Origin of the sequence: Mucilaginibacter sp. PAMB04274 (genome assembly GCF_039634385.2) — a bacterium.
In the GTDB taxonomy this organism is placed as follows: domain Bacteria; phylum Bacteroidota; class Bacteroidia; order Sphingobacteriales; family Sphingobacteriaceae; genus Mucilaginibacter.
Genome location: NZ_CP155081.2, coordinates 922,460 through 980,130, shown reverse-complemented (window position 1 = coordinate 980,130; position 57,671 = coordinate 922,460). Strand labels below are relative to the sequence as shown.

General features: G+C 42.7%; 45 protein-coding genes (2 of these 45 running past the window's edge). 6 read left to right on the top strand and 39 right to left on the bottom strand.

What is annotated here, in order from left to right; genetic code table 11:
• The 14 genes from ABDD95_RS04090 to ABDD95_RS04025 all read right to left on the bottom strand — a co-directional run.
• Positions 1–1,927, bottom strand: the 5' portion of a protein-coding gene (locus ABDD95_RS04090) for an alpha-glucuronidase family glycosyl hydrolase (RefSeq protein WP_345950630.1). Its footprint begins 854 nt before the window's first position; only the first 1,927 of its 2,781 coding nucleotides appear in the window; the start codon lies at positions 1,925–1,927; the stop codon falls past the left edge of the window.
• Positions 1,928–2,099: 172 nt separating this feature from the next.
• Entirely contained in the window at positions 2,100–3,677 is a 1,578-nt protein-coding gene (locus ABDD95_RS04085) for a glycosyl hydrolase family 65 protein (protein ID WP_345950629.1), read from the bottom strand.
• Positions 3,678–4,030: 353 nt separating this feature from the next.
• Positions 4,031–5,047: a zinc-binding alcohol dehydrogenase family protein gene (locus tag ABDD95_RS04080; protein ID WP_345950628.1), complete on the bottom strand. Its 1,017-nt coding sequence runs from the start codon at positions 5,045–5,047 to the stop codon at positions 4,031–4,033.
• A gap of 9 nt (positions 5,048–5,056) precedes the next feature.
• Complete coding sequence (locus ABDD95_RS04075; protein ID WP_345950627.1) at positions 5,057–5,893, bottom strand: amidohydrolase family protein; 837 nt, start codon at positions 5,891–5,893, stop codon at positions 5,057–5,059.
• Positions 5,894–6,340: 447 nt separating this feature from the next.
• Complete coding sequence (locus tag ABDD95_RS04070; RefSeq protein WP_345950626.1) at positions 6,341–7,993, bottom strand: altronate dehydratase family protein; 1,653 nt, start codon at positions 7,991–7,993, stop codon at positions 6,341–6,343.
• Positions 7,994–8,009: 16 nt separating this feature from the next.
• Entirely contained in the window at positions 8,010–9,494 is a 1,485-nt protein-coding gene (locus tag ABDD95_RS04065; protein WP_345950625.1) for a tagaturonate reductase, read from the bottom strand.
• A 28-nt stretch (positions 9,495–9,522) separates the two neighbouring features.
• The gene (gene pelA, locus ABDD95_RS04060; RefSeq protein WP_345950624.1) at positions 9,523–10,566 is read right to left on the bottom strand and encodes a pectate lyase; all 1,044 of its coding nucleotides are present in this window, start codon (positions 10,564–10,566) and stop codon (positions 9,523–9,525) included.
• A gap of 8 nt (positions 10,567–10,574) precedes the next feature.
• Entirely contained in the window at positions 10,575–11,609 is a 1,035-nt protein-coding gene (locus ABDD95_RS04055; protein WP_345950623.1) for a pectinesterase family protein, read from the bottom strand.
• A gap of 4 nt (positions 11,610–11,613) precedes the next feature.
• Entirely contained in the window at positions 11,614–13,527 is a 1,914-nt protein-coding gene (locus tag ABDD95_RS04050) for a glycoside hydrolase family 88 protein (RefSeq protein ID WP_345950622.1), read from the bottom strand.
• A gap of 240 nt (positions 13,528–13,767) precedes the next feature.
• Positions 13,768–14,769 (bottom strand): pectinesterase family protein, encoded by a 1,002-nt coding sequence (locus tag ABDD95_RS04045; protein WP_345950621.1) that lies wholly within the window; start codon positions 14,767–14,769, stop codon positions 13,768–13,770.
• Between the two features lie 17 nt (positions 14,770–14,786).
• Positions 14,787–16,448 (bottom strand): glycoside hydrolase family 28 protein, encoded by a 1,662-nt coding sequence (locus ABDD95_RS04040; protein ID WP_345950620.1) that lies wholly within the window; start codon positions 16,446–16,448, stop codon positions 14,787–14,789.
• 91 nt (positions 16,449–16,539) lie between these two features.
• Positions 16,540–17,286 carry a rhamnogalacturonan acetylesterase gene (locus tag ABDD95_RS04035; protein WP_345950619.1) on the bottom strand — a complete coding sequence of 249 codons (747 nt, stop codon included), beginning with the start codon at positions 17,284–17,286 and terminating at the stop codon, positions 16,540–16,542.
• Between the two features lie 109 nt (positions 17,287–17,395).
• Positions 17,396–19,222: a RagB/SusD family nutrient uptake outer membrane protein gene (locus ABDD95_RS04030; protein WP_345950618.1), complete on the bottom strand. Its 1,827-nt coding sequence runs from the start codon at positions 19,220–19,222 to the stop codon at positions 17,396–17,398.
• Between the two features lie 23 nt (positions 19,223–19,245).
• On the bottom strand, positions 19,246–22,440 hold the full coding sequence (locus tag ABDD95_RS04025) for a TonB-dependent receptor (protein WP_345950617.1): 3,195 nt from the start codon (positions 22,438–22,440) through the stop codon (positions 19,246–19,248).
• 355 nt (positions 22,441–22,795) lie between these two features.
• On the opposite strand from ABDD95_RS04025, the gene ABDD95_RS04020 reads away from it, so the two are divergent.
• On the top strand, positions 22,796–23,827 hold the full coding sequence (locus ABDD95_RS04020) for a LacI family DNA-binding transcriptional regulator (RefSeq protein ID WP_345950616.1): 1,032 nt from the start codon (positions 22,796–22,798) through the stop codon (positions 23,825–23,827).
• Between the two features lie 79 nt (positions 23,828–23,906).
• Here ABDD95_RS04020 and ABDD95_RS04015 read toward each other — a convergent pair whose 3' ends face one another.
• From ABDD95_RS04015 to ABDD95_RS04005, 3 genes are all read right to left on the bottom strand, one after another.
• Entirely contained in the window at positions 23,907–25,442 is a 1,536-nt protein-coding gene (locus ABDD95_RS04015) for a DUF4394 domain-containing protein (protein WP_345950615.1), read from the bottom strand.
• A 67-nt stretch (positions 25,443–25,509) separates the two neighbouring features.
• The gene (locus tag ABDD95_RS04010; RefSeq protein WP_345950614.1) at positions 25,510–25,869 is read right to left on the bottom strand and encodes a hypothetical protein; all 360 of its coding nucleotides are present in this window, start codon (positions 25,867–25,869) and stop codon (positions 25,510–25,512) included.
• Positions 25,870–25,999: 130 nt separating this feature from the next.
• On the bottom strand, positions 26,000–26,866 hold the full coding sequence (locus ABDD95_RS04005) for a helix-hairpin-helix domain-containing protein (protein ID WP_345950613.1): 867 nt from the start codon (positions 26,864–26,866) through the stop codon (positions 26,000–26,002).
• A 66-nt stretch (positions 26,867–26,932) separates the two neighbouring features.
• Here ABDD95_RS04005 and ABDD95_RS04000 point away from each other — a divergent pair, with 66 nt between their 5' ends.
• On the top strand, positions 26,933–28,687 hold the full coding sequence (locus ABDD95_RS04000) for a GNAT family N-acyltransferase (RefSeq protein ID WP_345950612.1): 1,755 nt from the start codon (positions 26,933–26,935) through the stop codon (positions 28,685–28,687).
• A gap of 72 nt (positions 28,688–28,759) precedes the next feature.
• On the opposite strand, the gene ABDD95_RS03995 is transcribed toward ABDD95_RS04000, so the two are convergent.
• From ABDD95_RS03995 to pheT, 17 genes are all read right to left on the bottom strand, one after another.
• On the bottom strand, positions 28,760–30,202 hold the full coding sequence (locus ABDD95_RS03995; RefSeq protein ID WP_345950611.1) for a hypothetical protein: 1,443 nt from the start codon (positions 30,200–30,202) through the stop codon (positions 28,760–28,762).
• An 81-nt stretch (positions 30,203–30,283) separates the two neighbouring features.
• Positions 30,284–33,064, bottom strand: coding sequence for a TonB-dependent receptor (locus ABDD95_RS03990; protein WP_345950610.1), 2,781 nt, complete (start codon positions 33,062–33,064; stop codon positions 30,284–30,286).
• A 294-nt stretch (positions 33,065–33,358) separates the two neighbouring features.
• The gene (locus ABDD95_RS03985) at positions 33,359–34,504 is read right to left on the bottom strand and encodes a glycosyltransferase family 4 protein (protein WP_345950609.1); all 1,146 of its coding nucleotides are present in this window, start codon (positions 34,502–34,504) and stop codon (positions 33,359–33,361) included.
• 12 nt (positions 34,505–34,516) lie between these two features.
• The gene (locus ABDD95_RS03980) at positions 34,517–35,377 is read right to left on the bottom strand and encodes a glycosyltransferase family 8 protein (RefSeq protein ID WP_345950608.1); all 861 of its coding nucleotides are present in this window, start codon (positions 35,375–35,377) and stop codon (positions 34,517–34,519) included.
• Positions 35,378–35,400: 23 nt separating this feature from the next.
• Positions 35,401–36,354, bottom strand: coding sequence for a glycosyltransferase family 2 protein (locus ABDD95_RS03975; RefSeq protein WP_345950607.1), 954 nt, complete (start codon positions 36,352–36,354; stop codon positions 35,401–35,403).
• Positions 36,347–37,420 carry a glycoside hydrolase family 99-like domain-containing protein gene (locus ABDD95_RS03970; protein ID WP_345950606.1) on the bottom strand — a complete coding sequence of 358 codons (1,074 nt, stop codon included), beginning with the start codon at positions 37,418–37,420 and terminating at the stop codon, positions 36,347–36,349. Before ABDD95_RS03970 ends, ABDD95_RS03975 begins: the two co-directional genes overlap by 8 nt.
• Positions 37,417–38,172 carry a glycosyltransferase family 2 protein gene (locus tag ABDD95_RS03965; protein WP_345950605.1) on the bottom strand — a complete coding sequence of 252 codons (756 nt, stop codon included), beginning with the start codon at positions 38,170–38,172 and terminating at the stop codon, positions 37,417–37,419. Before ABDD95_RS03965 ends, ABDD95_RS03970 begins: the two co-directional genes overlap by 4 nt.
• Positions 38,173–38,243: 71 nt before the next feature.
• Positions 38,244–39,173, bottom strand: a complete 930-nt coding sequence (locus ABDD95_RS03960) for a hypothetical protein (RefSeq protein ID WP_345950604.1) — start codon at positions 39,171–39,173, stop codon at positions 38,244–38,246.
• 6 nt (positions 39,174–39,179) lie between these two features.
• Positions 39,180–39,764 carry an acyltransferase gene (locus ABDD95_RS03955; protein ID WP_345950603.1) on the bottom strand — a complete coding sequence of 195 codons (585 nt, stop codon included), beginning with the start codon at positions 39,762–39,764 and terminating at the stop codon, positions 39,180–39,182.
• Complete coding sequence (locus ABDD95_RS03950; RefSeq protein WP_345950602.1) at positions 39,746–40,996, bottom strand: ABC transporter ATP-binding protein; 1,251 nt, start codon at positions 40,994–40,996, stop codon at positions 39,746–39,748. Before ABDD95_RS03950 ends, ABDD95_RS03955 begins: the two co-directional genes overlap by 19 nt.
• 21 nt (positions 40,997–41,017) lie before the next feature.
• Positions 41,018–41,881, bottom strand: a complete 864-nt coding sequence (locus ABDD95_RS03945; RefSeq protein WP_345950601.1) for an ABC transporter permease — start codon at positions 41,879–41,881, stop codon at positions 41,018–41,020.
• A 32-nt stretch (positions 41,882–41,913) separates the two neighbouring features.
• Positions 41,914–42,459: an ArsR family transcriptional regulator gene (locus ABDD95_RS03940; RefSeq protein ID WP_345950600.1), complete on the bottom strand. Its 546-nt coding sequence runs from the start codon at positions 42,457–42,459 to the stop codon at positions 41,914–41,916.
• A gap of 166 nt (positions 42,460–42,625) precedes the next feature.
• Positions 42,626–43,117 carry a hypothetical protein gene (locus tag ABDD95_RS03935; RefSeq protein ID WP_345950599.1) on the bottom strand — a complete coding sequence of 164 codons (492 nt, stop codon included), beginning with the start codon at positions 43,115–43,117 and terminating at the stop codon, positions 42,626–42,628.
• Positions 43,118–43,182: 65 nt separating this feature from the next.
• Positions 43,183–44,745 (bottom strand): ribonuclease Y, encoded by a 1,563-nt coding sequence (rny, locus tag ABDD95_RS03930; protein WP_345950598.1) that lies wholly within the window; start codon positions 44,743–44,745, stop codon positions 43,183–43,185.
• Positions 44,746–44,924: 179 nt separating this feature from the next.
• A complete protein-coding gene (locus ABDD95_RS03925) occupies positions 44,925–45,218 on the bottom strand; it encodes a cell division protein ZapA (protein ID WP_345950597.1) in 294 nt (97 codons plus the stop codon).
• A 23-nt stretch (positions 45,219–45,241) separates the two neighbouring features.
• A complete protein-coding gene (locus tag ABDD95_RS03920) occupies positions 45,242–45,532 on the bottom strand; it encodes a hypothetical protein (protein ID WP_345950596.1) in 291 nt (96 codons plus the stop codon).
• A 94-nt stretch (positions 45,533–45,626) separates the two neighbouring features.
• Positions 45,627–48,029: a phenylalanine--tRNA ligase subunit beta gene (pheT, locus tag ABDD95_RS03915; RefSeq protein WP_345950595.1), complete on the bottom strand. Its 2,403-nt coding sequence runs from the start codon at positions 48,027–48,029 to the stop codon at positions 45,627–45,629.
• Between the two features lie 283 nt (positions 48,030–48,312).
• On the opposite strand from pheT, the gene ABDD95_RS03910 reads away from it, so the two are divergent.
• The 3 genes from ABDD95_RS03910 (at position 48,313) to ABDD95_RS03900 (ending at position 51,945) form a co-directional block, all read left to right on the top strand.
• Complete coding sequence (locus ABDD95_RS03910; protein WP_345950594.1) at positions 48,313–48,915, top strand: TetR/AcrR family transcriptional regulator; 603 nt, start codon at positions 48,313–48,315, stop codon at positions 48,913–48,915.
• Positions 48,916–48,919: 4 nt separating this feature from the next.
• A complete protein-coding gene (locus ABDD95_RS03905) occupies positions 48,920–50,062 on the top strand; it encodes an NAD(P)/FAD-dependent oxidoreductase (RefSeq protein WP_345950593.1) in 1,143 nt (380 codons plus the stop codon).
• Positions 50,063–50,166: 104 nt separating this feature from the next.
• A complete protein-coding gene (locus ABDD95_RS03900; protein WP_345950592.1) occupies positions 50,167–51,945 on the top strand; it encodes an amidohydrolase family protein in 1,779 nt (592 codons plus the stop codon).
• A 5-nt stretch (positions 51,946–51,950) separates the two neighbouring features.
• Here ABDD95_RS03900 and ABDD95_RS03895 read toward each other — a convergent pair whose 3' ends face one another.
• Positions 51,951–52,475: a 2'-5' RNA ligase family protein gene (locus ABDD95_RS03895; protein WP_345950591.1), complete on the bottom strand. Its 525-nt coding sequence runs from the start codon at positions 52,473–52,475 to the stop codon at positions 51,951–51,953.
• A 17-nt stretch (positions 52,476–52,492) separates the two neighbouring features.
• Positions 52,493–53,059: a hypothetical protein gene (locus ABDD95_RS03890; RefSeq protein WP_345950590.1), complete on the bottom strand. Its 567-nt coding sequence runs from the start codon at positions 53,057–53,059 to the stop codon at positions 52,493–52,495.
• 205 nt (positions 53,060–53,264) lie between these two features.
• On the opposite strand from ABDD95_RS03890, the gene ABDD95_RS03885 reads away from it, so the two are divergent.
• A complete protein-coding gene (locus ABDD95_RS03885; protein WP_345950589.1) occupies positions 53,265–54,467 on the top strand; it encodes a DUF763 domain-containing protein in 1,203 nt (400 codons plus the stop codon).
• 29 nt (positions 54,468–54,496) lie between these two features.
• Here ABDD95_RS03885 and ABDD95_RS03880 read toward each other — a convergent pair whose 3' ends face one another.
• From ABDD95_RS03880 to ABDD95_RS03870, 3 genes are all read right to left on the bottom strand, one after another.
• A complete protein-coding gene (locus ABDD95_RS03880; RefSeq protein ID WP_345950588.1) occupies positions 54,497–55,588 on the bottom strand; it encodes a GAF domain-containing protein in 1,092 nt (363 codons plus the stop codon).
• A gap of 236 nt (positions 55,589–55,824) precedes the next feature.
• Positions 55,825–57,015, bottom strand: a complete 1,191-nt coding sequence (locus ABDD95_RS03875; protein ID WP_345950587.1) for a HAMP domain-containing sensor histidine kinase — start codon at positions 57,013–57,015, stop codon at positions 55,825–55,827.
• Positions 57,016–57,018: 3 nt separating this feature from the next.
• Positions 57,019–57,671, bottom strand: partial view of a SpoIIE family protein phosphatase gene (locus ABDD95_RS03870; protein WP_345950586.1) — the 3' portion only. It continues 367 nt past the right edge of the window; the window shows 653 of its 1,020 coding nt (coding positions 368–1,020); its start codon lies off the right edge, out of view; the stop codon is at positions 57,019–57,021.

The window sequence follows — 57,671 nt, the reverse complement described above, 5'->3', positions numbered from 1 at the left end:
TGTTAGCCATGGCATTGTAGCAGTACATATCATTTTTAAGTCTGCTAAACTCTTCTTTATCTTTAGTAACGCCCGGCGAAGCCTGCTCTATAGCATCTACTGACTTTTTGCCATAGGTTACAATGTTGTTCAATACATCCATGGGCGTTTCGCCACGGTGAGGCTCGTGTTTCCACTCTTTTTCGGCATACTGACTCAGTATCTCTCCTTCTGGCGCTTCAGACTCGTACAACAAGCTAAACAAACCAAATTTTTCGGGATTGGTAAATTGTGCCATTAGCATACCCAAAGTCATAGTTTGGCGGTTACCATCGGTAATACCTACTCTGCGTAGTATCTGCGGCGATATTTCGCCCGATTCTTCATAAGCCTTCAAGATTTGCCCACCTTGTGCTTGCGTACATCCAAATTTAGCAGCCAGTTGAGCCGACCAGTATTTAACCTCTTCAGAACGACTGCGGTGACAATTCCAGGCATAACGGGCCCATTCTTTGTACCATATCCAGTCGCGGTCTATTTGGATCAAACGCTCGTCGCGTTTATCGGCCGAGTACGGCCAATCCCAATAGGAAGCCTGCGGGTACAGGTGCAGGCCGTTAGCTTCATAAACGTTATGCATGGCCAGCACACTTTTTTGTATAAAATCGGCCGAACCATAGCGAAAAGGCTCGAGGTTGGCTAAAATGTGTACGTTCTCAATTTGTACGGTGCCAATGCGGCTCAGGGTGCGGTGCAGATCGGCCCAGGCACCATGAGGTGTGTAGGTGGTTAAAGCCTCGCCATTAAATTTAGCCTCGGTATACAAATTTTTATAAAGTGGGAGCGCCGCTTTCATCACCGCCGGTGCATCGGTATCATGCGCCCGCAAAACGATGGGTGGTTCTTCGGTTTTGCCTAAGGCTTTTAACCCGTCTTTTACACCAGGAATGATGGTTTTAGTAAACCAATCAATATCATCCTGCCCTACGCCTTCCATAGCTTCGCCCAAGGCCACCATTAAGCCTACGTTTGGATATTTTTGAACAAAGGCTGCGATAGACTTGCGGGTATAATCGGCAATGATGGGAACAATAGGGCGGTTACGATCCTGCGTTTTGAGGTTGTTTTTAACAGCGAATGGTTTGGAGACGATGATGTTGTAGAACATTTGTATCACCCAAATACCCCGCTTATCGGCCTCATCGGTCAGGAACTTATACATTTCCTCGTTCTTCTTAAACGTAGCCTCATCAACCTCAACTGCATACGGATACTCTTTTACCCTTACCAGTGAGGCAAACGGATGACCGTTCCACAAGTACAGGGCATTCATGCGGTTTTGTGCCAGTGTATCCAGGTAACGCAACCACAAAGCTTTATCATAAAACCAAGGAAAGTTTTCGGGCGTGTAAGGATATTCGTAAGTACCGCGCCCTTCTAACAGAACGGGCTTTTGCACGCCTACGCAAGCACCACGCATGACCATCTCGGGTTGGTCGGTTAGGCTTAAAGCAGCAGGCATTCCGCCTTGCTTTGCAATACGCTCGGCCAGTTCCATACAACCATATAACACACCCGAATTATCGGTGCCTGCTACCACGACGGTATTTTTGCCGGTGTTGATAGCAAACCCTTCTTTACCCGGCTTACGCGAAATTTTAAGCTTGTATTTTGTTAAGCTGTTTTTTATCAATACATCCTGCAAACGGCCAATTACAACGGTAGCCGAAGCAGTAGTTGGCATCTGGTGAACAGTTTTAACCTGGTAACCATTGGCCGATAATGCTTTAGCCAGTTTTGCAGCGCCGAACGTGATACGTACATGTGAACCGGCCGGCGTTACGATGGTTACTGCTTTAGGTGCTGCAACGTTAATTTTTGCCATACCTGCATTACCTATCAGCAAGCACAAAACGCCTGCAAAAAAGCCCTGGAGTATTTTAGTCATATCAGTTATATCAAAAACGACTTTAGCTGCTATGCTATAGGCTAAATAATTAACGCTATATAACTGACTTTAATTACAGTTTAACAAACAGACTGAAAGTTTACTATTGGTTATTTTATCAGGTTCAAATCTATGGGTACAGCTCAAAGTTTTTGTATAGCATTTTTTCATGCTATTGTACCATTTTATCTTTACTAAGCGCCGGCAAGGGCAGTTTCACCACAATATGTTTTAACTCACTGCTCTTTGAAATCTCTTTACCATCGGCGTAAACAAAGAAGCCTTTTCCCTGATGGTACTTCTCACCCGTCTTATCCCAGCGGATGGTAATCAGTCTGCCGCGGTAGTTCACTTTATCTAGGGCAAACCAATCCCACTGGTTAGGCGGCAACAGCGGATAAACTTCCAGCTTTTCATCATCACGTGGTTTTAAGCCAATTAAATTACTGATAATCAGATCGGCAAAGCCGGAGTGATTATAGTAGCTGCTGCGCGGGTTATCGCCTTTTAGCCATTCGCCATTTTTTTCATCCTGGTACTCGCCCAGGTATGGCAAGCCACGCTTAGTGTGCGATGCGGCATACTTGTGCAGTTCGTTATAGAACACTTTGGTAGACATGCCATCCTTATTCTTATAACTCGTTAACAAACTTGCCAGCCCTTTAAGCGTTTGCGTGGTTGCAAAAGGCCATACCGCGCCGTCCCATTCACAGCCATGTCCTGAACCATGCGTACGGAACCCAGGGTGCCTGCGCTCGGCCGTGGTAATGCCCCAGGGTGCGTTAAAGCCTTTCTCGTCGGTTAACTGCTCCCACTGTTCAGCGTATTTTGCTTTATCATCGGGCAGGTTAAAATACCATGGAATGTAACCCAATTCTTCCCGGGCATCGGCCAGTTGGTTCTTGGCTACTTGTTTTACTTTGAAGAAATTTGCCTTATTATCCCACAAAGTATCCTGAACAAGCTTTTTTAATAGCTTGGCTTTAGCTGCATATTTTTTCTTCAGGGTATCATTGCCGGCTAAATCGGCCATTTTGGAGAGTGCTACTGCGTTGCCATACATATAGCTGTTTATTGTGGGACGGATATTTTTATCCTTACGGCCACCGCTTATGGATTCCTCCATGGCGTCGCGTACATCAAATTGCCAGAACATTTGGTTAGGCAGTTGTTTTTCGGCTTCCCATTGGCGGTAGTCGGCATCCAGCGTGGGCAGTAATTTTTGCACCCAGTTTTTGTTGCCTTTTACCAGGTAATAGTTGTACACGGCATCCTGCAACCAACTGCTAAAGGCATGCAGGTGGGGCTTTGGTGTTTTGGGATCTACATACAACCAAAAATTAATATACTCATTGATGAATTGCGGATTACGCAGCCAGCGCCCTTCGTAAATGTGATGACCTAATGCACTACTGATGGTATTGTATTTACCAGCATGGTTCATCGGGGTTATAAACTCGGTGAAGATAAAGCCCTCGGGTGTTTGCTTTAAATGTTTACGAAAGGTCCACCAGCGGTAGTAGTAAATCTTCTCGATGGTACTATCCGGGCACTCAAACAGCGGCACATTTTGCGATAACCAGCCAAAAGCGTTATCGTTGGTTACATAGTTCTTTACCGTCTCGGTATCAATTTTATTAAACTCGGTAACGTAAAACTTCAACTTATCGGTGCTTAATCCAAGCTTGGTTTGCGCCTGGGTTGAGATTGCCGTAAAGGTTAGTAAGAGGTAAATAAATAACTTCTTCATTTATATTGTTTATAATGGTCTTCGCTCACGAACTGACCTTACGTCATTGCGAGGCGCGAAGCAAATTTCTGCGAAGGATAGTCTTACTTGTGCTGTTAACTTCAGTTGGTGCTTCGTTTACTTTGTTCAGTGCTATAAACTCACTTCGTCTGCTCATTCGCCGCAGCGGCTGTTACTTTGCCATAGCCACAAAGTAACCAAAAGGCCTAGCCAACACAATCCCTGCCAGCGCTACAGGCCATACTCCTGGCCGGGTGCGTTGGCAGCCCCACGCTTCTTTAATTTACTAATTCTTTTGTTTCTTGGCTCTCCCTATAAGTCCTTCGGCTTTCCTCACTAAATCCTCCCTCACCTCATTCATTCACAATCATAGCTTTTATCACCTGCGTTTCGGGTAACAGCCAGCTTTCAAATTCTTGTTTCACTTCGTCGAAATTAACGCGGTGAGTGATATAAGTTTTAGGGTCTACCAGTCCTTGTTTCATGCTAGCTACTACGTGCTCAAAGTCCTGACGGGTAGCGTTACGGCTGCTCATCAGGGTAGATTCGCGCTTGTGAAACTCTGGGTGATTAAAGCTGAATGCTTCTTTTTGCAACCCAATCAATACATAACGGCCGCCATGTGCCAGGTAATCAATACCGCCGTTTATGGCTTTCAGGTTGCCGGTTGCATCTACCACTACCGAAGCCATATCGCCGTTTGTAATGGCCCGTAATTGCTCAATCGCGTTACCTTCAAGCGGGTTAATGGTGTGCTGTATGCCCAGCTTGTTTTCACAAAAGTTAAGACGATCATTACTTACATCCATAGCAATTACATTGCCCCCTGCTATACGGGCAAATTCTATAGTGCCCAAACCAATCGGCCCGGCTCCTATTACCAGCACAAATTCGCCCGGCTCAACCATGGCCCTACGGATACCATGCGCACCTATGGCCAAAGGCTCAACCAGTGCCAGCTCGTCATAAGTTAATCCTTCGCCGTGTACCAGCGCGTAAGATGGTACTTGCAGATACTCTACCATGCCGCCATCAGCATGCACACCGCAAACTTGTATATTTACGCAGCAGTTAGGTTTGCCCGAACGACAGGCCACGCAAACGCCGCAATTAAAATAAGGAATAAAGGTTAGTGCCTCACCTACCTCAAAGCCCGGTGCATTATCAAACTCCACCAACTCGCCCGATAGCTCATGACCCAAAATACGGGGGTAACTAAAGAAGGGCTGGGTGCCGCGGTAGGCATGCAAATCGGTACCGCAAATACCTATGCGCTTTATTTTGATAATGGCATGATCGGGTTTAAGCTGGGGTTTCTCCACCTCGCCATAATCGAACGTGCCAGGGGTAGTACAGGTTAATATTTTCATCTTTTCTTTCTACTCTTCCAAATTATAAAACTTTATGGCGTTGCCTCCCCAAAACAAGGCCTTTTCGTGGTCACTTAATGATTCGGTATGATGCTTTACCATTTTAACCACGCGGTTGTAGCCACCGGCCACCATGCACACGGGCCAGTCTGACCCAAACATTACTCTTTCAACGCCAAAGGCATCAAATACAATATCCAGGTAGGGCTTAAAATCTTCTTCCTCCCAACCGTACCAATTAGCTTCAGTTACCATACCCGATACCTTGCAGTAAACGTTGGTATATTGTGCCACCTTTCGTATGGCTTTTTCCCACTCTGCAACCTCCTGGTTTTTAATATCGGGCTTGGCAATATGGTCTATCACAAAGCGCTGGTTTGGAAACTTAGCCACAAACTCGGCCGTATAGTCCAACTGGTCTGGAAAGATTAGTATGTCATAAGTAAAATCATACTTACCGAGCAAACCAATTCCTTTTAAAAACTCGGGCCGCAGCATAAAATCGCGCTGTGGTTCGCCTTGTAACACATGCCTGAACCCTACCATCTTGTCGCGCAAACTGTAGTACTTCAGCCGCTCTTCTACATCTTCGGCCTGCAAATCAACCCAACCCACCACACCTTTTATGAAAGGGTTTACGGCAGCCAGATTAAGCAAGAAATCGTTTTCCTTTTCGGTTTGGCTGGCCTGTACGGCTATGCATCCCTCAATTTGATTGTGCATGAGGATGTGCATCAAATCCTGCGGCAGAAAGTCGCGGCGAATGGTATCCATTTCTTCCGTAATCCAGCTGTCTCTTACCGGGTCAAATTTCCAGAAGTGCTGATGAGCATCAAGTCTATACATGGTAGTTATGGTTTATAACCCTGTTTGGGGCAGGACTTATAAATGGCATTTTTCAAATAGATTAAAAATAACCAGAATAAAATTTGCTGTAATTGTCTGTTTTTTATAGGATGTTGCCATTAACAGAAAACTTACATGTGCCAACAGGATAATTGTTGGCATAAATAACCACAATTAAATCTTAATTGTCAAGATAGCGGACCAAAAAACTATGCTCCTAGTGCGCTTAATTAGCACTACTGCTTGGCAATACCTTGGCTTTAATATTTATAATACGGCGGTTAATTTTGCCCCTATGGATAAGGGATTTGATTTTGATATGCATTTTTTTGCCAATACACCGATCAAACCAAATAATACACTTCGAAATCGGTGGAAAAAAGCTAAAATAAAATAGCCCCTGGCGCTTGACCAGGGGCTATTTTATTTTACAGTAAATCTTTTATTTTACAAAGACACGCCTCTTTTCCATGGAATGAAATCATCCTGACCATGGCGTACAGCACATACTTCAACCTCGCCACTGGCTACTTTTACTACGTAATCCAGTATGCGTTCTCCGGCTTGTTCAATCGTCTCTTCGCCTTCAATAATGGTACCTGTGTTAAGGTCAATGATGTCGCTCATTTTATTATACAGGTTGGTATTGGTAGCAATTTTAACTACCGGCGTAATGGGGTTACCGGTTGGTGTACCTAAGCCCGTAGTAAATAATACAACGTTGGCACCAGAGCCTACTTCGGCAGTGGTACTTTCCACATCGTTACCCGGTGTACACAACAGGTTTAAACCTGGTTTAACCACTTTTTCAGGATAATCCAATACATCTACCACTGGCGAAGTACCACCTTTTTTGGCTGCACCTGCAGATTTGATTGCATCGGTAATTAAACCATCTTTAATATTACCTGGTGATGGGTTCATATCAAAGCCTGAACCTACCTCTTCGGCGCGTTGGGCGTAGGTACGCACCAGGCTTACAAAGCGGTTTGCATCTTCTTCCTCTACACAACGGTCAATCAGGTTTTGCTCCACGCCACACAGTTCCGGAAACTCGGCCAAAATAACCGAACCACCTAAAGCCACCAGCAAATCTGATGTATAGCCTATAGCCGGGTTAGCAGATATGCCCGAAAAACCATCAGAACCACCGCACTCTAAGCCAATAGTTAGCTTGCTTAATGGCGCAGGCTGACGAGTGTACTGATTGGCATGAATTAAGCCCGCCATCGTCTTGCGCAGGGCCTGGTCAATAATGTCAGACTCTTTACCAATTGTTTGCTGATCTAAGATGTACAACGGCTTATCAAACATAGGAGAGCGTTTTTCGATCTCACGTTGTAAGATACTTACTTGTGCATTTTGGCAGCCTAGGCTAAGCACGGTTGCTCCGGCTACGTTAGGGTGCGTAATGTAACCTGCCAGCAGGCCGCATAAAGTTTCAGCATCCTGACGGATACCGCCGCAGCCACCTGTATGGGTTAAAAACTTAATACCATCAACATTAGGGAAAACTTTCGCTTCGCGATCTAAACCGTCGCCGCTTTCAATCTCGGTGAATAATACTTCTTCGATACCGCCACCTGCTTTTACTTTGTTAATGAGTTGCAGCGCCTTGGTTTCGTATGTTTTTTTGCGGCCATATCCCAGTGGTTTTACCAAAGCCTCCTGTAAAACTTCGAGATTACGATTTTCGCAGAATACCATAGGTATAACCAGCCAGTAATTTGCGGTACCAACGCTGCCATCAGAACGATGATAACCTTTAAAAGTACGCCCCTGCCATTCGCTTACATTAGGTTGTTGCCAGCTGGTGTGCTTACTCTCGGTAGACATACCGTTAGCCGCATGTTTAATATTGCTGGTGGTAAGTAAGCCTCCCGACGCTATATCAAACTGAGCCTTACCTACCAGTACGCCATACATGATAATGCTGTCGCCAGCCTTAATCTCATGAATAGCCACCTTATGTTTGGCAGGTATCATTTGTATAGTGGTAAAAGTATCCTGGCCGTAAGTTATTACGTCGCCAGCTGGTATGTCAGTCAAGGCAACCAACACATTATCATCGGGGTGTATTTTTAATATCGTCTGTTTCATCAGAATCGCTTCCTGTTTAAACTGTTGCTTCTTTTAATAAAATATCTTGTGTTCCGTTTGCTACTATCTGCTGTAACTGATTTAATACGGCTTCTTTAAACCCTTTCAACTGCGTTAAATCGGCATCCCAAAGGTTTTTATCAGCCAGTAAGGTGTAGGCTACATCATGCAATTCGGTCTTTTGCCATGCATTGTAAAATACCTCAGCCTGGCTATCGGTAATTGTATAATCCTTACCATTAACATTGCCGACAAACTTTCCTTCGGCATTCTTTTCCGATTTCATAAACCTTAGGAAGGCGGCAAAGCCAAAAGTAAACAAAGCTGGCGCATTATCATGAGATTGGTAGTGATTTAACAATAACGGCATCACACGCATTTTTATTTTAGACGAATATTGTGCCGAAATGCTGATCCACTGATGCTCAATATAAGGATTACGGAACCTGTCAAGCACTTTGCCTGCAAAATCGGCCGCAGTATCATGATCAACGTCATATGGGATAGCCGGGGCAATTTCCCTAAGCATTAACTGGGTAATAAAGTTAGAAAAGGCAGCATCGTCCATTGCCTCCTTGACAGTTCTGAAGCCTGACAAAAAGGCAACAGCACAACTCAAGGTATGCGTACCGTTCAACAAGCGCAATTTCAGCTCGCGGAAAATCTCAATATTTGGAACAATTACCACGCCTTTATCAACCTGGGCAAATGAAAGTACATTTTTGATATGCTCATCACCCTCAATAGCCCAAAGCGAGTATACTTCAGATACCGTGCGCAGATCATCCTGATAACCGCTTTTGCTCTCCAGCTCGGCAGCTAATTTAGCATCAGGCTTACCGGGTACAATACGATCAACCAATGAGTTGCAGAAATGGTTATGCTCCTCCAACCAATCCATGAAGGCGGGCTCCAGCTTGTTCAGGTGGGCCAGCTCCAGCACAATGGCTTCCAGCTTTTTGCCGTTATCAACAATTAGTTCGGTTGGCACTATCACTAAACCGCTATCGGCGCTACCTTTAAAGGTCTGGTAACGCTCGTATAAAATGGCCAGCAACTTGCCTGGAAAAGATACCGGCGGATGTTTACGGATATCATCCTGCACCAACTGTATACCTACCTCGGTAGTATTGGAAATTACGATTTGCAGGTCAGGACTTTGAGCCACTTTGAGGATGCTATCCCAGTCGGTACCGGCTGATAGTACCCGGCTGATCGCAGAGCATACTATCTGTTCGTCAACACCCTCGCCATTCTCAATGCCTTTGATGTACAAGGTATATAAGCTGTCCTGGCGGTCAAAATCGGTAGCTGAACCTGTATCAGTTGATTTAACTACCACCGCACGGCCGTTAAATACGCCGGCGCGATTGGCTTTATCTATGTAATAATCGGGCAAACCGCGCAACAGCACGCCTGTACCAAATTGCAATACTCTTTCGGGCAGTTCAAATACTTCTTCTGCAGGCAATACCAACTCTGGTACGCTTATCTTGTTCAAATTATATCGGGATAATATCATATGCTTTTTACTTAACGCCGTTCTTTTTTGCCCATGCCGGGTATTGTTTGTCTAATATTTTTTTAGGCCACACGCCATACCATGCATAGCCGCCTCTGCGCTCCTGCTCTATTTCAGTAAGGTTATATCTCTTTTCGCTGTTACGGCCTGAAAAGAAAGGCTTGTTGGTACCAATTTCATAATAACGTGCCCAAATAACTGATGAAGAATCGGGTACAACTACACCATCCTTTTTACCAGGGTTTGCTGCATCTGGCACGTGATCAAAACGGATACCTTTTAATTTCACGTCATCAAACCACTCAACGGCGCCTTTAATGGCAGCCTTTATTTCGGTTGATGGCGAAGGCAACTGCATGAGAAATTGCACAATAGCGGCAGATTCGGACGAGGCCAACCCAACCAGTTCGAACTTGCGGGCCATTACAGGCTGCAGTGTGCGGTGGTCATATTGCTGGTTCCAGGCGGTTAGTTTGCCGTTTACTTTAATCTGGGTTTTTAAAATGCAATCAATGCCTCTTTTTACCGCGTTAGCAGCCGGCGCTACCAATGATGCATCAATTACATCAAAACCATTTTTGCGGTTGGCCACGTTGTACATAATTTCCATTACGTTCATCATGGCGTTATCGTTGTAAGTGATCTGCGCACGGTATAAAGCGCTATCGGGGTAATATTGCGGCCATCCGCCATTAGCGTACTGAGCCTTCAGCAGATAACGGATTCCCTTTTCGGCCGATTGGAGGTAGGCTTTGTTGTTGGTTTGTTTATAGGCACCAACCAGGTAAGTAATTTCTTTGTAAGTGGCGCTGTTATCAATAGTGGCATCAATACGGCCGGCATCTTTCAGGGTGGCAGCTTTCTGTGCATCGGTTAGCACTTTGTTATAATCTACCTTTACTTCGGCTACTGCTTTTGGCCAGCCGCCAACACTACGCTGGTATACCAGCATATTTTCGGCTATAGGGTCGGTTTGTGCTGTTTGAGCTTGCGTTGTATAGGTAAAACCCAACAGCATAACCAAGGTTAATATTTTTATATAAATCTTCATTTTGTTACTTAATTAAGCATCGGGTTCCATTGCTGGTCAAGCGCCCATTGCGCATTGATCTGACTAGCAACCGGTGCTGTTTTAGCCTTGTTTAAATTATTGGCAAACCAGGCAAAATCGCCGCCTGTACGGTGACAATTGTAGTAATATACCCGCTCGCCCCATTTTACACCAGTTGAACTGGCCGCCTGAAAAACAGGCGCGTTGGCCATGGTAGCCGCAAATGAGCAGTTAATTAAATAAAACTGCGATTCGCGGTGGTAGCGGCCCAGTTTAAAGCCTTCATCACCTTTAAATGTGCAGTTTACCAACACAGTCTTTTGATCGGGATTTCCGGAACCATCGTGCCATATAGCGGCCTCTTTACTATGACATATAAAGGTACAGCCCTCGGCATAGGCCCAGCCGCGCGGGCAGTAAAAATCAACGCCGCCTTCCATAGTGCAGTCTTTAAAATAGAACAAGCCGCTGGCAGCATTCCATGGACTTACGGTGTCGCCACCCAAAGCGCGAAACGTACAGTTAAGCACTTTTAGCCGGGTAGTTTGGAAAGAACGCAGGGCCATCTGATGACCAGTATTTTTTACCGCTTTTTGCGTAGCCGGTTCGCTACCCACCTGGCAGCTCACTATGGTATCTGCCTTGTGATGGAAGCCGTAACCATTAATAACCGACAGATTTTGCAGGGTAATATCGCTACCGCGCAAATTCATAGTGGCCACCCCCCAATCATCAGCGTTACCCTGACAGCGCCATATATCGCGTGCAATGTCCTGGGTTATTACCACGCCTTTTTCGCTTTCGCCTTTTAGTACAATGTGATTTTTGGTAATGAACAGCTTTTCGTTATATGTGCCGTTCTTTATCAAGATCACCCTATCGGCCGTTGCCGAATCCGGTAAACTGTTAATGGCGGCCTGAATAGTTTTAAATTGGCCTTTGCCTGCAGCATCTACCACCACAGGCAGCTTAGCCTTTGGCTGGCCAAAGCTGTGAGCTATGCCCATAGCCAGTAAACCTATTATAAATGCCAGCTGCTTCATGATTTTACTTTGCGGGTATTTGCTGCACTAACCACGCCACTACATCATTAGCGGCTTTAAAATTTTCCAGATCAGGAGTTAGCTTGCGGCCATCCAGGTATTCGTTGTAAAACCACGGATCGCCCACAGCAAGCACGGTGCCTTTGCCGTATTTGGCCATGGCAACCGCCACTTCGCCTTTTTGGTTCAGTACTGATTTGCCTGGAGGCGTTAAAGCAAATGTGCTAATCTCTTTAATATAGATCTTTTTAGCCGTTTTAAATACCGGGTTGCCTGCAGGTATCTGCACTGCACCTTGTTCAAACTGGCTGCCTTGCACGTGGTTGATGCTGTTTTCTTTAAAAGTTAAGCCAAACTTGCTCATTAAGGTGTTAAAGTTTTTGAACTCGGCATTACCGGTATCATTATGCAGCACCAGTAATACACCACCTTGCTTTACCCAATCGGCAATGGCCGAGGCATGAGCAGGCTGCATGTATTTGGCATTCGGGTTTTCTTTAGGAATATCAGGATCAACAATTACATAGATAGAAGCTGGTTTTAAGTTAGCGGCCGTAGGCGCCTGATAAAGTGTGCCCAGGTTTAAACCATAGTTGTTGAATATATTGCCAAATAGTGAAAACCCATTATTATCCCATCCCTCCCATTTGTAATGGTAAGGGTAGGCTTCACCAGTAATGTCTTTTTTTCGCTCATCGTTAAAGTAACTATCGAGCATTACATTCTTGTTGCGGCCGGCTGCCAGGTTTGGAAGGCGTTCCATTTCAACACTGGCCTGTATAAAGGCGCCCACACCTTTGGCATCGTCGGTAACAACCTTTTCGCTCAGGTAGTACTCGTAGCTGCCATCGCGGTAGGGGTTGCCACCTAAACCGGCTACGCTTACAGTACCATTTAAATGGATCAGACCATTTGCGTCGGTACTAATGAACTTATTGAGAATGCCTTTGTAACCGCTTTCGGCTACGGTTTGAAAGTACTTAGGCAGGTTGTGCTGACGAACGCCTTTAGCCAGCGCATACACAAACATACATGACGCAGAAGCTTCGAGGTAATTACCTTTTGAGGTGCCTTTATCCAGCACCTGGTACCATAAGCCCGATTGCTTGTCCTGGTACTTAGCTACAGCGGTAGCAAAACGGTTCAGGATAACCAGCAGCTCGGCACGTTTAGGATGATTAGTTGGCATTTGATCTAACACATCAACCAGTGCCATACCGTACCAGCCCATTGCACGTCCCCAAAAATGAGGCGATACACCAGTTTCTTTATTTGCCCAACGCTCCTGCTTGCTTTGATCCCAGGCATGATATAACAAGCCGGTTTTAGCATCGCGAGATTGGCGCTCCATCAAGATAAACTGACGAGCGATGTCGTTAAAGGCAGTATCTTCATGAAAAGTGCTCGCATACTCGGCATAAAAAGGTTCACCCATGTACAGGCCATCCAGCCACATTTGGTTCGGGTAACGCTTTTTGTGCCAAAAGCCGCCTTGTGGTACCCGGGGCTGTTTGCTTAGCTGCTCGCGCAGGGTTTTAGCCGCTTTATAATATTTTTCGTTATTTAATACTTTGTACAGCATCAACACCGTGCGGCCGGGCAGCACGTTATCAATGTTGTAATCTTCCATCTTATAGTTACTTATTGTACCATCGGGCTGTATCAGCTTATCAACGGTATTCTGTAAAAACTGGAAGTATTTCTTCTCGCCGGTTTGCAGCCAAACACGTTCAATACCTTTCCAAACTACACCTTGCTCGTAAGTCCAGCGCACTTTGCTTGAGGTATCACTCCACACCGACATAGCTGTTTTAGCCATACGCTGCGAGTAGGGCTGCGTTTGTGCATGCACCACATGAGCGCCAAACAGCAGCAAGCTTGCTACAAAACCTTTCCTTATCAATTCTTTATATTTCATAAGTTAATTTAAAGTGCAGATAAGACTATGATGTCTTACCATGGTTTATATGTTGGTTTACGGGCAGAACATTTTCTATTGCAATTTTACACCTAATTTGAGAAACCGTATGGCATCAAAAGATAAAATCCATGCAATCGTTCCCACAACAAAGTCTAATTTCAGCTACCAAATATACTTACTTAACCATGTTGTACTATCCTGCTGCAAACGCGGTTGCTTACTCGTTTACCAAGGTGACTACAAGCCCGGTTGCCAGTTATCTTTACCTGTTAATACGTTTCTAACGGTATACTGCTTAGCTTCTTTTGCTGTAAGCTGCTTAGCCCAGGCTACCCGGTCGGCAGTCTTAGCGCCCGGGCCGGTATTGTTATACTCGGCATAATAAGCTGTTTTTTCCTTCTCCGGAAACATAGCATCGCCTTTCCAGGGGTTCCAGCCTTGCGGCACAATATGGCTGCCCATTTGGGTGTTTAAAAAAACCGTTTGGGCGTAAGGCCGCCATGGTCTGCCTAAAAACACTTTTTTGGCGGCCGTGTCAGCTATCAGCTTGCAGTTCAATAATACATAACCGTATGCTTGCTGAGGCGTTGTTGCAGCGGCGGTGATATACGAGTTCATTAAGCTTTTAATGGTACAGTTTTGAAATATTACCGTTGCCTCGCCAAAAATAAAATCAGTGGTACCTTCAATATAACAATCCTGGTATAACTGGCGACTACTACCTGTAGCAGTATACAGCGTATCCTGGTTGCCTAAAATGCGGCAGCTTTTTATAACACAACGATCGCCTTCCACATGCAGGGCCACCGCCTGCCCTACCCTTCCTGCAGTGTTGGCTATAGTTAGGTTCTCAGCACGAAAATCATCGCCCTGTACCAGTACTGTGTAAGAGGTAAAAGTGCTCATTTTTTCTTTTCCGTAAGCATCTTTACCGCCGGGTACCGGTTTACCTGAGTAATCATCGTTAGTAACGATGGTATTCTCCGCGCTTTCACCAATTAAGGAAATATGAGTTTTCCAGGTGGGGATAACCAGCTTTTCGTGGTAAACACCTTTTTTTATATGGATGGTCACCTGCTGTTGCCCCAAATCGCGCACGGCATTAACGGCTTCTTGTATGGTTTTGTAATTGCCACTACCATCTTGCGCTACAGTAAGCTGCAACGGCAAAGCAGGCTGTTGTGCAAACAGCCTGCTTGTGAGCATTAAACCAATCAATAATACACGTAACACTTTCATGTAGCTATCTTTATTAATTATTTTGCAGTAGTAATTAACGCTTTGCTATCTGCACCGCTTTTAAACTCAGCTTTGTTTTTAGCTTTAGACAGGTCGGAGTTGATAACCTGTATATTGGCTGATCTTTTGCCGCCAATGCTGAACAGTTGCTCGGTATTGGAACCAAAACGCAGGTTATCAAACTTGATCCCGTTGCCATTCAAAATGCTGATTAACGGCTTAGTATTAGCGCTCTCCACATAAACGTTCTTCAGGGTTATATCCTGTCCCTCAGTAATCTCAATACCTTTTTTGGTTTTGAGCGAAATATTTTCCAGGTGAATACCTTTGATATTCATTTCAGGTAATCCTCTTACCATTAAAGCCTTATCGGCACCATTACAAGCTACGTTGCTGATGTAGATGTTCCTGAACTGTGGTGTTGCCTCAGTAACCGGCGGGTAACCGCTATCGTTCGCAATTTCTTCTTCAGTTGGTGATTTGCCAGTGTAGTACATATCCAGCAGGATTGCGCTGGTTATGATATCCTTCATGGCGATGTTTTTAATATGGATGTTTTCTACAATGCCGCCACGGCCACGGGTAGTTTTAAAACGCAAGCCGATATCGGTAGTCATAAAAGTACAGTCAGACACAAAGATATTGCGTGCACCACCCGACATTTCGCTACCTATTACAAAGCCGCCATGGGCACGGTATACAATGCTGTTTTTTACAATCATGTTCTCCGTTGGCATACCGCGTTTGCGGCCTTCCTCGTCACGCCCCGACTTTACGCAAATACCGTCATCGCCGCAATCAAAGGTGCTGTTGTCAATCATTACATTTTTGCATGATTCCACATCTATACCATCGCCATTTTGCGCATACCATGGGTTGCGCACACGTACACCCTGCAAGGTTAAATCCTGGCACATCAAAGTATGTAAACACCAGGCAGCAGAATTTTGAAAAGTAGTATTTTGCAACAAAACCTTTTTGCAATTGGTTAGCACCAGCATGTTGGGCCTGAAAAAGTCTTTGTACTGCTCGTTTGCAGCCGCGCTTGAACCCGGCTCAATGTAACCGGCACGTGGTGTTTTAGCGGCCTTGGCATAACTTTCAGAAGGGTACCAGCTGCGACCGTTCTCACTCAATACACCACCAGCAGCCAACTTTCTCTTCCAGTCCTCCTCGGTAAGGCGGTCTTTGCCAATTGCACGCCAAACCTCCCCGTTACCATCAATTACACCCTCGCCCGTTATGGCAATATTAACCAGGTTAGTACCCGAAATAGGCGACTCATTACGGTAGGCTGCATGGCCTTCCCAGTTGCCCTCAACCAATTTATACTGGCTTTTATCATCCGTGAGCTGTAAAAGGGCTGCCCGGCTTATGTGCAAGTTAACATTGCTTTTTAACTGTATGGGGCCGGTCATCCATAAACCATCGGGTACCAGTACCACACCACCGCCTTTGGCGCTGCATGCGGCAATAGCATTGTTGATGCTTTTAGTATTCAGGGTAATACCGTCAGATTTAGCACCATATTTAACAATATTGAATGTGTCTTTTTTAAATACCGGGCGGGCTATTTTAGGCAGATTAGTCCACGAATAGGGCTTGGTTTGTGCCCATACTGGTGCCGAAGCGCCCATTAATAACATAACTGCAAGTGCAGTTCTCTTTATATTTAACATTAGGTTTCTGGTTTATATCAGTTTTATCAAAATAACTTAAATGTTTACGAACAACCTTGACCAATATTAGCCAAAACATTGGCTGTAATTATCAAGAATTGGCTTTTACGATATGATTGGCCAGCTCCAATTTTAACTCTTCAATACTTTTTAACACCAGCTCGGCCATGCGGCGTGCACCCAGCTCGCTAAAGTGGGTGTCGTCTATTTTCCCTTTCGGGTAGTTAGGATTTTGGCCCGGTTCAAGGTGATTGTACAAAAATTTTGACGGCTCAACACCCAACTGCTGCAATAACTGCTGGCTCTTGGCATCCAGGTCAATAAGCGGAACGTTGTTTCGCTGCGCCACTTCGCGTACTATCTGCGCATAAACCGTATGTGTTGATACCACATGACCAACACTATCGAACTTACGGCGTGCTACCGGCGTAATAAGTACGGGTATTGCCTGCTTGCTGCGTGCGGCATTAATAAACAGTGTAAGGTTCTTTCTAAAATCGTCTTCGGTGGTGAAACTTTTTTTGGTAGGTACTTCATCATTATGCCCAAACTGGATGAACAGGTAATCGCCGGCTTTCATCCCAGTTGATACCGGTTGCCATAAACCTTCGGTAATAAAGGTTTTGGTACTACGACCATTTTTGGCGCGGTTATCTACCGTTATCGTACTATCGAAATAGTTAACAAAAGGCATTCCCCACCCGGTTTCAGGGTAATATTTTTTTTCTTTAATAGACAGAGTGGAATCCCCGATGAGGTATACCGTAACCTGCTTGGGCGGCGATAATGTAAATGATGTTAAAGATAAAAACAGTAATAAAAAGCAATTACGAAGCATAGGTAGTGTTGGGTTGTAAATACGGAATTTATCGTATTCTCATTAAATTCTTTTTATTGTTATAAGCACAAAAGCAAGGCAATTTAGCCTTGCTTTTGTGCTTGAGTACTTAATAGCCAGGGTTTTGTTTAAGCCTGCCGCCGTAAGTATCTAATATAGCAGTAGTATAAGGGAACAGCTCGCTTTTGTTTGGAGTAAAGAAGCGGGCAATACCCTCCTGCAATGGCAGGTTATCAATTGATGCACCTGAGATAGTACCGGTTGATGATATTGAAAATACCAGATGCTGACGCCAGTCGGTACGGGTCCAACCGGTGGTTGGCGACGGAACCGCAGTGGTATAAAATGGATTGGTGGAGAAGTATTGGATTTCCTCACCGTTGTTTTTCCAGTAAATATACTGTGGCACGTTAGCATAGGCACCTACATTATCTCTAATTTGAGTGATCTTTAAGCGGGCTTCTGCAATTTTAGTACCCAGCAAATTCCAGCGAATCAAATCATACTTGCGAATGCCTTCGGCGCCAAACTCCAGGTAACGCTCATTTACAATAGCGTTAAAAAAGCCAGCCTTGTCGGTTGGCGTAACGCCAATTGCAGATTCATTTCCTTTAAATGCTCTTTTTCTAACCTCTTCAAAAGCGGCTATAGCTTCAGCCGAAGGTGCACCTTTTATTTCATTGTCGGCCTCCGCAAACATTAAAAGCACATCAGCAAAACGAATAATAGGCCAGTTATAACCTAAGTTCAACACAGTTCCGGGTAATGTCGGCGTGCGCCAGTCTCTTCTAAACTTACCGTCGGTAAGCTCGCCAAGCCTGCGTAAGCTTTTCAGATTTGTGGCACCTATAGCATAAATTGGAATGGTTACGTCTCTGCGCGTATCTAACGGATTGAATGCGTAGAAATAGTTAGGCAGCATAAGTATACCGCCACCACCTGTACCATACCTTGATGCAGCGTTTATGCTTGGACCGTCATAGTTACCCATACGGCTGTCAGATATGCTGTTACCACCACCTGCGCCAACTTCAAACATAATTTCGCCGGCTGGGTCGGGTGTAAAGGCAGAGATATATTTCTTCCAAACATCTTCAAAAACCGGGTTAAGCATATGCTGACTGCGATTGGCTGACGATATCAACTCAGCGCATTCATCGCGGGCAATGGTATAATATTTTAAGTAGTCGGGGCGACGCTCCATTGTTTTGGTATCGGTGCGCAAGGAGTAACCGCCTCTGAACAGGGCCAACTTTGCACGCATTGCTTTAACTGCACCTTTGGTAATACGCTCATTGCGGGCTACCTCGGTACGCCAGGGCACTAAAGTTTCGGCCAAAGCCAGGTCGTCAATTAAATGATCGTAAGTGGCGTCGCGGTTTGCAGCGGGTATATACAAATCCGGCTGTTTGTATGAAGGCTGAAACGGAGCCGGAACATCACCCCAATTTCTGATCAATTCGAACAGGAATTGTGCACGCAAAGTTAAGGCTTCGCCATACAAACGCTTTAGCTCTTTTTGATCGGCTGCAGAGCCACTGGTATAAGCTGGCATTTGCGGAATCTGGTCTATACACAGGTTTGCTTTTTCAACACCACGGTATAGCTGGTTGAAAGGGTTGGTTAGCTCAGTGTTCGATGTTTGCAATTGGTAACGGCCAATGCCACGACGCCCGTTATCAATAGCACCGCTTACAATACCTTCATCCGTATCGTAAGGGTAATACAGGTTTAAGCGGATGCCATAACCGTTATCGCCCGATAATTCGTCATAAACTCCTAACAAGGCGGTGGTGGCATTAGAGACACTTGAGAATGCCTGCTCGAGGCTATATTGTGATTGCGGCTCAACCTCTGTATATTTTTTACAGCCACTGTAAGTAACTGCCGCTATACTGGCTGTAAATGCAATTATTGCTTTATTATAAAATTTCATCTTTATATTAATTTAAGATCTACTTAAAAAGTGATGTTAGTACCAAAAGTGAACAGACGCGCACGCGGATAACCTGCAAAATCTACGCCTTGTGTTAAAGGATCAGTACGGCGGGTGCTAATTTCAGGATCGTAACCGCTGTAGCCGGTTATGGTGCCTACGTTGTTAACCGTTGCATAAAAGCGTGCGTTGGTTAAGCCTACCCTTTTCACCAGGCTTTTAGGTAATGTATAACCGAAAGTTATGTTGTTGATACGCAGGAAAGAACCATCCTCAATAGCAAACGAGTGCAAATAATAACGCTGATTACGAACCGGAGACCATATTTTGGCATTAGCATTCAATGCAGCAAGTTCGGTTGGGTCGGTAACAACAACGCCCGCGCTGTTGATGTTGGTCCAACGGTCTTTCATGATGTTCAGCATGTTGAGGTTCAGGAAACTACCGTCTGTCCATTCCAGTTTGTTGGCATTGTACACATCGTTACCGTAAACAAAGTTTACGAATACACTCATGTCAAAATTCTTATAGGAAAATTGGTTATTCCAGCCACCTGTAAACTTAGGGTTAGCGTTGCCTATAATCGTGCGGTCACGGTCTAACGTTACCTGGCCATCACCATCAATATCCTTAAGCTTTACTGTACCAGGCTGCGGGGCACCAAAAACCGAGATATTACTAGGCACGCCATTTTTTAAAGTATACACGCCATTGGCATAATTAAAATCGCTTATCTGGTAATAACCGTCGGTTACAAAGCCGTACATCTGGCCCACCGGTTTGCCTACCTGAACAATATAATCATCGGCACCGTCAGATCCTTGCCAGCCTGAGCTGCGGGTTTGCTGCGTAACTGTGCCCAGGCTCAGCACCTTATTTCTATTGAACGATATGTTAAAATTACTTGTCCAGTTAAAGTTTTTGCTGCGTACTGCTGTAGCGTTCACCTGAAACTCAACACCCTTATTAGAGGTTGAACCAATATTTTGGAGCTGCCCGGTACTATAACCGGTAGTTTGCGGTATAGCGGCTAATAGCAGCAGATCTTTCCCTTTGTTAAAGTAAACATCAGTAGTAAACTGCACCCGGTCTTTAAACATCGACAGGTCTAAACCAATGCTTTGAGAAACGTTGCGTTCCCAACGAAGATTAGGGTTAGCCAGTGCAGGTGTTGAAAAGCCCGGTAAAACGGTATGATTAAGCGAGTACTCGCCGGCTACGCTGTATAATTGCAGGTATAATAAATCGCCTATACGATTATTACCAGCCACGCCATAACCTAATCTTAACTTGGCATCATTGATAAATGGCAGCTTTTTCATAAAATCAGCTCCGGAGAAACGGTAGGCCAAATTACCTGAAGGGAACAGCAGCAAACCATTGTCAGCAGCAAATTTTGATGAACGGTCGCCGCGCACCGTCACTGATGCCAGCAAGTTTTTGTCATACGCATAGCTTACCCTGCTGAATAAAGAAAATATACGGTTTGGAGGCGCTATAGTAGTGGTTGGCCGGGGCTGGGTTGAACCTGTTGGCGGCGAACCTAAGCCTAAGTTAGCCAGTGCACTGCTTGCCGAAATATCAGCCGGAAAATAACGGGTTTCAACTGTGGCAGCATTTGAACGGTATTCGTAAATCTCCTGACCAAGCAGAACACTAATGTCATGATGTTTGCCAATGCCGTTTTTTACGTATTGCAGCGTATTGCTGTTATTGATGGTAATGTTTCTTTGTGTAGCAATGGAAGCTAATGGCAGCGAACCAAAATTACGTGCAGTAGGCGTTATTTTACTATAGAATAGTTCTACTCTCGAGTTAGCATTATCAAAACCTCCGGTGCTTCTAAAAGTTAAGTCTTTGGTTATTTGATAATTGATATAACCGCTCAGGTTAATATCAGTAGAGGGCGAGTTGCGGTACTCCGCTTGTGTTAAAATTACCGGGTTTTGAATCTGGTTCGAATTCAGGTAGTAATCCTCATCAAACTGATCGCTGGTTGGTATGGTAGGCAAATCGAACGGACGATAAACGATACTGTGACGCAAACGGTTGGTAGTGCGTGTTCCGCTATTGGTAGTACCAGCACCTTTTACAACCTGGTCGGTATACCTCATGGTTACCCCTACCTTTAACTTGTCTGATGCCTGGTGATCTAACCTGAAATTTGTTAAATAACGCTTAAAGCCCGATTCCAGCAAAATACCATCCTCATTGTTGGCCGTTAAACTCAGGTTAAAGGTGGTTTTAACATCACCGCCGCTGATAGAAACATTGTGTTGCTGGAAAGCTGCCGACCGGCCAAAGACTTCATCCTGCCAGTTAATAAAAGGCTTGTTTTTATAAACTTGCAGCGTATCAAAAGTACTGCCGTACTGTTTAGCAAAATTATCACGGTCGGTTTGGCTTGAACGTGTCCGCTCGTACTGCCATACAGTATAATCGTACGGACTAAGCACATCCATCGTTTTAGTAATCTTCCGGAAACCGCCTGCGCCATTATAAGCTACAACCGTTTTACCGGCCCTGCCGCCCTTGGTAGTAATAATTACCACACCATTAGCACCGCGGGCACCGTAAATAGCAGTTGTTGATGCATCTTTTAATACGTCAACAGAAGCGATGTCTTGTGGTGAAATTACAGATAACGCATTTTCCACCTGGATACCGTCAACAATATATATGGGCGAGTTATCCTGCGTAATGGAGCTACCGCCACGTACACGGATCAAAACGTCGGCGCCGGGTGCACCTTCTGTTGTAGTTACCTGCACACCAGCCAAACGGCCTGTAAGCGCTTCGGCCGCGTTTGATAGGGGAATATCTTTCAGTTGCTTTGCACCAACTGATGATACTGAACCTGTCAGATCACGTCTTTTAACGGCCTCATAACCCACTACCACTACCTCGTTTAACTGGCTAGCATCATCATTTTGCATGGTAATGTTAAGCGGGTTTTGGTTACCTACCGCAATTTCCTGGGTTTTATAGCCAATGTACCGTACTACTAAAACCGCATTGCCAGTGGTGGGTACATTAATTTTGTAAGCACCATTAACATCAGTACTTACGCCCTGAGTGGTTCCTTTAACCAGTAAGCTCACCCCAATCAAAGGGTCGCCGCTTCTGTCAACTACCTTACCGGTTACTGTACGGGTTTGCGCCCATGCAGTACCGCATAGCAGTAAGAACATGAAAATTTGAAGTAATAATTTATTCATAATTTAAGATTGGTTTAAAAATTGCGTGCGCGAAATAAGCACATAAGCCGGCTGAACAAATTGCATGAACAGCCCTTAGCAAAAGCGTTACTTGCACTTGATTTAAAAAGAAAATTGGTTAATAAACTATATAATTGGTTAAACAGAAAAGTACTGCGAGTTTAACGTAAATGGTATATCGACAGTATTTTCTTAAACAAGATTACTCACTATGCACAAATAAACAAAGTTTATGAGCAACTAAAACTATGCAATCGTTCCCGGAAACGTTTGAGTAAAACTGCACGTTCAGGAGCAATTGCGTGCTAATTTCCTATGATATCAGGATTATTAAGTTTAAATTTAACCACCTATTATGTTCAAATCCTATACTATAAAAGATATAGCGAAGGCGCTGGGTTTATCTACTTCAACCGTATCCAGAGCACTCAATGGGAGCTATGAGATTGGCGCTGAAACTAAAAAGCTGGTACTGGAGTATGCCGAGAAGATTAATTACCGGCCCAATCCTATTGCTTTAAGCTTAAAGGAACAAAAGAGCCATTCTATAGGCGTGGTGGTTTGCGAGGTGGCCAATAATTACTTTTCGCAGGCTATAAACGGAATCGAATCCATTGCCTACAATTCGGGCTACCACGTTATCATTACCCAAACACATGAGTCATCAGCACGTGAGGCAGCTAACGTACAACACCTGCTTTCGCGCCATGTAGATGGCTTACTTATTTCCCTTTCGGCCGAGACAACAGACACATCACCATACAAATACCTGCATGAGAAAGGCTTCCCGATTGTATTTTTTGACCGTATAGCACAAGATATAGACACACACCGGGTAACACTTAACAATTTTAAAGGAGCGTTTGAAGCGACTGAGCTATTGATCAATACTGGCTTTCGTAAAATTGCACATATTACCAGTACTAATAATCTCCTGATAAGCCGCGAACGTTTTGAAGGCTTTAAAGCTGCGCTGGATAAACATGGCATTGATTTTCCACGCGAATACATTAGATATTGCGACCACGGCGGCATGCTGCTGGATGAAGTAGAAACAGCAGTACAGGATTTGATGAGCTTGCCTGACCGCCCTGAGGCTATCTTTACGACTAACGACAGGCTAACAACCAGTTGTATCCCGGTTTTAAAAAAGTTAGGATACCGTATCCCTTATGATGTAGCGCTGGCTGGCTTTACCAATTCAGATGTTGCCGAATCGTTCGATCCACCTCTTACCGTGGTACGCCAACCTGCCTTTATGATGGGGCAACTAGCCACCGAAATGCTGATTAAGACCATCCAAAGCAAACATCCCATTTACGATTATACCACCCAGCAAGTGGAGACGGAGCTTATTGTGCGCGAATCTTCCAAAAAACTCAAATAAATCAAGCTCTTAAATTTTATAAATAAAAAAAGGAGCTAACCAAACGGTTAACTCCTTTTTTTAAGTGGCAAGAACTACTTTACAGGTTTAAGCCTAACGTAAAGCCACGCACACCTTGTGCAAATGTTGGTCCGGCTGTAACAGCTCCTGTTTGCAGGTTAACTGCATACAAACGTGTAACACCGCTTACCGTAAACAGTGCATAGGCTGTATTGCTTGCACCACCAATATCAAAGCCGTTAGCGGCATCAATGTTAATGTTTAGTGAGCCTACTTCAACCAGTGTACCATCGTTAGGTGGCTCCTGGCGGTATAGTTTACCGGTTTGTGCGTTAATATCATAAAGCACTGTTGTAGCGGCACCTGCAAAGTTGTTGGTATAGGCCGCACCGCTTATTGATGAACTGGCTGGTGTAAGTGCACCATCAACCGCAACTACAGTACCGTCATTAGGGTTGAGGCGCAGGTTTTGGCCGGTGTTGCTCACTACTCTTATCCGATCAACCGTTGGGTTAAAATCAAATCCAAACGAAGTACCAGACAGAGCAGTACTGAAAGGGGTTGCACCAACTGCCGTTGCCACACCCGATGAGGCATTAACAGTATAAAGGCGACTTGTGCTACCTAAGGCGTATAACTGGCCGTTCGCTGGTCTGAAATCGATTCCTAGTATAGTTTCATTTGCTTGTAAGCCGGTTATAGCTTTAGCTACCGGAGCAGGACTAGCGGGGTTAAAAATCAGTAACTCGTTATTGGTACTTACTGCATAGGCAACAGGCGCTGTAGGTATAGCCAAACTAATTATTTTGTTATTAAACACGGCCGACTTATAAGCTTTGCCCGTAGTCAGATCAATTAAATACAGCCCTTGCTGATTATTTACTGTGATTGGTGCCAGCGCTGCTTTATTATCGTAACTAATGTCGAAATCAGCAACTTCAGTAGCGTCAACGCCCAGGTTGCCTACCTCTACTAATTTGCCATCATTAGGCGGATCCTGCTTATAAAGCTTTTTAGTTACCGCATCAATGTCATATAAAATAGTTGTTGAAGCACCTGCACGGCTCTCTGTATAAGCCACCGAAGAAACTTTAGCGCCGGTTGCACCGTTTATAGGCGCATCGGTAGCAGCTACCAGGCCTGTTTCGGGATTAAGGCGCAGGTTTTGCCCGTTAGAGGTAACCAGGCGTATGCGGTCAACTGTTGGGTTAAAGTCGAAACCTACGGCAGTGCCATCAATTGCAGGGGTAAATGGAGTGCTGTTTATAGCACGTGCTACACCGGTAACGGGGTTGATTACATATATACGGCTACCACTGCTTACACCGTATAACTGGCCGGTTGCAGGTCTAAAATCAATAGCAAGCATATTTTCACCTGTTGACATGCCTGTAATATTAACCAGCGGATTTACGTCAAAACCATTTTGTGCGTTAAACGCAATCAATTTATTGTCTTGCCGTAAAGCATAAACATTTACATTAGGCGCAATTACCAGCACGTCGCGATCATCATCACGGTCCCGATCCTTTTTGCAGGATGATAGCGTAACAACAAACGCTATAGCGCACAGTAGTACCGCTTTTAAGGGTCTAAAAGTTCGAATTGTTTTCATAAATATTGATGTATTAAAAAGTACCGACGCAGTGAGCGCCATATATAATTAGGAGAAAGGACATGTATTAGCCGTTGGGCGGAGGCGTTAAAACGACAGGATAGATTGAAATAACTGAACTGGTAAGATACCTTGTAAAAGAGGCTATACGGGTAAGTGCAAAAATCGGCTTAAAATTGGCAACACTTAATGAGGCATAACACTTAACTTGTTCTCCTGCATACCTTCCATCCTCACTATTTTCATCATCACTTTGCTCCTTCTCAGTTGCCGACAATACAGCCATGGTTTTCTTCACACCCGCATAGCCGTATATACTAACCAATAGTACCCGGCCAATAAAAGCCGTCAGTAAAATTAAAACAACAAGCTTACCCCACGGCTGAGCCGTAATGCAAGTACCTGGTTTTAATTTCGCTTGGTTCATATAATTTTACGCAGCTGGCATTTGCCATTAATACCACTTACGCAATTACAATACTATAGGATTTGTAAAGTTCCATTTTCGCTTACAACTTAAAAGAGTGAAAGCGAATTGATCATTTAAACATCTACAATCAGCGAATAAGAATATAGGGTTTTATCTTACGCAGCACCTCACCGTCAAGAATGGCGATATTATGCAGTTCATCAAACGATTCGTAATCGCCATGCTGTTTGCGGTATTGTACAATGGCGTTGGCTTGTTTGTAGGTAAGGTACGGAAAGTCTTTCAGGTCTTCCAGTTCAACCTTGTTTACATCCTTGCGTTGCACTTTACGATTATCCAGTTTAAACTGTGCTTGTATATCGTGGTAGTGCATATCGTCCATGCCGAAAATTTCCTTTAACTGCTGTTTATTATGAAACCCGCCCAGGCGATTGCGGTACTGCACTATACGGCGTGCAAAGCCGGGACCAATGCCTTTTAACTGAGTAAGTGTTGCAGAATCGGCCGTGTTAAGTTCCACTATTATGCCGGGTGCGCTGCTTTTGCCATTACCGTCTTTAGCAGGCAGCAAAATGTAAGGTTCTAAACGTTTGTAATCATCGGCACTTAGCGTATACATTTTTTTCACATCGGCTTTGGTGTAGAAGTTACCGCCTTTGGCTTCATAGTTTTTTATGCCCTTAATTTGCCGCATACTCAAACCAAGCTTTTCCCACTGAGCAATGGATAGCTTATTGGGATTAAAAGCAAACAAATGCACATTGGTAGTCCCCGTGCCCGTATGGTCAGCATTATATGCATCGCCGGCCGCACCAGCCCTTTCCAGTTGCGCCACCGCCTGGTTAAATTTCTTAAAATTTAAAGGCTTATCTTTATGAAAATGTTTGTACGCCGGCGGTATAGCCAATACAACAACAATCAGCAGTATCAGTATAACCAACCCGTTCCATTCAGTTTTGGTTATAGCGAAGTAATTTTTAACGGATGGTTTCAATTGCGATAAGCTAACAGGACGTTAAATTAAATAATTTTATAGAAATTTACCCTTACCTTATACTATATGAAGATTATAACCACCGATGAGTTTGCTAAAGCCACTAAGCTGGACAGGCTGAAAATGCCCGGCCTGGCGGCTTTGCTGATGGAGCTGATGAAGATTAACCAGGTTAACGATCTGTTTGCACAAGCGCAACCCAAACAAGGCCCCGAATTTGTGGATGCCATTTTACAGGGTTGCGGAGTTACTGTAGATTTTGACGAAAGTGAACTAAAGAACTTGCCTGCTGATGGCGCTTTTATTGCCATTGCCAACCACCCTTACGGCGGTATTGAAGGCATGATATTGCTGAAGATACTTTGTATGGCCAGGCCTGATGCTAAGCTCATGGCTAACTTTTTGCTCAAGAAGATCCCGAACCTGAGCGATTACTTTGTTGCCGTAAATCCTTTCGAGAACGTAGAACATTCATCAAGCATAAGTGGCATTAAAACTACACTGGAGCTGCTCAGGGACGGTACGCCTATAGGCATATTTCCGGCCGGCGAGGTATCAACCTATAAGCTGGATGCCAAACAGGTTACCGACCGCATGTGGCACCCGGTAGTGGGTAAGCTAATAGCCAAAGCAAAAGTGCCGGTAGTGCCTATTTACTTTCATGGCAATAATGGACTACTGTTTAACCTGCTTAGCCTCATACACCCAACGCTGCGTACCGCCAAGCTGCCGTCAGAATTGTTTAACAAACAGGGCCATACCATTAAGCTGCGCATAGGCAAACCCATTAACGTACAGGATATACCTAATTATAATAATGCTACGCAGCTGCTCAATTTTTTACGGGCTAAAACTTATGCTTTAGGCACCGGACTCGAAAATGAGAAGCGCTTGTTTAACCCGCGCAACCTGTTCAAGATAAAAAAAGATCCGAAAGAAATTGTAGCCCCAACGAACAGCGAACTCATGGCCCGGGAACTGGCCCCGCTGAGAGAAAATTACAAAGTTTGGACGGAGAAGAATTATGAGGTTTTTATAGCCCCAACAGCACTCATACCCTGCATTATACGCGAGATTGGCCGTTTGCGCGAACTTACCTTCAGGGCAGTAGGCGAAGGCACCAATAACAGTACCGATTTGGACGAGTATGATATTTACTATCATCATTTATTTATATGGGATACCAAAACCAATATGATTGTGGGTGCCTACCGCATTGGTATGGGCGATGAGATATTTGACAGTTACGGTAAAAAGGGATTTTATACAGCCAACCTGTTTAAAATTAAATCGCAATTTAGCGAAGTGCTGCAAACCAGTTTAGAGCTGGGACGCTCGTGGATACGTAAGGAATACCAGCAAAAAGCTCTCCCCTTATTTTTACTATGGAAAGGGATCCTAAAGTTTTTGATTGATAATCCGCGTTATAGATACCTGATTGGCCCGGTTAGTATTAGTAATACTTTCTCAAAATTCTCTAAGTCGCTTATTGTTGATTACATCACCCGTAACCATTTTGATCACGAAATGGCGCAGTATGTAAAGCCACGCAAGAAATTCAAAGTGGATTTTGCCAGCATTGACACCGATTTGCTGCTGGCCGGTGAGGAAAATTTTAAGAAACTGGACAACCTCATTTCGGAAATTGAAACGCACAACATTAAAGTACCAGTGCTGCTGCGCCAATACATTGCTTTAAACGCTAAAATTATCTGCTTTAATATCGATCCTAAGTTTGCCGATTGCCTGGACGGCTTCTTAGTGCTGGATCTGCAAAAGGTACCTCAAGATGTGTTAGATAAAATAGGACGCAATTTGTAAGCTTTAAAAAAATGAATAACAAAAAAGGCTGCCTGTATTAGGCAGCCTTTTTTGTTATTTAGATACTGTTAGTTACTTAACCATACCTGGAGTAGTGTAGGCTATATTTTGAGGATCGAATACCGCCCAGGTTGCAGCCCAGTTAGTAGTACCAAAGGCACCTTTGTAAGCAACTCTTTCAAAGAAAGAATCGCCGGTAAATTTAGGTGAAGCAAATGCAGCACCTGTAGCAGCAACCGAACCTGCTTTTAAGGTAAAGTCTGGTGTACCTGCGTATGTTGCATCAGTAGAAGACTTAAAGTCGATACCGTATTTCAACGGTGCAGTTAATAAATCATTTACCGATTTAGTAGCATCAAATAGGTTGTTTGCACGCAAGCCTGCTTCGAATAAAAGCTTGCTGGCGGCATTTACACCTTTCACTTCATTGCCCTTAACATTGCAACCATAAATGATGTTATCCAAAAATACCGAACGACCAGCTACATAGTTTGATGAAGCAGCAGTACCTGTACCGTCATCATAATAAACACCTTCAGTATAGTTAGTTAATAATGTGTTGAATATGCTGATAGATGAGTTACGACGTATTTGAGCAGCATGCTGAAAGTTAGCATTGATGTTTGATGTGCTGGTAACTGATACTAATGGACCAACAATAGTCATGTTTGAAAAAATCGCGCTGGTTTGTGGTGAGTTGGTTGAACCGGCAGCATCGTTATCAGACTCAAAACCGTTTGAGCCCGAAAAGTCGGCTATTACTTGTGCACGTTGCGCTAAACCAAATTGCACTTTACCCGAGAAACCAAAATCAGTATCAAAGTCATCATCCACCGCACCAATTGATAATAAGTGCTTAGCATTTACAGTCCCGCCAAACCATTCGAAAGAGTCATCGCCCGAGCGGTAAACTTCTACATAATCAATTGTAGTACCAGCACCAACACCACCCATGGTTAAGCCATTGATTTCGTTATCTGGTGAAAATGGAATACCAGCGTACTCTATACGTACATATTTTAACGTACCCGAGTTATCATTAGCATCAGTACCGCCATAACGGATGTATTTTTCCTCGTCGCCTTTGGCATCTAAACCACCTTCGATACGGGCAGTGTTACCAGTTGGGTTAATAGGTGCTTTACCTAATAAAATTACACCGCCCCAGTCGCCGCTTGAACGGCCACCAGCTGCTGCATTTGATGTGAACACAATAGGTTTATCAACTGTCCCGGTAGCGTTAATTTTAGCGCCGCGGGTAATAACCAAAGTTGCTTTGCTAGCTTTATCGCCTTTAATGATAGTGCCCGGCTCAATAGTTAGAGTAGCGCCATTGGTTACATAAACAAAGCCTTTAAGGGTATAAATTTTATCGGCGGTCCAGGTTGTGTTGCTGGTAATATCGCCCGAAACTTCATTAGAGAAAGTTACTTCTTCGCCTTCGTCTTCATTTTTGCTGCATGAAGCGAAGCCTAAAACTGCAAGTAATAATAGGAGTAAGGAATATTTTTTCATATCAATTTTTTGATTTGTACAAAGTAATTAAGACAGTATAAAGTATATGTTAAGTGGCCTTTATGATACCGTTAACGCTAGCTAGAAAGTATAAGCGTATGACAGTGTATAGTTACTACCTGACTTAAAGTGGCTAACAATTGAACCATCGCGCTCAATGTTATACTGCTTAGTGCTGTTTTTGTAATAGAACTGTGTTGGCTGGTTAAGGATGTCGCCGGCATTCAATTTAAACTCGCCCTTGCCTTTAAATACCCGGTAGCCTATTTGTGCATCTACTACATCGCGTGAACGCTCGTAAATAGCCGGGAACTGGAAGCCACGTGCACGGTAAATGCGCTCGCCAACGCGGTTATACAATAAATTAAAGCTTAACTTATTATCCATGGCGGTTTGTAACAGGCCTCCGTTAATTACATAAGGTGCCTGGCCTATCATTGGGCGTTTGCCACCTTCATCGGCAATAAACGAGCGCGTATCAGTTACCTGCGATTTAATAATGGCTACGTTGGTATAAAAGGTGGTATGCTTAAACTTAGGACCGATAAAATCGAGCGTTTTGCGCAACTCAAACTCAACGCCGTAATTATTTGCTTTTTGTGCGTTAAAGAAGTTAAAATCGGGTGTACTGTTCACATCATAGTAACCAGATTCAATCAGGTTTTTAAAGTTTTTATAGAAACCAGATATAGATATAATTTGACCGGCCGATGGGTAAAACTCATAGCGTAAATCAACATTATGAATTTGCGAACGCTTTAAGCTTGGGTTACCAGTAATAGTAGCCAGCAACTCATAATCATAATAACCAAATGGTGCCAGTTCTCTTAACTCGGGCCGGGCAACTGTGCGTGAATAAGAAAATCTGAGGTTAGCTTTTTGCGTTAAGCTGTAAGTAAAGTTAGCAGATGGTAAAAAGTCAATGTTATCTAAAGTTACTTCTGGCGTAGATGGGTTACGAGTCTTCAGATTAAGATTAAATTTTTCAACGCGTAAACCCCAAACCAAACGCATTTTATCGCCAAATTTGTTATCCAACATCGCATAACCGGCATTAGTCATGGCATTAGCTGTATAGCGTTCATCAGCATTGGGCAGCTCGCGCAGGTAGAAATTACCGCCATTTATAACCGAGCGACTGAAAATTTGATTTAAAGGCAGCTGGCGTACAGCCGATGCGTTAGGCGAATTATCATTTAATAATAATCCTAAAAAGCGCACGTCAAAGGTTCTGTCGCGGTATTGCGAAACCAAACCAGCTTTAAAGGTTGCCTGCTGGTTAAAAAGCTTAACGGGTTTGCTGTAGTTGACATCTCCGGCAAATATATTTTCGTTCAGGTCTGAAAAAAAGCGAGCATTTTGCTTGCCTACCGAGGTGACGTCGGCTATATAAATACCGTCGCGTAACTGATAGTTTGTTTTACGCTGATCAGGCTGTTGGTTCATTACATTGCTATAGCTGGCATTCCAGGTAATTTTAGAACTGCCATTACCCAAGCCATGATCGCCTTGCAGTGTACCTTTGTATATACTTTTTTCAGTTAGGTCAAAAGCGGTAAAACGATTGTCGGCGCTGCCCGTGGTCATATCAACACCTGATCGGGTAAAATATTGGTCGTCAAAAACCTTATTATATAGGTTTTTAAATGTGATTTTATTTTTACCGAAGGTGTAGGCAAAGTTGGCGATGGCTCCTACGTTAGTTGAAAACTTATAACGATCGGCATTGTAAGTGTAAACGTGAAAATCATTTATTACGTTAGGATCGTGCTGCAAAGAGTTGCGGTAAGTAACTGCGAAAATAGCGCCTAACTTATTGCCGTTTTTGCCTACCTCTTTTACACGACCTAATGAAACCTGATAGTTTTGGTTCAAAAAAGCATTGGTGTTGTAAACATTGAAATTTGGGTTCAGTGAACGTAAAGGCGCAATGCTTTGCTCGGGGTTAGTAGTGCTTATGGATTGTACACGAGTTGAAGAAGGAAAGCTGCCGGGCAATTTATGTGATCCATTGTCAAAGCCAAAATAATCGGTTGTGTTACGGTAACCGCTTTTAAAATCTTTAAAGGTGGTGTTGGTATTGTAACCTAAACCGACGTTTATTGATGTAAAATCCTCCTGCGGTATATCACGTGTGATGATTTGCACAGCGCCGCCTGCAAAATCGCCTGGCAAGTTGGGCATAGCCGTTTTGTTAATGATTAAATTATCAATAAGGTTTGATGGCACAATATCAAATGAAAAAGCTTTGCGGTTAGGCTCGGTGCTGGGCAGAGCAGTGTTATCCAACAAAGCAGTATTATAACGGTCGCCTAAGCCACGCACTACCACAAACTTGTTATCCTGAACGGTAGCACCACTTACCCTACGCAAAACTTCAGATGCGCTTTTATCGGGCGAGCGTTTAATTGTTTCGGAAGTTATACCATCGGTAATGGCCGCATTATTTTTTTGCTGTGCGTATAAAGAGTTAACCGATTCCTGACGGAACGTGGCCCGTACCGTAACCTGCTGAAGCTGCTGTGAGTTAGCCGATGTTAACGTAATATTTAATGGTGTAACACCAGTAGCCTTTATTTGTACATCTGAAATGATCTTGTTTTGATAACCTACATATCGTATTAAGATACTGTATGTGCCGGCGTTAACGCCGGTTAGGCTATACTCGCCGTTTACATTAGTGGCGGTACCTTTGTTAATACCTTGTACCATTAGGGTAGCGCCAATAAGTGCTTCACCGGTTTTCTGATCGGTGATTTTGCCACTCAACTTGCCCCCGGTTTGGGCCTGGGCTACATTGAATAAAACGGTTAATAATAAACAAAGGATAAGTTTAAATTGGATCGGGGCTATTTTTTTCACTTGCGTTTGATTGATGCAGCAAAAATATTAGCACAAGATTAGCTCAATATTACCTCTAAATTAACGATGTGTTTGGTTCATGTTAAACTAATGTTAATGAGCCAGGTTTGCATTGATGATATAGCCTTAAGGTTACTTGAGTGTTATTGAGAAGTTAAAGTAACGGCTCCTCATATTAATGGTAATATACAATAGGAAGTTGGCTTTAAAACCCCGAAACAAACGATGCCACTTATTCTAAACGGATTGCTAAAGTGGCGCTGCTCTATCAAAACGGAAAGCAGCCCCGTCCTTTTACATCACTAACTTAATAACGTCCTCGAGTTTGGCGCTAAATGCATCGTAATTTAACCTGGTTTCAAACTCATTTAACGAGGACTTAGAGAGCTCCACATAAGTTTCCCTGTTATTCCAAATCTTCGCCCACCGCTTTGCAAATGCTTCCGGCGACTCCGACTCCCCTAACATCAAACCATTGACACCTTCTATTATAATTTCAGTTATTCCACCTGTGTGCCGGCCTAAGGCGGGTAATCCATAAGCATTCGCCTCGCAAAAGACACATCCATAACACTCAGCTACTGATGGCAACATTAGCGCCGAGGATGTTGCCAACAACTGCCTTAAGCGCTCCGCCTGTTCCGGTATATTCTTCCGCAAAAAGCCAATCTGTTTTACGTAAGGTTCAAACTCTGCTGCAATATTAGGAGTGCAGCCAACAATAAGCAGTTGCGCCTTTACACCCAGTTTATTTAGATGAACCACAAACCGCAGCGCGTCTGGACCGCCCTTACGTTCCCAGGCAACGCCTAAAAATAAAAGGTTGCAGGTGTCGCTTTGGGCACGACTGCCTATCCATGTATGTACAGTATGTGCATCAGGTGCTTCTTTTAAATTAGCACCTAAGGGTATAGTATGAATTTTGGATGCTTCAACATTGTAATCTTTTAAAGCACTTTCAGAAGCCCAGCCTGCAGAAAAAACTGTTGCAGTGGCTCTGTTTAAGGCCTTTTGATACATATCATTACCAGCCTTAATACTTCGCCCAGCTAAATTGCTAAAATCGCGGTAGTAGCCTACCAAGCTTGCAAAAGTAGTATCGTGAATCGATATGGCTGGTTGTTGAAAGGTTGTATAAGCTAAAAAATCAGCATGAATGCAAAGTACAACATCGGGTTTAATACGGGCCACTTCTGCATCAAACTGACGGGCAATGGCCTGAAGCGTTGTTTTTTCGACAGCAGACATAAACCATTTGCCTTGAAAGCGGTGATAAAAACGGCGCAACCAATTGTAATACCAAGGCTCGGTTGGTGTTATTAAAGTAATTGCTGAGATGCTATGCCCTCGTTTTTCTAAGGAATGTATAATATGTGCAGGCGTACCTGACCAGGTCTTTACAGAATAAGGGTCACCTAAGCTAGCAACAGCAATCTTCATTTAATCGAATGTTTAGGCGTGAATATTAAAGCGTTTTTTCAGTAACCTGTAATTCTTCCTTAAAACGTTGGTATAGGAAAAGTCTTTAGGCTTAGCATTCTTAAACGGCGTAAGTTTAATATATTTCCAGTAAAGCTTTTTATAAGGGTGATTATTGAAGTAATGCCACGGTTTGCCGCCAGTTGCGTAATGAATTATAGTTGGTGTAACCGGTAGTTTTGATGTTAAATTCATTGAATTAAACTTTTCGTCAAATCGCTCCCATTTATTACGGAAGAAAATGTTCAGTACGTCCTGATCCCACCAACGCAGTATTTCCATAAACTTTTGGGCTATATCCATTAATTTGTCCGACACGTTGTCTTCACGCCATTTCTTCAGATTAATTAATAAAACACCTGCGTTAAAATATTCCTTTGTAGGGAAGCCAATTTCGTTCATCCATGCAATGCTGTCTGAAAGATTAAAATCATGAGAAGCCATGAGATAATTATCTTTTAGGTCAGTATCGGCCAACTCTTTTAAGCTATTTGTGACAATCAGATCTGAGTCTAAAAATAATCCTGAGTTTATATGGGCAGGTAATATATCAGCCAATAATAACCTAAAGTAGACGGCCTTTGATAGGTGATGAGAAACAACAAATTTTTCAAACAATTCGCGCTCTATTGCTATCAAGTTTATTGACGTTTGGTACCTTTCCTGAAAGTATTTAACCACATAATTAAAGGGACTAAAATCAGCGATGTCGCTTATTAAGTATATATGCGTTGTTAAGTCTTTGTTATTTTCTAACAAAGATGTTAATGCCACAGTGAAGTGCTGAATATAATTTTCATCTATGGTAAAAAAAACGTTGAGCTCCTTTTGCATTTTGAAACAGATTAGGCAGCGATTTATTTAAAAGCTTTATTTAGTCGACCAGTTGCTTTCATGGTATAACGCTTACATAAAAAATTAGAAAAAGACATTTTCTTATTAAGTAACTCCTTAAATAGCCTTGCTAATACCTGGTAATCCTTGATAGATGTACGAAGAAATAGCCTGTTATAAGCATTTTTTACATACGACAAGAGCTCGGGCATTTGCATAACATCATATAACATTGATATTACGTAATACTCCTCGACCATTTTGGTCAGTCTACTTTCCGCACTAGCATAGTTTCTCGTCGAATTTGCATGTTCTCGGAAATAATTTAGCGCAAGGGCATTGTACGCAACTTTGTTACTTTTAATAAGCAATATCCAAAACAACCAATCTCCAGACTTTTTTAGTCTTTCAATTAGTTTGAAAGCACTTTCTTGTAAATAGGATTTTCTAAAAACAACTGCGCTAGCATTTACTATTACATTTTTTTTGAGCAAACAGGTTTCAATCAACTTATCTCCGCTTGTTACAAAATCAGCTTCCCAATTATATTGTGGCAAGTCACTTGTCCACCACAATAAATTGCTAAGCACTTTATCATGTTCATCAACCTGGTTAGAAGCGGAAAAGAATAAAGCCAAATTTGGATCGCTTTTTAGGGTATTAATAGCTGTTGCTAGAAAAACTGGGGCACACCAATCATCACTTTCTGCTACCCATATATAATTTCCCTTAGCAAGGGATAGACCTTTTTGCCATTGTTTAAAAGTAGTGCCGCTATTCTTTTCGTTGAAAATGATGTGACTTACCTTATCATTATCCCGGTATTTTTCTATTACCTCCTTGCTCTTGTCAGTTGAGCAATCATCTAAAATAATCAATTCAAAGTTCTGAAACGTTTGATTTAAAACAGAAGTGATTCGCTGGTCAAGAAAACGCTCGTGGTTATAATTCGGGATAATGACAGAAACTTCAGGCATCCTTTAAGATCTTAGCTGTTTGTTCCAAATATTGTCTTCCCCACTTTTGGTCGGGTTCGAGGTGATTGCCTTCTGCCCATTCATTCCAGGCATTTATAAAGAGATAGGTATCCTTATTCTCGTATCTTTCCTTTATAGCTTTCAGCCATTTGCTATAGTCTGAAGGTGTTGAATTTGTGAATATGGTTGCCCCTTTTGTACGCCGGGCTGCATTGTCCCAACCGGGCGTAATACCCGGAAACTCGTTTGCTTTGTAAGTGAATTCGCTATTAATCATTTGATCCACATAACTTGGGTACGAAGCAAAACGGTGACTATAAAAATCAGGCAACGGGTGCCCCAAACGGTGCTTTATCCTGTCTTTCAATTTCCGCTTAGGCTTTTTGGCAAAGCTTGACAAATTCGGTTGAAAATCAATTGAACAATCAAATCCCAGACTTTCAAAGTTATCGGGCTTGTAAGCGAAACTCTGCATAAAGCCTATATACAGTTCTATGCCGCTTTTGGCAGCTTCATCCCGCCAGGTTTTGATGGTTTGCTTAATATCAGGAAAAAGTGCAGGACGGTATATCACAAAAAATGGTTTGCCTTTTACTTTGATATATCTGTCGTCCTTAAAGAATGTGTCCAGCAAGAACTGAATATGTTCAATGTCATCTTCCGTACTATAATCTTGCTTAATCAAAACCTCATGATCGAGCCCATCCCACCTTTTTGTCCAATTTTCATTAGCCCAGCAAAGCATAAATGGAAAGTCAGGAGTCTGAGTTTTCAGCATATCATCTAAGGGCCTGTTCATGATACGCTTACCATTAAACCAATAATGATAATAACAAAAGCCATGAATACCGTACATACGCGCTAATTCGGCCTGAGCGATTCGGGCCTCTTCCAGCCTTAAGTCATAAAATCCTAAATCGGCGGGCAGATGAGGTTGATAGTGGCCTTTGAAAAGCGGTTTAGCTTTGGTAACGTTAGTCCATTCAGTAAAGCCCTTCCCCCACCATTCGTCATTCTCGGCAAATGGATGAAATTGTGGAAGATTTATAGCGATAGGTTTGATCATTTTATATGCCTTCGTATTTTAAAATATAAACTTATAAGAAGCAAGTAAGCGGCACTCAAAAACTTAAATTGTCTTAATTGTAGCTTAGCATAACGCGAAATCTTCCGCTCTAAGCCTTTAAATGTGTCTTTATAAAGATCCTTAAAAAAGTACTTAATTATATTATTTGAAAAATCTTGCTCAAAATTCAAATCTCTGGAACTGGTACTAGCCCCCCCAGCATTGAACACAGCAATTTTTCGATCTATATAATGCATTTTGAACTTAGCTGCGACCCTGAGATTCAAGTCATAGTCAGCACAAATTTTATACAACTGGTTATAATTTCCGCACTCTTGAAATACGCTTCTATGATAGAATAGAGCTTGATGCGCAATATTCTTTTTAAGTAGCTTTTCAATGCTGAATTTTCCATCATAGAGTTGGCCGTCAGTTCCCCAGCCAGTATTCCCTCTCAGGATAACGTTTCCGTAAATAACTTTTTCATTCCTATCCTTAATAACATCAACTATGTCACTAAGCACCTTGTCATCCGCAAGTTGATCATCGCTTCCTAAAAACATCAACCACTGGCCTTTTGCTAAAGCGATACCCTTATTCATGGCATCGTATATTCCCTTATCCGCTTCTGAGATGATTTTGATTTTGGGGTCACTGTAGGAATTTATAATTTTAGAAGTTTCATCTTTTGATAGTCCGTCTATTATCAAAATTTCATACCTGTCGTTAGTTTGATTTAAGATACTATCCAATGCATACCCTATAGTTGCCGAGCTGTTATACGTCGGAATTACTAGAGAATATATAGGGGAGTTATTTATCATTAAGATTTAACCAATTTATATCCCAAAACACGAAAAAGCTTTTTGATAGTCCGCCTGAATAACTTTTTGTAAATCGAGGAGGCCTGCTTCCTTGTCGCATGCGAAATATTAGTGTGCGGTGTTTCAAGTACCTTCTTACTTCTATGATGATTCAAGAGTTGGCCATAAGGCGAATTATAATATGGTAAGAAATGGTAATAATCTATTCTGCCTTGCTTACTCTGATTAACACAAAGAAATTCCTTGCTAATTCTATAACAATGTTCTTTATAATGATTTCCAAATTGAGTAGGCATCCTATATAAGTTTATCTTTCTTTTTTGGGCCAGTAATGAAAGTATGGATTGATCCCAACGATGATCAGCAAATCCAGGTAGGTTCTCTTTACCACAGGTATTTGGCAAATCAGTTATTATTCTTTCGTCAGAGCCGTATTTCAGCCACTCATTTAAAAAAGATATGGAAAGTTCATTTTTCCTCCAAAGAGAAAAAGCAGCATCACAATGCGGGGCGTGCCAGTATTCAGATTCATCACAGTTCATTAGGACAAAACAATCTCTTTTCGTCCATTCGTAATTTAACTGGTTAGCATTACCAAAAAGAAGAATAGGTTCTTTGTGTGCACATATGTTTATTAAAGGTTGCAGGTCTGCTATAACTTCCAAACCAGCATCACAGTATATCACAATATCATCTTCGGCAAGCTTATTAAAAGCCTCTAGAATAATGTAAGGTTTCCATAACCAATAACCAATTCCCTTAGGTTGCGAAAGGATACTTTCATTGTCTTTAAAAAACGAAGATTCCTTAATATCATCAAAGTCATATGATTCTATTCTATTGATATTAAATGACTGCGCCGAAGTATTCAGCCTAAAACGACTTTCTTCATAAAGATTATTAGAAAGATTCACCAAAGTTACTTCCATTTTAAATCAATTTCTTACTTGCACGATTGCTTCAGTTCTATTCTTGACCAACACATTTGATGGAACATCTTTAAAAATTAAATTGCCTGCACCTATTACAACATTATCACCAATAGTAACATTGTTCAATATAGTAACATTAGCCCCTATCCAACAATTAGAACCAATTGTTATATGGCCTATCTTACAAGGTTCATTTTGGATGATGGAATCCACGTTTTCGTAAATATGATTGTGATCATATAATTTCACTCCCTCCCCAAAAATTGTATATTTTCCTATGCGAATGTTGCCTAAGCAATTGATAGAACAATATCTGTTAAAATGCACTGAATCTTCTAGGATTAAACTTGCGTCTTTATACACCATGATGTTACAGAACTCTCTAAACCGCACATCATTTTTAATTTGTACATAAGCTTTAGGATCTATTTCTATAGCATTTTTTTTAAAGTCAAACCTAAATCCGTCACCTATAGACAGGTTAGGTGCATCTTTTAAGAGCTTTTGTTTATTAATAAAATTAATTTTGTTATCTAATTTTACTTTAACCTTAATTAAAAAGGCGTCGACTATCCCTGATAATGCCATTTATTTATAGATATAAGTAATCCTGGTCTAGCTCCTGTGTTTAGGAAATTATCATGTTCAATACTGAAAGTAAGGTCTATCAAATCAAAAAGTTCAATATTAACGATACCCATTAAAAATTGGACTTTATAATTTCCAGTATTCAAATTATGAATATCTATTGGTACTACTACTTTATATCTTCCTTTCTTTCTGTGCAGCAAGGATTCGTCCAAGTCTGTATCTGCATTTGAATATATATGAGTTTCAAACGCATCCTTAACTAAAACACCTACGTTAAAATTTACATAGTCTTCATTTACAACATATTCTAATTCAATATACGGCTTAGTACCGCCCTGAAAGACATTTGTGAGTTCACCTGATTCATTGTAAATCTTCGCCGATATAAACTGCCCTCTCTTTATAGGATTAGCCTCTACAAAATAAGAGGAAATATCCCCTCCGGCTGACATGTAAGTTTTTAAAGTTTCATGCACATCACTATCAACCAACACATTACCTTGTTGTAATAAAATACCTTTCTTGCATAACTGAGATATGCTGCTCATATTATGACTTACAAACAAAACCGTCCTTCCCTCGCCCTTACTCACATCGTTCATCTTACCCAAGCACTTCTTTTGAAATTCTGCATCGCCTACGGCTAATACTTCATCTACAATCAATATCTCAGACTCGAGGTGGGCGGCCACGGCAAATGCCAAACGTACGTACATACCGCTTGAGTAGCGTTTTACCGGGGTGTCTATATAACGTTCTACACCCGCAAAATCAACTATGGCATCAAAGTGCTTCTTGATTTCGTGTTTGCGCATTCCTAGGATGGCGCCATTGAGAAAGATGTTCTCACGACCGGTGAGTTCAGGGTGAAAGCCCGTACCCACTTCCAGTAAGCTGGCTACACGGCCTTTTATTTTTACCGACCCGGTAGTCGGTGTGGTTACCCGACTCAACACTTTTAACAAAGTACTTTTGCCGGCACCATTGCGCCCTATAATTCCAACGGCATCGCCTTGCCCTATCTCAAAGTTTATATCTTTTAAACTCCAAACAATATCACTTGTACCCTTAATTGTGCGATCATTGGTTTGTCCAATCTTCAAATACGGATCTTCTTTACCGCGCATTAATGCAATACGGCGTTGTATATCTCTGGAAAGCGTACCTGTACTGAATTCTCCTAACTGATAGGCTTTGCTCAGGTTTTCGGCTTTAATAGCAATACTCATACTAATTGTCTAAAAATTTAATTAAACCGTATCCACAAAATTCTTCTCTACCCTGTTAAACACTACCAGGCCCAGAAAAAATATCACTATAGCAAAGGCTATACTATAGGCAAAAGCGCCGACATAGAAATGTCCTGTACCTAAGAAGCCATACCGCACTGTCTCAATTAAACCACTTAACGGGTTTAGAGCAATAATATCACGGTATTTGGCCGGAGCTGCTGCCAGTGGATAAATAACAGGAGTAGCATACATTAACAATTGCACACCAAATGTTATTAAGAAAACTAAATCACGGTACTTAGTTGTCATAGCGGTTATTATTAAACCTAAGCCCAAGCCGATCATAGCCATAAGCAGTATAACAACTGGAAATAACATTATATACCAGTTTGGCTGAATGGTGCTGTTCTCTTGAAAAATGTAGTAAACTAATAATAGTAAGAATAGCACCAACTGTACAGAAAACTTCACCAAGTTTGAAAAAACTATACTCAGCGGCATAATTAAACGAGGAAAATACACTTTACCAAAAACGCTCGCGTTATCTCTAAATACAGTAGATGTTTTGTTCAAACAGTCAGAAAAATAGTTCCAGGCGATAGTACCCGACATATAAAATAGCGGCGCGGGCGCACCACTGGTACTAATACCGGCTAACTTACCAAAGATGAAAGTGAAGGTTATGGTAGTAAAGATGGGCTGAATAAAGAACCAAAGCGGACCAAAAATGGTTTGCTTATAGAATGACACAAAGTCGCGCCGAACTAATAACCATAATAAATCCCGATAATTCCAAACATCCTTAAGATGAAGATTAAACACGCTATCCTGCGGTTTAAGCTCTATATCCCACTCGTTGGTTTCAGTAGTTACAGTACTCATGTTTATTTATAATTCAAGTAATTTATATGTATTCAGTTTGAATCTTTACTACTTCCCCCGCTCCAAATAAGCAAACTGTTCGTACTGCTCAAAAATTCGGGAAGTTGCTCCGGAACCAACGTACTTAGGTTGATATGCCGCTTAACAAGTCCTTCAACTTTGTTAATTAAGCTTAGAATATATTTTTCATTCATTTTACTACCCACCAGCAACAAGTCTATTTGCTGGCTATCAATTCCGCGTGCAAAATCGCCTATTATATAAGCCGATTGAAGATCGCCAACACGGCGTAAAACTTTTTCAATGATTTCATCTATACCCACAAACTTCATCAGTAAGTTATGGATATCGTTATATATGGAGTTATTCTTATTTGCCTGGTAAATCTTTTTGTTTCCCTCGGTGGCAGACACCAAAAGACCAGCTTCTTCGAACCGGTTTAGCTCTATACGAATGGCGTTGCTCGATTCACCAAATTCGCTTTCTAAACCCCGGAGGTAGGATTTATTATTACCATTTAAGAAAAACTTAAGCAGCAATTTTAGGCGAGTTTTTGATGTTATAAGTGTATCGAGCATGTATAATATTCTATCTGAATTTAACTTACAGAATAGATTGAGTAACAAAACTACTCAATAGTAATTTGACATGCAACTAAATATTTATCTTTTTATCAAATAATATATTGGTTTGTTGATGAAATTGTGTAAAAACCGAGAAATTTTTTAAATATCAATACAACAATTAATAATTCAGTTTAAAGCGCTTCATAATGGCGGTCAGCATCCATAAGGGTGCTTTAATGAGCAATTTCATCCTCTTGCTAAGCTTCGTTTCACTATAAAAGAGCAACTGTATTGTCAAACCCATTATTAGTGCAACCGCACTTATAAGCCATAACTGAGGTCCGCCGCTTTTCTGCCAACCTTCAATTTGTATGATAATGTAAGAAAAAGAAAACATCACAAATAACATCACATAAGATATCACAGGCGACAAGCGTAAGAGGTAATAAATCAGTCCGGCGATTAAAAAAGACGCCCAATTAAGGTATCCATTATACTTACCTAAAAATGCGAGATGCGGAAAAGGCAACGCCCAAATCAAAGCTACCAAACCAAACAAAGTGAGCACTATAGACATATATAACACTACGCGATATGGTGTACGCTTATCTATTAGATCATATTCTTCCACATAACGATCAATAGTACGCTGCCCTGTTTGGGGATTCATGGTTTTAGGGATTAAAAAAAGCGATAAGGAAGTCCTTATCGCTTAATATTAGTTTACTAAAAAGATTATTTAGCAAAAGCAACCGAACGTGTTTCACGGATAACGGTTACTTTAATTTGACCCGGATAGGTCATTTCTGTTTGTATGCGGTTGGATATATCAGCGGCTAAAACCTCTGATTGTGCATCACTTATTTTTTCACTTTCAACTACCACACGTAGTTCACGGCCTGCCTGTATAGCAAATGTCTTTTCAACACCAGGGTATGATAAAGCCAGTTCTTCAAGTTCCTTTAAACGCTTAATATAGCTTTCAACAACCTCTCGGCGTGCACCAGGGCGAGCGCCAGAGATAGCATCACAAGCCTGAATAATGGGCGAAATCATAGAAGTCATCTCCACCTCATCATGGTGAGCGCCAATAGCATTGCAAACTTCAGGGTGTTCTTTATATTTCTCGGCCAGCTGCATGCCCAAAATGGCGTGTGGCAGTTCCGGATTATCATCAGGCACCTTACCTATATCATGAAGTAAGCCTGCACGTTTAGCCAGCTTTACGTTTAAACCTAACTCTGCAGCCATGGTAGCACAGAAATTAGCTACCTCACGCGAGTGCTGCAGTAAGTTTTGACCATAGGATGAACGGTAACGCATACGACCAACCATTCTGATCAACTCGGGGTGCAGGCCGTGAATACCAAGGTCGATCACTGTACGCTCACCTATCTCTACAATTTCTTCTTCAATTTGCTTGCGTGTTTTGGCAACCACCTCTTCAATACGGGCAGGATGTATGCGGCCATCAGTTACCAAACGGTGCATAGCTAAACGAGCAATCTCCCTGCGAACCGGGTCAAATCCCGACAATATGATAGCCTCAGGAGTATCATCTACAATAATCTCAATACCGGTAGCTGCTTCCAGTGCGCGGATGTTACGACCTTCACGACCAATTATACGGCCTTTAATTTCGTCATTCTCAATATTGAAGATTGACACCGTGTTTTCGATAGCTGATTCGGTGGCGGTACGTTGTATGGTTTGTATTACTACTTTCTTTGCTTCTTTAGTTGCCGTAAGCTTAGCCTCATCCACAATGTCTTTTATTTGCATCATGGCTTTAGTACGGGCTTCTTCGCGCAGGGTATCCACTAAGTGATTTTTTGCTTCCTCGGCAGTTAAGCCTGCAATGGTTTCCAACTGCTGTACATGCTGTTGTTTCAGGTGCTCAACTTCCTCCTGCTTTTTGTGCAACACATCCGTTTGCTTTTCCAGATTTTTGCGAGTATTATCCAGCTCGTTTTCCTTACGGCTGGCATTCTCGATCTTTTGATTTAATGACTGCTCTTTTTGTTTAAGGGAATTCTCGCGCTGATTGATTGCATTATTCTTAGCGTTTACTTCCTGCTCGTGCTCAGCTTTAAGTTGTAAGAACCTCTCTTTAGCTTCGAGTTGTTTATTCTTTTTGAGTATCTCAGCATTATTTTCGGCGTCTTTCAGTATCTTCTTAGCCTTGTTTTGTGCTGCTATGTCCCGCTCCTTGAATAGCTTGTTGAGCAGGTAACGCCCAATAGCGAAGCCTATTATGGCTCCGACCAGCAGGCCGATGATTATTTCTAGTATGTTCATAATTTAGTTATATATAAAAAAACCGCAATAAAATTTAAGTATCATGTGATTAAGCCATTACTATAGCTGTTAACAGTATATACCGTATAAAACAGTTATAGCAAAGCTTATGCTTGCCAGTGAAACTTAAAATTTAACTGCGGTTAAATTCAATTTGCTCTATGTCGTTATAAAGAACGTTATTGCTTGTTAAAGAATTCCGTTAGCATATGATCCAATTGGTAAGCCTTTTCAGCTACCGTCGTATCTTCTACCGTTACCTTGCGCTCTGCCTTCAATGCCGCAGTTGCATAATGTAACACACTCATTGAAAGCAAATCCTGTTTATCTTTAACCGCATAATTATCCTGATATTCTTTTATGCGATCGTTAATTAACTTGGCTGCACGGCGTATTAATTCCTCTTCTTCCATCTCTACCTTTAAAGGGTAAACACGGTCGGCAATGTTTATTTTTATGGAGATCTCTCCCATTTGAGCTTGTTCACTTTACAGTGTTACTTTTTTAGCAACACGATACACTTATCAATTTCCCGCACAAATTCGTTAATTTTTTGCTTGATGTCAAGGCTTTTTTCATTTGTGTCTGAAAATGATTTTGCCAGTTTCAATACACGAAGCTTTTCCTCCAGGTCTTTATTCTTATCCTGACTTACATTTAATGCCGTACCTAACGACTGATTTTCCAACTTCAGTAAGTCATTTTCTTCCTGCAAAGCCTGACAAAGCGCAATCAGGCGCTCTGTTTTTTCAACTACTATACTTAACTGATCAGTTACTGAAGGCATTATTTGTTTTAGTTATTCAGTTATTAAGCTACTATATTATTTAAAATGTGCCGCTTGAAGCGACTAAGATACTTAATAACTTATACACTGATATCTATTTTCTAATCTCTGCCCCTACTTCTTTCCCAAAATTGTAAATCAATTTCTGCATAATGGCATCAATGGTTTTATCAGTAAGCGTTTTCTCTTCATCTTGCAGGGTAAAGCTCAATGCATACGATTTTTTACCAACCGGAAGCTTATCACCTTGATAAACATCAAAAACACTAACTTCGGTCAGTAACTTACGCTCTGTCTTTTGAGCTATTTGTTTCAACTGACCAAAAGTAACTGCAGTATCTACCAGCATGGACAAGTCCCGACGAACAGAAGGGAATTTAGATATTTCTTTATTGATGATCTTATTCTTTTTAACCAGCGCTAATATGGCGTCAAAATCGAAATCGGCATAAAACACATCTCTTTCAACGCCGGTCTTTTTCAATGCGGCAGGCAGCACGGCCCCAAGTTTAACCAGTGTTTTGCCACCACGGAAATTATATTGAAGGCCGTAAGCAAACTCCTGGTCTTGTATTTCTTCAACAGTATAATCTGCAATATTAAGCCTGCCCAACAAGCCATCTACAATAGCTTTTAAGTGATAGAAAGAAACGGTACCAGTTTTTTGATTCCATTGCTCATGTTGTATAGCGCCGGTAATGAAAACAGCCATACGCTGGTTTTCGACATACTTGCCGCCTTCAAAGAAGTATGTTTTGCCAAACTCGTAAAACCTTAGATCGGCCTGACGACGATTTTGGTTGTAAGCAACAGCTTCCAAACCCGAATACAACAGCGTTTGGCGCATAATATCCAAATCACTGCTTAGCGGGTTTAATAGTTTAACGGCATTATTCAGGTTGTCTGAATAAGAGGAGCTTGTTAAAGAATTTGATAGTATCTCGTTAAAGCCATTGGCAGTCAGCAATTCAGAGATGGCATTTTGTACAGTATCTTTCTCTGGCCTTTGCGAGTTGTTTAATGATGCACGAATCTGCGTAGGTATTTCGATGTTATTATAACCGTAAATACGCAGTATCTCCTCTATCACATCCACATCGCGGGTTACATCAACACGGTACGGCGGCACCTGCAGCGACAAGCCTTCCGCTGTTTCATTAACCATAGTAATATCTAAAGCCTGGATGATGGATTTAATTGTATCCTGACCAATAGCCTTTCCAATCAACCTGTCGATATTTTTATAAGTCACTTCAACGGCAAATGGCTCAACCGGTGCTGGATAAATATCCGAAATCTCAGATGAAATCACACCGCCTGCTACTCGCTGTATTAGTAAAGCGGCACGTTTTAAAGCAAACACTGTAATGTTAGGATCAACACCACGCTCAAAGCGGAATGAAGCATCAGTTTTTAAACCATGGCGCTTAGACGTTTTACGTACCGATACCGGATTAAAGTATGCACTCTCTAAAAATATGGCAGTCGTACTTTCTTTAACACCTGAGCCGGCGCCACCGAATACACCTGCAATACACATAGGCTCTTCGGCATTCCCAATCATTAAATCATCAGCTGATAACTTGCGTTCAACATCATCAAGCGTAACAAAGGTGGTACCTTCTGCATATGTTTTTACTAAAACCTGGTTGCCGGCTATAGCATCAGCATCAAAAGCATGCAGGGGCTGTCCCAGTTCATGAAGTACATAGTTGGTTACATCCACAATATTGTTAATACTGCGTACTCCTATAACGGCCAAACGTTCTTTTAACCACTGCGGCGAATCTTGCACCTTAACGCCGGTTATAGTTACACTGGCATAACGCGGACAAGCCGCCTCTGCCTCAATAGTAACCGGAATGGTTCTATCCTGGTTATCTACTTTAAAGGCAGATACATCGGGCTTGTTAATGCCAATTTTCAGGAAGGCGGCAATATCGCGGGCAGTACCAAGATGCGAGGCAGCATCAGCCCGGTTCGGGGTAAGGCCAATCTCGAAAAGGTAATCATCGTTCAGTTTAAAATATGCTTTGGCGGCTGAACCTACCGGAGCATCGGCATCAAGTACCATAATGCCACCATGATCATCGCCCAAACCTATCTCATCCTCGGCACAGATCATCCCTTCGGACACCTCGCCTCTGATTTTAGATTTGTTAATCTTAAACGGCTCCCCCGCAGTTGGATGCACGGTTGAGCCAACTACAGCTACTACCACCTTTTGACCAGCAGCAACATTAGGTGCGCCGCAAACAATCTGCAAATCCTCAGTACCGCCAACATCAACCTTGGTTACGCGAAGGCGATCTGCATTCGGGTGCTGTTGAGCATCCTTTACGTAGCCAATTACCAAACCTTCCAGGCCGCCCGGAATGGCCTGCACCTTTTCGAGGCTTTCCACTTCCAGCCCTATACCGGTTAGTATCTGTGATATATCTTCAGGCGACTTATCAGTGTTAATAAACTCTTTAAGCCAGTTGTACGAAATCTTCATTATATAGACTAATCAGCCAAAGATAGGATTTTTTTGATTTCAGTATCCGGATGTTCAATTTCAGACTTGCCAAATCTTACAACCTTATCCTGCCTTGACAGGCCTATTGTTGGCTGTTGCAGTGAAACGGGCAAAACACCCTTCCAAAATCAAAAGTTGCAGACAACATCACGCACGCTGTTCATGACATCGCTTTGTCAGTAACGTTCATAAAACAAATAACATTTATATAAGTAAATAAACATTTACTTATATTTGTACCGTTAAAGCGATTGCTATAAACATGAGACCAAAAAATTTAGACAAAGAGCAGGCTATACGCACAATGGCATTGCACATAATAGCAGAGGAAGGACTGGAAAACCTAAGTATGCAAAGGCTGGCTAAAGCTGCTGGAATTTCGCCGCGTACCATCTACATCAAATACGAGAACAAGGAAGACTTACTTATTAAACTGTTTATTGAGGAAGTTTTAGGTGCTTATGAACGAGCGGTACTAACAGATTTTAGTCCAGATTTAAATTTTGACGAAGGTCTTAAATTAATCTGGTTAAATACCTTCAGGTATTTGACTAGTAACAGGCCACAATTTGCGCTTATACAATACGGAAAATCATCTCCGTTGCTTAATAAAGCTTTTCAAAAGGCTAACATTCGCGAAGGACAGTTCTTTGCGCCCATCCATCAGTTCTTGGTACGGCATGTGGCGGAAGGTACAATTAAGGCTTTTCCGTATGATGTACTCCGCGCCATGCTCTTCTCCCCTGTTATTGACCTGGTAAGCGAGTATTTTGACTACCGGGAAAGACCTGAACAAATAATTACTGAAGAATTGATTGTAGCCTGCTGCGAATCTGTTACAGCCGGAATACTGGCATTAAAATAACAACATGAACAATATCAAAAATAAAACTATAGCTATCGTGGGCGGTGGCCCCGGAGGCCTCACACTGGCCCGGCTTTTACAAATAAAGGGTGCAAATGTAGTAGTGTATGAAAGAGATACCGACAGAAACGCCAGACCACAAGGTGCCACGCTGGATCTACATAAAGAATCAGGCTTGAAAGCTATACGTGACGCAGGGCTGATAGAAGCCTTTATGGCCAACTACCGGCCCGGAGCAGACCGGTTGCGCATTATGGACCAGAATGCAAACATCATTTCAGACGATCATACTTTTGAAAGCGATGAAACATTCAGACCAGAAATTGATCGTGGCCCGCTGCAAAATTTGTTGTTAGACTCGTTACAACCAGGTACAGTTGTTTGGGACAGCAAATTGATATCACTTACGCCACAGGGTGATTTATGGAGACTGTACTTCCAAAACGGTCAGTCGGCTATTGCTCATATGGTGATTGCTGCTGATGGGGCAAACTCTAAAATTCGTTCTTATATAACACCCATAAAGCCTTTTTATTCGGGCATTACAGTATTAGAAGGCGCTGTGCACAACAGTGAAACAGCAAGCCCTAAAATACATAAGCTATTGAACGGCGGTAAGATTTTTGCACTGGGTAATGAAAAATCGTTAATTATAAGCTCGAAAGGCGATGGCAGCCTTGTGTTTTATACCGGCTGTAAAACCAGCGAAGACTGGAGCAAAGAATGCGGGATAAACTTTGCAGATAAAGCACAGGTACTGGCTTGGTTTAAACAAGAGTTTGCGGGATGGGACCCAATATGGCTGGAGCTGTACAAAAACGCAGATGCTCCGTTTGTGCCCCGCCCGCAGTATTGTATGCCTTTAGATCAAACTTGGGAGGCTCAACCAAACTTAACCATGCTGGGTGATGCTGCACACCTAATGCCGCCATACGCCGGCGAAGGTGTAAACATGGCTATGCTTGATGCACTGGAATTGAGCCAGCACCTTACCGATAATGATTGCCCTAACCTTCACTCGGCCATTGCAACTTATGAAAAGCAAATGCGTGCTAGAGCTGCAGAAGCCGCACAAATGACAATGGAATCGACCGAGGCCTTGCATAGCCCTAAAGCCCTTGCTTATTTGCAAAATGTAGTTGGTTAGATATTGCCTAATGTTTGAGGGATAACAGCCCTGCTACAATAATATAGGAAAGCGATTTGAACCACCGGCGCATTTTTGCTTTCTTTATAACTCTCTATTTTATTATGCTTTTGGCTATAAAAACTTACACACTCCTCCGTTCTCTCTTCACCTTTGCCTTGCTGGCTGTTTATTTTTCTGCCTATGGGCAAAATGTAGCAACGTATTCGGTTTACAAACTCGAAAGGAAGATTGGAGAAGAGCGGTGTACTACTCGGTCGGTGGCGGGCGAGCAGTTGTATGATATAACTATTGAAACCAACGACCGGGGCACACCACTCAAATTACGTGCCTCGTTAACGCTCAGCACTAGCCAAATAAAGTACTCATCAGCCGGACAAACATCGCGCTTTAAGACCGAAAGTATTGATACGATGGTGTCATCAGCCGGCGGCTTCGCTATCAGCAACAATGGCTCTATAAAACTTAAAGAGCTGCTGGTAGCCTCTTGGATAAAGGCTTCAAAACCACCTCTTTTACAATCGGCCTTTAATAAAGCAGGCATTAAGCTGAACGTTCTGGGTACGGAGCAGGCACTAATTCCAAATAAAGAGCTTATTGTTATTGCTATAGAAGGAGTTAATTCAGTAAACGAAATACTGTGGACTGACAATGAGGGGCATGCTGTTTTTTTGGCAACTTGCGATACCGAGGGTGACAAGCGTGAAGTGATCGACAACAGCTATATATCTTTATTTAAAGCTTTCAACCAAAAGTCGAACCAGTACCTTATTAACGCTTATGCGGTCCATAACCAAACGCTCGGCAAAACCTACAGGCGCATGGCCATAACCGGTGGCAATGTAATTGATGTGCTTAACGATGGGCACATTATGTACAACACCTTAGTTCTCATAGAAGACAGCAGGATAGCCTACATAGGCAAAATGGATGCGTCGCGCATCACCAAAGACATAAAGGTCATAAATGCTTCAGGCAGGTTTCTGCTTCCCGGTCTATGGAATATGCATGCACACTTGTTTCATCCTGATTATTTGAAGAGAGAACTACTGTCTGGCGTTACAACTGTACGCGATCTAGGCAATGAGTTTGATTTTATAACCCGGCTAAAAGCGGCCGCAACCAGCAGTATGCTACGTGCACCAACTGTTCATAACGCCGGGCTAATTGACGGCCGCAGCGCTGCTACATTAGGCAGTATGCTGGCTAGTGGCGATAAGGAAATAAAAGATGCCGTTAAGCAGTACTATGATGCCGGGTTTGATCAAATTAAAGTTTACAGCTCCATTAAGCCCGGCAACTTAGCTAAAATTGTACAGGAGGCCCACGGGTATAACATGGATGTGGTAGGGCATGTTCCGGTTGGCACTACCGCAACACGTTGCGTGGAAGCGGGCATGAAAAGCATTAGTCATATTCATTACTTTATGAATGCTTTAAAATGGAAGAACAGCACCTTTACAATAGCGGACAACAAAGACCTGCTAGATAAAATGAAGTTGCGTGGCGTAGTATTAGACCCTACACTCAGCGTTTATGCGCTCACAAACGACCCCAAGCTGCCGTCATACAAACGACTGGTAAAATTTTTTAATGACTACGGCCTACCAATTGTAGCCGGAACAGACAATGAAGGCACCATTGCCGACGAATTACAGTTGTATACAGATGCGGGCCTGACGCCTTTACAGGCTATACAGACGGCAACCGTTGTGCCGGCAAAATTCATGAAGCTGTTGGCCCAAACCGGCAGCATTGACTTCGGCAAAAGCGCTGATATACTAATTTTAGACAAGAATCCTTTGCATGATATAAAGGACTTGAAGAGCGTAAGTACCGTAATTAAAGGAACCTTGCTGATGGAGATGCCGGTTAGTAAATAGCCAGCTTATTTACCAAGGGATACATCCTTGTAGGGTTGGTATCTGCCATGATGATCGGGTTTGTGATAAATGCGAACGTGGGTTGCTTTGAAAGACACCGGACTGGCAGATAAATAGGCATCAGCCAGTTGTTGCATTTGAATAAAATTTTCAGGCGTAAAGCCGCACCATGCTCTGCCCAGGGTAAGATGTGGGTGAAGACCTTCAGGACCTTTGTTTACTTCAGGCGCCTCAAAATGTTTAAGGGCTGGAATAAGCAGATCATGTAACAAGCTGAGGCGAGTGGAGTTTACGCTCACAAATAATACTCGTTTACCAAAATAGCCCGTACATGGCAGTTTGATGTCAAAGGGTTGAAAATTACTGGCGGTTTCAGTTACTATATTTACCCAGGCTTCGGCATCTAATGGACTAACCGGCGGTCGCAGGGTTATATGCGGTTCGAGCCGGTTATCGCCAAACTGCTGTTGTATTTCTAAGAGCTTGCGGTAAATGTGCAGTGGTGGTACTATGCCTGCAAAATACTTCATAACCTTAACGGTATATGTTATCTCTTTAAGCCGGCTAACTGTGTTTTTTTTACGGTAGCCGCCATGCGTTTGATGAACATATAATTAGCTGAGCCGCCTATAACAGCGCCTACTACGGGCACCAGTCTGCGTGCTGCCTTGCCTCCAAATACAAGCAACAGTTTCTGAGCAACCTCCTCCATTACGTTCTTGCTAACGGTCATACCAGCATCTACCTTAAGCGATGACGCCACAATTCTAAAGAAATCGTTGAAGTTTAATTGATAGCTACCTGTTTTATAATAAGACACCGCTAGCGTTACTCTGAATTGTTGTGTAATGAGGTTAATAAAATCTAACGGTACACCAATAAGCATGGTAGCTATACCACCTGCACCCGTTAAAGCGCCCGATCCAGCTGCCAGTAATGCGCATTGATTAATAAATTTGTCAAGCCCTAATTGGTCTACACCCTTTTTAATGCTAAGCTGATCTATTTGGCTATAAATTTTCTGAAAGCCACCCTTAGAAAGGTCGGCCAGAACGTCTTTAAAGCCGTCTTTTACTTTTTGCAGGTTAAGCTGAGAGGATATTAGTGAGCCCATTTTACTTCAATTAATTGATTAACTGATAATGTGCTATTTCTGTGCCACGATTTATACATCGACATAAATTACTTTACGCTCGACTAAACTCCACACTTCTCAGTTCGTAACCTTTTCTTGAATCTGCATTGTCCTGTTTCATTAAATATTAAACCAATGGTAAAAAAACAAGTACAACCCATTACAATTAGCTAACTTTGTTAGTATGAAACGCTCGGGCAAGGCCGATTTACCTTTACACTATGGCTTTGTACCACCATGGCTGGCCGAACGTATGGCCAAGCTTGGCCTCGCAGTGGTTGAAACCATGGTGATGGAGTATGGCAATACTGCAGTACTCTCCAAACTTAGCGACCCATTCTGGTTTCAGAGCCTCGGTGCGGTTATGGGAATGGACTGGCACTCATCGGGTATTACTACATCGGTTATGGGCGCTTTGAAGCGGGCTGTTAATCCGCATGCTAAAGAACTGGGTATTTATATATGCGGCGGCAAGGGCAAGCACTCAACTCAAACCCCTAACGAGTTAATGAAACTGAGCGAAACTACAGGGCTTGATGGCAATTACCTAGTGCGTTGCAGCAAGTTGAGCGCCAAGGTAGATAATACCGCCGTACAGGATGGCTTTCAGTTATACACCCATAACTTTGTTGTGAACAGCGCTGGGCAGTGGACAGTGATACAACAGGGCATGAATACCCAAACACGCGTTGCCCGCCGCTATCACTGGCATTCTGAAAATCTGCAATCATTTGTAAGTGACCCGCATACGGGCATATGCGGCCCTAATACCGGCCGTATCCTCAATATGGCCGATGCCCGCGCCCAAGGCTCGCGCAACGCTATTATGAGCATGGCCAGTGAGCGCCCCGAACATATGCTGAAAGAGATCAGTCAACTGGTTATGCCATCACACCATGACGTTAGGGCAAAGGATGTGGATTTGAAACGACTCGGCGCATTGTTATGGCTGGCGCACGAAAAGCAACCTGCCGATTTTGAGGAATTACTACTATTGCAAGGCTTAGGCCCGCGTACATTGCAATCATTGGCTTTAGTAAGCGAGGTGATTCACGGCGCGCCATCGCGGTTTACTGACCCTGCCCGGTTCTCGTTTGCACATGGGGGTAAGGATGGTCACCCTTTTCCGGTACCTGTAAAAGTGTATGACGAAACCTTAGGTGTTCTACACACCTCAATACAGCAATCTAAGCTGGGCAATAGTGATAAGGCCGAAGCCATAAAAAAGCTAAGCCAGATAGCCCGGCAAGCCGAACAGGGGTTTACGCCCAATGCCGATTTTGAAAAAGTGATTGAAAAGGAAAGAAATGAATCTTGGCGGTACGGCGGCCGCACGGTGTTTGGCAAAGCCAAGCCCCCTGTTCAGCAGCAGCTAAAATTATTTTAAGCAGCTAACCACTAGCGGTCGTTTGAATTTTACTGTACGTTGGTATAATTGACCACTAATCTTATTTTTTCGTCCAGTTCGGCTACGGCTTCCTGCATCAATTGCAGTTCCTCAATACTTTCAGTATGGCCATCAATCTTTAATATATTCATTAAGCCCATAATAGATGCAACCGGCCGGCGTAACTCGTGCGATTGTATAAAGGCAATTTGTTTGAGTGATTCGTTTTGTGCCAACACCGTCTCTTCGTGCTCAATTTTTTTGGTTATATCAGTTGAGTTAACGGTTACACCTATAATCACACCTTCGGCATCAAATGCAGGTTCAAATTTGGCTATGCGCCAGTCGTAATCATTGCCATTCTTAACTCGTCGTTGTACAAAAACGGCCGTACCCTTAAGCGCTTTGCTATAGTCCTGGTAAAAGGTTACCAGATTATCCGGATGAAGAAAGCCCGACATAGATTTACCCCTTTCTAAGGGCAATCCATAAGCTGCTTGTGTATAACTTTCCCAAGCCTTATTAAAGGCCAAAATTTCAAACTCTCTTCCTAAAAGTAAATGACAATCTATTGAGCTTTCAAAAAAAGATCTAAGTTCAATCTCGGTACGTTTCGCTTCCTGATATTGTTGCTTAAGTAACTGCATACTGTTATCAAGTTCCATTAACTGGATGGCTTGTTTTGAAAGCGCCTGCAACATAAGTTCCTGCATTTCTGTTAAAGTGCCGGGCTGCTGGTCAATTACGCATAAACTGCCCAGGTTGTATCCGTCTTTGGTAGTAAGGGGTGCTCCTGCATAAAAGCGGATATTTGGATTGCCCAATACCAACGGGTTATTAAGAAAACGATGATCAAGCAAAGCATCCGGAACTGTCATAACCTCTGATTGCTCAATAACATGGTTACAAAAGGCATCGCCCCGGGGTGTGGTATCAAACGCAAAGGCGTGCTTAAACTTGATGAACTGTGTGTCCTTGTCGATCAAGGTAAGCAGGGCCGTGGGCGTGCCGCAAATTTTGGCAGCCAGTTCTACAATGTCCTGTAATTCTTTTTCTTTGCTGATTTCGAGTTCGAGAAAACGCCTAACAGCCTGCAACCGCCCGTATTCTTTATGAGGCATAAAAAGTGTAATATTTAAAATAACCAACTACGCAATTTAAACACATACCGATGTGTTATACTGGTTGTAGCAGCAAAAAGTTAGCTTAACTTGACGAAAATATCGCGATGGTTAACATGATTTAATCAACCAATCACTCCTACAACCAGCCGCTCTAAAAGCTATTGACTAGCCGAAGCAAACGAATAAAATGACAGCAAAACTATAGTTGTAAAGCAATTATGTTTTATGGCAAACTAAGCAACCAAAGGCAATGAGAAGGAAAAGGTAGAACCTTCGTTTTCCTTACTTTCGGCCCAGATGTTGCCCCTATGCCCTTTGATGATGTGAGTAGTGATGTACAAGCCCATCCCCAAGCCCGATACTTTTTGAGAGATATCTTCTGCCCTGAAGAACTTTTCGAAAACACGGGCAAGGTTCTCTTCAGAAAGACCAATACCTTCATCTTTTACGCTAATGACTACCTGGTCGTTCAGCTGTAAGTTTACAGAAACGGTTATGAGTTTACCTTTTGCGGAGTATTTGATTGCGTTACCAATTAGGTTTACCAAAGCCTGTTCTAACCGCAGCTTGTCAATACTCACAAAACCGTTGCCAGCCATTGGTTTTATTTCGATAACATGTGAGGGGTTTGCAATTCGTATATCACCCAATACTTCGGCAATAAACGTGTTCAGATCTACCCTTTCCATTTGGTACTCCAGCTTGTTATTTTCAATCTTGGATACATCCAGCAGTTGCTGGATAAGGGTATTTACTTTGGTAGCCTGCTGGTTAATCTTATCAAGATACATGGCCATTTTTGCGGGGTCTTTGCTTTCAAAGCTTTTACCCATTTGTGCATAAGCCTTAATGATGGTTAACGGCGAGCGCAACTCGTGCGAAGCAATAGAGAGGAACTCGGATTTTTTTTCGTTAAGCAAGGCCGCCAATTTTAGCTGCTCTTCTTTTTGCTCGGCCAGGCTGAATAATTCCTGGTTACGCTGCTTAACCTCCTCGTATGGCGATTCGGCGACAGTGGTGCGCATATGCTCGGCCAGGCGGGATGCCATGTCGCCACTTACTTTTACCGAACGCGGTATACCTAATCTGAGCAGGATAATGGTGGCGCCATGATTTTTGGACACCTCAAGCACAGGTATCAAACGTTTGGCATATTTTAGTTCTTCGCTGTTTTCGGTAAAGTGACCATCAGTTGTAATGCGGGCAGATAGAAACCACCTGCCGTCCTCGCGTTTAAGCCGAAAAGACAGCACACTGCTCAGCGTTTTCTCCAAAACTGCCCGGCAGGCTTCTGAAACGGCGGTAGCGAAAGTTGTTTGCGTTGAAAGCGTTAATCCGATATACTTGGTTATGGCCGCTGCTTTTTTATGCGTAATGGGCAAATCCAGTTCATTATCTAAATTAATACTAACAATTTCCAACATATCTTATCTCAGTTTAACGATCACCACCGATGTATCATCTGTGCGTCTTGAAAAATCTTTATAAATAGCCGCTGCCAGCACCGCTGCATCATATCTGCCTATCCCCTGATACTTGTTCAGATCTAATCTCGATTTTATACCATCTGAACATAATATTAAATAACTATAATCAGCAAAGTTATATTGCTGGTTGTTCATGGTATTCGGAATATTATGACCTATAATACCATTGTAGGAGATTTGGTTTTTCACATCGCCCCCTAAATGTAAAAGCTTGGCGGCAATATTGCCTATGCCTGCAATCTGTAGCTTTTTGGCTTCAACATCAAAAGTTACCACGGTGCCCACCATGCCCCGCGTTTTGCGGATACCCTGGTGCAAATATCGTAAAATATCAACCGGCAACTCATGCGGGCAAGTTTCAAAGCATTTTACGGCCTCGTTTACTGCTACATTAGCCTCTACGCCGTGCCCTAAACCATCGGCAACCAGCATTTTTACGGTATTGCCCTCCGTTTTATAATACGTACCATCGCCGCTTACGGTTTCGCCAGTTTTAGCTACCACCAGCGTTTTAATTTCTAAATTATGGAGTGGCAATTTTTTTACGTCGGGCGGGCTTTGATAAAGGCGGCTTAAAATGATTGATCCCCAGC

What these genes read in the sequence shown, in the direction of transcription:
- ABDD95_RS04085 (WP_345950629.1), bottom strand. Translation starts at nt 3,677, where the DNA reads ATGAAGAAGTTATTTATTTACCTCTTACTAACCTTTACGGCAATCTCA.
- ABDD95_RS04080 (WP_345950628.1), bottom strand. Translation starts at nt 5,047, where the DNA reads ATGAAAATATTAACCTGTACTACCCCTGGCACGTTCGATTATGGCGAG.
- ABDD95_RS04075 (WP_345950627.1), bottom strand. Translation starts at nt 5,893, where the DNA reads ATGTATAGACTTGATGCTCATCAGCACTTCTGGAAATTTGACCCGGTA.
- ABDD95_RS04070 (WP_345950626.1), bottom strand. Translation starts at nt 7,993, where the DNA reads ATGAAACAGACGATATTAAAAATACACCCCGATGATAATGTGTTGGTT.
- pelA (WP_345950624.1), bottom strand. Translation starts at nt 10,566, where the DNA reads ATGAAGATTTATATAAAAATATTAACCTTGGTTATGCTGTTGGGTTTT.
- ABDD95_RS04055 (WP_345950623.1), bottom strand. Translation starts at nt 11,609, where the DNA reads ATGAAGCAGCTGGCATTTATAATAGGTTTACTGGCTATGGGCATAGCT.
- ABDD95_RS04050 (WP_345950622.1), bottom strand. Translation starts at nt 13,527, where the DNA reads ATGAAATATAAAGAATTGATAAGGAAAGGTTTTGTAGCAAGCTTGCTG.
- ABDD95_RS04045 (WP_345950621.1), bottom strand. Translation starts at nt 14,769, where the DNA reads ATGAAAGTGTTACGTGTATTATTGATTGGTTTAATGCTCACAAGCAGG.
- ABDD95_RS04040 (WP_345950620.1), bottom strand. Translation starts at nt 16,448, where the DNA reads ATGTTAAATATAAAGAGAACTGCACTTGCAGTTATGTTATTAATGGGC.
- ABDD95_RS04035 (WP_345950619.1), bottom strand. Translation starts at nt 17,286, where the DNA reads ATGCTTCGTAATTGCTTTTTATTACTGTTTTTATCTTTAACATCATTT.
- ABDD95_RS04030 (WP_345950618.1), bottom strand. Translation starts at nt 19,222, where the DNA reads ATGAAATTTTATAATAAAGCAATAATTGCATTTACAGCCAGTATAGCG.
- ABDD95_RS04025 (WP_345950617.1), bottom strand. Translation starts at nt 22,440, where the DNA reads ATGAATAAATTATTACTTCAAATTTTCATGTTCTTACTGCTATGCGGT.
- ABDD95_RS04020 (WP_345950616.1), top strand. Translation starts at nt 22,796, where the DNA reads ATGTTCAAATCCTATACTATAAAAGATATAGCGAAGGCGCTGGGTTTA.
- ABDD95_RS04015 (WP_345950615.1), bottom strand. Translation starts at nt 25,442, where the DNA reads ATGAAAACAATTCGAACTTTTAGACCCTTAAAAGCGGTACTACTGTGC.
- ABDD95_RS04010 (WP_345950614.1), bottom strand. Translation starts at nt 25,869, where the DNA reads ATGAACCAAGCGAAATTAAAACCAGGTACTTGCATTACGGCTCAGCCG.
- ABDD95_RS04000 (WP_345950612.1), top strand. Translation starts at nt 26,933, where the DNA reads ATGAAGATTATAACCACCGATGAGTTTGCTAAAGCCACTAAGCTGGAC.
- ABDD95_RS03995 (WP_345950611.1), bottom strand. Translation starts at nt 30,202, where the DNA reads ATGAAAAAATATTCCTTACTCCTATTATTACTTGCAGTTTTAGGCTTC.
- ABDD95_RS03985 (WP_345950609.1), bottom strand. Translation starts at nt 34,504, where the DNA reads ATGAAGATTGCTGTTGCTAGCTTAGGTGACCCTTATTCTGTAAAGACC.
- ABDD95_RS03980 (WP_345950608.1), bottom strand. Translation starts at nt 35,377, where the DNA reads ATGCAAAAGGAGCTCAACGTTTTTTTTACCATAGATGAAAATTATATT.
- ABDD95_RS03975 (WP_345950607.1), bottom strand. Translation starts at nt 36,354, where the DNA reads ATGCCTGAAGTTTCTGTCATTATCCCGAATTATAACCACGAGCGTTTT.
- ABDD95_RS03970 (WP_345950606.1), bottom strand. Translation starts at nt 37,420, where the DNA reads ATGATCAAACCTATCGCTATAAATCTTCCACAATTTCATCCATTTGCC.
- ABDD95_RS03960 (WP_345950604.1), bottom strand. Translation starts at nt 39,173, where the DNA reads ATGGAAGTAACTTTGGTGAATCTTTCTAATAATCTTTATGAAGAAAGT.
- ABDD95_RS03955 (WP_345950603.1), bottom strand. Translation starts at nt 39,764, where the DNA reads ATGGCATTATCAGGGATAGTCGACGCCTTTTTAATTAAGGTTAAAGTA.
- ABDD95_RS03950 (WP_345950602.1), bottom strand. Translation starts at nt 40,996, where the DNA reads ATGAGTATTGCTATTAAAGCCGAAAACCTGAGCAAAGCCTATCAGTTA.
- ABDD95_RS03945 (WP_345950601.1), bottom strand. Translation starts at nt 41,881, where the DNA reads ATGAGTACTGTAACTACTGAAACCAACGAGTGGGATATAGAGCTTAAA.
- ABDD95_RS03940 (WP_345950600.1), bottom strand. Translation starts at nt 42,459, where the DNA reads ATGCTCGATACACTTATAACATCAAAAACTCGCCTAAAATTGCTGCTT.
- ABDD95_RS03935 (WP_345950599.1), bottom strand. Translation starts at nt 43,117, where the DNA reads ATGAATCCCCAAACAGGGCAGCGTACTATTGATCGTTATGTGGAAGAA.
- rny (WP_345950598.1), bottom strand. Translation starts at nt 44,745, where the DNA reads ATGAACATACTAGAAATAATCATCGGCCTGCTGGTCGGAGCCATAATA.
- ABDD95_RS03925 (WP_345950597.1), bottom strand. Translation starts at nt 45,218, where the DNA reads ATGGGAGAGATCTCCATAAAAATAAACATTGCCGACCGTGTTTACCCT.
- ABDD95_RS03920 (WP_345950596.1), bottom strand. Translation starts at nt 45,532, where the DNA reads ATGCCTTCAGTAACTGATCAGTTAAGTATAGTAGTTGAAAAAACAGAG.
- pheT (WP_345950595.1), bottom strand. Translation starts at nt 48,029, where the DNA reads ATGAAGATTTCGTACAACTGGCTTAAAGAGTTTATTAACACTGATAAG.
- ABDD95_RS03910 (WP_345950594.1), top strand. Translation starts at nt 48,313, where the DNA reads ATGAGACCAAAAAATTTAGACAAAGAGCAGGCTATACGCACAATGGCA.
- ABDD95_RS03905 (WP_345950593.1), top strand. Translation starts at nt 48,920, where the DNA reads ATGAACAATATCAAAAATAAAACTATAGCTATCGTGGGCGGTGGCCCC.
- ABDD95_RS03900 (WP_345950592.1), top strand. Translation starts at nt 50,167, where the DNA reads ATGCTTTTGGCTATAAAAACTTACACACTCCTCCGTTCTCTCTTCACC.
- ABDD95_RS03895 (WP_345950591.1), bottom strand. Translation starts at nt 52,475, where the DNA reads ATGAAGTATTTTGCAGGCATAGTACCACCACTGCACATTTACCGCAAG.
- ABDD95_RS03890 (WP_345950590.1), bottom strand. Translation starts at nt 53,059, where the DNA reads ATGGGCTCACTAATATCCTCTCAGCTTAACCTGCAAAAAGTAAAAGAC.
- ABDD95_RS03885 (WP_345950589.1), top strand. Translation starts at nt 53,265, where the DNA reads ATGAAACGCTCGGGCAAGGCCGATTTACCTTTACACTATGGCTTTGTA.
- ABDD95_RS03880 (WP_345950588.1), bottom strand. Translation starts at nt 55,588, where the DNA reads ATGCCTCATAAAGAATACGGGCGGTTGCAGGCTGTTAGGCGTTTTCTC.
- ABDD95_RS03875 (WP_345950587.1), bottom strand. Translation starts at nt 57,015, where the DNA reads ATGTTGGAAATTGTTAGTATTAATTTAGATAATGAACTGGATTTGCCC.